The organism is Halomonas sp. DP5N14-9 (assembly GCF_019802175.1).
Lineage (GTDB): Bacteria > Pseudomonadota > Gammaproteobacteria > Pseudomonadales > Halomonadaceae > Halomonas > Halomonas litopenaei.
This window is the reverse complement of sequence record NZ_JAHVHR010000013.1, coordinates 57,672-113,786: the sequence shown is the minus strand read 5'-3', so window position 1 is coordinate 113,786 and position 56,115 is coordinate 57,672. Positions and strand designations below refer to the sequence as shown.

Here is a 56,115-nt window from a genome sequence, read left to right as displayed (position 1 = left end):
CCTCGTCACCTCTATTCGGGAATACCGCCACGAGTCAGGGAGGCGGGATCCAGCAGGCGTTCGAGCTCATCGCGTCCGAGGTCGGTCTCCTCCTCGGCCACGTCGATGATCGGCCGACCGGCCTGGTAGGCCTTCTTGGCGATGGCCGCCGCGGCGTTATAGCCGATCACCGAATTCAATGCCGTCACCAGGATGGGATTGCGCGCCAGTGGCTCACTCAGGTTGTCCTCGCGCACCTTGAAGGTGGCGATCGCCTTGTCCGCCAGCAGCCGCGATGTCTGGCTCATCAGGGTGATCGACGTCAGCAGGTTGCTTGCCACCAGTGGCAGCATCACGTTGAGCTGGAAGTTGCCGCTCTGTCCGGCGACGGTCACGGCGGTGTCCAGACCGATCACCTGAGCGGCGGCCTGGGCGGCGGATTCGGGTATCACAGGATTGACCTTGCCCGGCATGATCGAACTGCCCGGCTGCAAGGCTTCAAGCTCGATTTCGCCAAGCCCCGCCAGCGGGCCGGAGTTCATCCAGCGCAGATCATTGGCGATCTTCATCACCACACACGCCAGACCCTTGAGCTGACCCGACAGCTCCACCGCTGCGTCCTGGGAGCCAAGGCTGGCAAAGAAGCTGTCATTGGGCGTCAGAGCGAGCCCGGTGCGGGCGGAGAGCTCGGCGGCCATGCGCTCGGCGAACTCCGGATGGGCATTGATACCGGTGCCGACCGCAGTCCCCCCCTGGGCCAGCCGACACAGCCGCACCATGGCGCTGTCGAGACGCTCGATGGCCTGCCCCACCTGGCTCGACCAGCCACCGAGTTCCTGACCAAGACGCAGTGGCATGGCATCCATCAGGTGAGTGCGTCCGGTCTTGACCACCTCGTCCAGCTCTTCTGCCCTGGCGTCGATGACACCTCTGAGGTGCTCGAGCGCCGGGCGTAGCGTACCGGTAACTTCCAGCGCCGCCGACAGGTGCAGGGCGGTGGGAATGACGTCGTTGCTCGACTGTCCCATGTTGACGTGGTCGTTGGGCCCGACGCTCAAGTCATCGGAGCTCGCCAGGTGGGCGATCACCTCGTTGACGTTCATGTTGCTCGAGGTGCCGGACCCGGTCTGAAACACATCGATGGGAAACTGATCATCGTGCTGACCCGCGATGATCGCGTCTGCCGCCTCGACGATGGCACGACGACGATCGTCGTCCAGCAATCCCAGGTCGCCGTTGACCACCGCCGCCGCTCGCTTGATGCGAGCAATGGCGTGGATAAAGGCTGACGGCATCGGCTGGCCCGACACCGGGAAGTTGTTGACCGCACGCTGCGTCTGGGCGCCATAGAGCGCATTGGCGGGAACCTCGAGCTCCCCCATGCTGTCGCGTTCGATACGGGTCTGCGTCATGGATCACTCCTGATCGTCAAAGGCAAAGGGTTAAGGGTACGGTCCTTCGTTTTCTCTTGAATACCATGGTGGCGAGACTTCCTGCTTGCAAGGCTTGCAGGGATCACATCGCTGTCATGTCTCCACACTAGGCTGAAGGCGATCCAGGGGCACGGTGAACTTGCACGCCGGTATCCCATCAAAGGGCGAAGAAGGCTAGATAACGGACTTTTCGTCGTTTTTTCGCTGTTTCAAGCATTCTTTGGATCCAAACCCCTTTTCCCCCGATTCTCGACCCAATCCATGTTGCGATGCACAAAACCCTCTGCTATTGTGCACTGCAACAGACGACGCAACGGCATCGACCACTGGGAATGGTCCCACGGTCATCGCCGACAAGTAGTTCGAAACCCCAGGAGGTTCACATGATGCGCACTATCGATACCAAAGCACTGTTCAACAACGAGCAAGTCGAAAACCTGTTCTTCGGCCCGGCCCGCGCTTACGCCAGCCTGACCGTCGACTTCGCCGAGAAGCTGACCAGCGCCCAGCTGGAAGCCGCCAAGGCCTACACCGAGACCGGTCTGGCCCAGGCTCGCGCCTTCACTTCCGTCAAGGACGTCGAAGGTCTGCGCTCCTACATGGAAGGCCAGCAGAAGGTCGCCAAGGACCTGACCGAGCGCCTGAAGGGCGACGCCGAGAAGGTCGTGGCCCTGCAGCAGGACTTCGTCTCCAAGAGCCAGAAGCTGGCCGAAGAGAACGTCAAGCAGGCCACCGACACCGCCACCAAGGCTACCGCCAACGCCAAGTAATCTGGCTACGGCAGACGCCTGAACGACTCAGGTCGTTCACCAAGCGGCCCCCGATTTCGATCGGGGGCCGTTTTGCGTCTGCAGGCAGCGTCGAGGCCAGGCCATCAGGCAACAACGCTCGCAAGGCGGCAGACGCCTATCCGGCCACGCACACGCCACGCGTGGCAATTCCGACGCCGATTCCATAAGCTGACAGCACACAGGGCCCAACGACATTCGTTGCAAGGAGACCGCGCCATGAAGGCACCCTACCCGCTGTTGTCACGCCGATTCCGCCTGGCGGTAATCGCCATCCTCGCCTTGCTGATCACCGGCTGTCAGAGCGTCAGCACCACCGGCACGTCCCGCGCCCCGGAGGTCATCGATATCGGCGAACCCGACACCCCGATCGAACAGCCGGGCCCGAGAGACGACCAGCCCACCGCCGATCAAGCCAGGGTCCCCAGGGAGATCCCCTTCCCCGCCGACGTCTACGCCCAGCTGCCGAAGAGCGGCAGCGCCGTGCTGTCCGGCAGACTCACCCTGAACACCCCCGCAGGCCCGGTCATCGGCGGTGGCGAGACGGTATCGGTCGCACCGATCACCAAGTACTCCGCCGAGGCGGCGGCCCAGGCGCTGGCCGGCCGGGCGGTGGAACGCGCCGACCCACGGGCCCGCGAATACACCCACACCACCCGCACCGACACCAACGGCTACTTTCAGCTACGCGACCTGCCCCCCGGCGACTTCTACGTTTCGGGCACGGTGGTCGATCCGGCCAGTGGCAGCCGCCAGATCGTGATCAAGGAAGTCACGCTAAGAAATGGTGGCCACAGCGAGATTCAGCTCAGCCGCTGATACCGCGTACCGATTCGACCTGGCCCTGACAACAGGACGGCGACCCATTGCGGGTCGCCGTCTTGCTTTCCTGGAGAGCTTTCCTGGAGAGCTTTGCTGGAGATGCCCAGACCGCTACCAGTCTAGTGCCTTCTTGACGAAGGGGATGGTCAACTTGCGCTGCGCCGACAGCGAGGCGTTGTCCAGCACCTCGAGCGAGCGAAACAGCTCACTGAGCTCGCGTGCACCACGATGCAGGATGTAGCGTGCCACCTCGTCGGGCAACTCCATGCCACGCAGGTGGGCACGCAGCTTCAACGCTTGCATGCGGTCCTCGTCGGACAGCTGCCTGAGGTGGAAGGTCATGCCCCAGGTCAGCCGTGACGCCAGGTCCGCCAGCTTGATATCGAGCAGCCGGGGCGGGCGATCCGCGGCGATCAACAATCGCTTGCCGCTGTCTCGCAGCCGGTTGAAGGCATGGAACAGCGCCTCCTCCCAGCGCTTGCGCCCCACCACTCGATCCAGATCATCGATGGCCACCAGGTCGAGACGCTCCACATCCTCGAGCATCAACGGCGGGAAGTGGCCCAGCTCCTCCAGTGGTAGATAGAGGGTTCGCAGGTCCCGCGCGGAGGCCTGGTGGCAGGCCGCCTGCAACAGGTGGCTACGACCGACGCCGTCGCCCCCCCACAGGTACAGAAAGGGCTCGCCGTTGTCATCGAACTGATGGCTCAGGCACTCCACCAGGGTGGCGTTGGCTCCCGGATGGTAGTTGTCGAAGGTCGCGTCGTCGCGCAGTCCGACGCCCAGAGGCAACTGCGCGGGGGCTCGACTCATGAGGACTCCTCGTTGGCGGCGGAGGGCTCCTTGTCGGATTCATGCTCCGCGTCATAGAGCGACGAATTCTTATACGTATCATGCAGGTAGCGCAAGATGACCATCACCATGGCCGCCACCGGCAGCGCCAGCAGCACACCGGTGAAGCCGAACAGCTGGCCGCCGGCCAGCACCGCAAAGATGACCGCGACAGGATGCAGGCCTATCTTGTCCCCCAGCAGCTTCGGCTGCAGCAGGGTGCTTTCCACCAGTTGCCCGAAGCCGAACACCAGCCCCACGCCCAGCAGTACCAGCCAGTCGCCGAACTGGAAGAAGGCCACCACACCGGCCACCGAGATCCCCACGATCACGCCCAGATAGGGCACGATGCTGGCAAGTCCTGAGAGCAGCCCGATCAGCAGGCCAAAGCGAACACCCAGCAGCGTCAGTCCGATGGCATAGATGACGCCGAGGCACAGCATCACGATCAACTGGCCACGCAGGAAGGCCGCCAGCACCTCGTCGCACTCCTTGGCCAGCCGAACGGCCGTCGGCTCCCACTGACGCGGCAGCAGCCGCCTGACCTTGCCCACCAGCACGTCCCAGTCCAGCAGCAGGTAGAAGGTCACCACCGGAATCAACGCCAGATTGGCCAGCCAGCCGACCAGCGCCATACCCGACCGCGACACTTGGGCCAGTACGCTGGCGGCGACGGTACCGGTTTCTTTCCAGTTTTCCAGTACTGCCTTGCGCAGTGCATCGAAGTCGGTGCTGAGATCGAGCCCGGTCAACGACTGCAGCTCCGGCAACACCGTGCTCTGAATCCAGCTCAGTACCGCCGGCAGCGCTTCCACCAGCTGCCCGATCTGCTGTCCCAGCAGCGGCACCAGCAGCAGCAGCGTCAGCCCTACCAGCAGCGTCAACAGCACAAACACGACGCAGACCGCCCATTGACGCGACAGCCCGCGCTCCTCCAGGCGATCGGCGATAGGGTCACCCAGGTACGCCAGCACCATGCTGACGAAGAAGGGCGCCAACACCGGTTCGATGCTGACGAAGAACCACAGCACAACAGCCGCCACCGCGGCGACGATCCACCACTGCTTGCTCATTCGCTTTTCCCCGAAAGAAACCACCATTCCCTGTGATGCCCGACCGATAGTGTGCCATGGCTGCGATGGCCGAAGCACAGTGCTACAATCTCCGCCCCCAACGTGCCCATTGTCTCACGTTCGTCCGCTGGTGCGCACCACGCCCGCGGGTCGACCGACTCCACAGGATCTGTCATGACCGACTCCTCCTCCCCCGAAAGGGCTTCGCTCAGCTACAAGGACGCCGGTGTCGATATCGACGCCGGCAACGCCCTGGTCGATCGCATCAAGGGCGTCGCCAAACGCACCACCCGCCCCGAGGTAATGGGCGGGCTGGGAGGCTTCGGCGCGCTGTGCCAGCTGCCCAGCGGCTACCGTGAGCCGGTGCTGGTCTCCGGCACCGACGGGGTCGGCACCAAGCTGCGCCTGGCCATGGACCTGGGTCGCCATGACACCATCGGCATCGATCTGGTTGCGATGTGTGTCAACGACCTGGTGGTCGCCGGCGCCGAGCCGCTGCTGTTCCTCGACTACTATGCCACCGGCAAGCTGGACGTCGATATCGCCGCCGACGTGGTCAGCGGCATCGGCGAAGGCTGCGAACGTGCCGGCTGTGCTCTGGTCGGTGGCGAAACCGCCGAGATGCCCGGCATGTACGAAGGTAGCGACTACGATCTGGCCGGCTTCTGTGTCGGCGTGGTGGAGAAGGACGAGATCCTCGACGGCACCAAGGTCGCCGCCGGTGACGTACTGCTGGGCCTGAGCTCATCCGGCCCTCACTCCAATGGCTACTCCCTGATCCGCAAGATCCTCGAGGTGGCTGACGCCGACCTGTCCACCGACATCGACGGCCAATCACTGGGCGACGCCCTGATGGCGCCGACACGCATCTACGTCAAGCCGCTGCTGGAACTGCTGCGCCACGACGACTATCAGGTCCACGCCCTGTCCCACATCACCGGTGGTGGCCTGCTCGAGAACCTGCCCCGGGTACTTCCCGAGGACCTCACCGCCCACGTCGATACCAGCCTGTGGCAGCGCCCTGCGGTGTTCGACTGGCTCAAGCAGCAGGGCAACGTGGACGAACATGAGATGCACCGCGTGCTCAACTGCGGCATCGGCATGGTGCTGGTGGTACCTGAAGATCAGGCCGACCAGATCCGCGCTCACCTGCAGGCCCAGGGCGAAGGCGTCCATCGCATTGGCCACATCGCCGCGCGCCAGGGCGACGAGGAGCAGGTGCAACTGGAGATGCCGGCGTCATGAGCGAGGGCGTGAACGAGGGCGAGCTCAACGGCTTCACCCCGGAAGAGGCCACCCAGCCACGGGTGGTAGTGCTGATCTCGGGGGGTGGCACCAACCTGCAGGCCCTGATCGACGCCCAGAGCCACGACGAACTGGGTGGCGAGATCGTGGCCGTGGTGTCCAATGTCGCTGACGCCTATGGTCTGAAGCGGGCGCGTGATGCCGGCATCAACGCGGTGGCCCTGCCCCACCGCGAGTACGACAGCCGCGATGCCTTCGACGGCGCCCTGATCAAGGTGATCGAGCGCCACGAGCCTGACCTGGTGGTGCTGGCCGGCTTCATGCGTATCCTGACGCCACGTTTCGTCCAGCGCTTCATGGGGCGGATGATCAACATCCATCCGTCGCTGTTGCCGGCCTATCAGGGCCTGCACACCCACGCCAGGGCACTGGCCGACGGCATCGACGAGCACGGCTGCAGCGTACACTTCGTCACCGAGGAACTCGATGGCGGGCCGGTGGCGATCCAGGCCGTGGTCAAGGTCAACAAGGATGACACCGAAGAGACCCTCAAGGAGCGAGTGCTGAGTCGTGAGCACCTGATCTTCCCGATCGCGGTACGCTGGTTCCTCGAGGGTCGTCTGCGCCTGCAGGGCGACATCGCGACCATCGACGGCCAGCCGCTGCCGCCGGGCGGCATGCGACTGTCCCACGAGGACGCCGCCGAGGAACTCGACGAGGACGACGAGTCCCGTTGAAACCTGGCCGCGCTGTCGACTGAAACAACAAGGCCCGCCGAGCGATCGGCGGGCCTTGTTGTCTGTGGGCCTTGCATGCAGGAGTCGCGTGAGCGGTAAGCCCTCGCCTCTTCGCACTCAGGTGCGCGGCAGAGTCACTCCACGCTGGCCCATGTACTTGCCGCCACGATCGGCGTAGGAAGTGTCACAGATCTCGTCAGATTCCAGAAACAGCATCTGTGCCACGCCCTCGTTGGCGTAGATCTTGGCCGGCAGATTGGTGGTGTTGGAAAACTCGAGGGTCACGTGACCTTCCCACTCCGGCTCCAGCGGCGTCACGTTGACGATGATGCCGCAACGCGCATAGGTGGACTTGCCCAGGCAAATGGTCAGCACGCTGCGCGGGATGCGAAAGTACTCGACGGTCCGCGCCAGCGCGAAGGAGTTGGGCGGAATCACGCAGACATCGCCCTTGATGTCGACAAAACTCTTCTCGTCGAAGGCCTTGGGATCGACCACCGCCGAGTGAATGTTGGTGAACACCTTGAACTCGTCGGCGCAGCGTACGTCATAGCCGTAGCTCGAGGTCCCATAGGAGATGACCCGCCGGTCGTTGACGTAGCGAACCTGATCGGCCTCGAAGGGCTCGATCATGCCTTCGTTCTCGGCCATGCGGCGGATCCATTTGTCGGACTTGATGCTCATGGGACTTCCTGCTGGGTGCTCGAAGAGTGGACGCGTTCGGTGGGGCCACATGATAGCGGCCCCTCGCTGCCACGTCACGATGCAAAGGTGATAGGCGCCTGACAGGCGCTTGATGAGGATCAGCCGGCGACGCCGCCGGGCGTCATCCTCCGCTGGCCCTTACTCGCTGAAGCTGATGCTCGGCCCCTGGTCGCCACCGTCACCGTCGATCTGCTCGGCCACCTGACGCGCCATGGTGCGGAAGGTCGTCGCCACTTCGCCGTCGGGCTCGGCGACCACGCTGGGACGTCCACCGTCCACCTGCTCACGAATGCCCATCGACAGCGGCAGGCGCCCCAGCACCCGGGTATCGTACTCCGCAGCGATGCGCTCTCCGCCCCCCTCGCCGAAGACCGGCTCACTGTGGCCGCACTTCGAACAGGTATGCAGGCTCATGTTCTCGACCACGCCCAGTACCGGGACCTTGACCTTGCGGAACATCTCGATGCCCTTGCGCGCGTCCAGCAAGGCGATGTCCTGGGGCGTGGTGACGATCACCGCGCCGTCAACCGGTACCTTCTGGGCCAGGGTGAGCTGGATGTCACCGGTGCCCGGCGGCATGTCCACGAACAGATAGTCCAGGTCGCTCCAGCGTGTCTGGTTGAGCATCTGCTGGAAGGCTCCCGCCACCATCGGGCCACGCCACACCATGGGCTCGCGAACGTCGACCATGAACGCCATGGACATGGCCTGGATGCCGTGGGCCTCCAGCGGCAGGAACTGGTTCTCGCCGCTCGCCTGGGGGCGCACGCCTTCGCCGACTCCCAGCATCTGCGCCTGGCTGGGCCCGTAGATATCGGCGTCGAGAACGCCGACGCGATAGCCTTCGGCGGCCATGGCCAGCGCCAGATTCACGGTCACCGTCGACTTGCCGACACCACCCTTGCCCGATGCCACGGCAACGATATGCTTGACCCCTTCGATCACGTCTCGCTCCTGTTTCCAGATGGGCGCGGTTAATCCGCCGGGCCAGTATAGGGCCCAGGCGGCGCGAGGTTAAGCGAAGCGGGACCGCCAAACGCAGCGGCGGGCCCGAAGGCCCGCCGCTGTTGCTTCCCGCAACCTTGCCGACGTCACCGCCGGCAACCGTCTCGCTGACGCTCAGTTGGTGCTTTCGGTGCTGGCGTCGTCGGTGACCGAGGCTGCCGCATCGCGCACCTTCTCGGCAGCCTGACGGGCCACGTCCTTGACCGTCTCGACGGCCTCGGCGGCACCGGAGGCTACCTCATCGGTCCACTGGGTAGACGACTCCTCGCCCTCGGCGGCCGCATCGGCGGAGCCCTCTTCGCTGGCCGCATCCGCCTGGGAAGCGTCGGCGGAGGAACCTTCCCCGCTCTGAGAGGCGTCGGCAGAAGCCTGATCACCCTCGCTGCCACCCGGGGTCTTCTCCATGGACTCGGACGAGGCCACGTCCTCGTCCTCGGCGGCGCTCTCGTTGGAGCCCTGCTCGCTGGCCGAGGCCGCGCTGTTGCCCGAGGACTGAGAAGAGTCCTGCTCCTGCGACGACTGTTCCTCTGCCGCCGACCGCTTCGCCGACTGAACGGCGATATCGGCCTGGCTCATGCCATCACTGCTCTGGTCGCCGCTGTTTTCGCCGCCACCACTCTGGTCGCCATTGCTCTGGTCGCCACCCCCGGAGCTGATGACCTCGACGGAGCCGCTGCTGCTTTCGCCCTGGGACGAGGCCTGCTTATCGGCACTACCCTCGCTGTCGCTGCCTTGACCGGAGGATGCGCCATCGGAGAGCTCGGCAGTGGCACGATCGAGGTTCTCGAGCTCGATGCGCCAGGTGTCGAGTTGATTGTTGAGACGAGCCAGACGCTGGCGACGCTCGTCGGCACGGGCCTCGAGTTCATCGATCCTGGCCTGCAGCTCATCGCGGCGGGCGACCGCTTCCTCGGCACGGGACTCGGCCTGGCGAACACGCGCCTCGGCCTGCTCGCGTTGCTCGGCGGTGCTGGCCAGCGTCTGCTCGAGGCGGGCCTGGGCCTGCTCGGCCTGCTTCTGCGCCTCCTGCTGCTGGCTCTCGAGGCTCGCCACTTCTTCCTCGAGTGAACCGACGGCGCTCTGCTTCTCTTCGATGGAGCTTTCCAGATCACTCAGGCGCTTCTCGGCGTCATCGACCTCTCCGGTCAAGGACTCAGCCTCGGACTTGAGCGAATCACGACGCTCCACCAGCTGCTGCTGTTCGTTCTGCGCCTCTTCCAGACGATTGCGCGCCGCCACCAGGTCGGACTGCAAGGATGCCTGGGTGGATTCGAGTTCCTTGAGATCGGCCTGTACCTGGGCGGCCTGCTCTTCGGCTGCCGCCTGGGCGGTACGCGCTTCGGCCTCCTCGGCCTTCAGGGTTTCGAGCTGGGCACGCATTTCCTCAAGCGAGGTCTCGGCCTCTTCCCACTGGGATACCTGGCTCTCGAGCTCGGCACGCTGGGCTTCCAGGGTAGCCTGGCTCTCTTCCAGCCCGGACACCTGCTCGCGCAGGGTCTCGACGCGTGACTCGCTGGCATCGAGTTCCTTGGTCAGGGCAGTGCGTGCCTCGCCGTTGGAACTGGCGCTGAGCTGGGCACCGATGGCCCAGATCAGGCTGACGCCGGCCACCGCCGCCAGGCCCTTGACGCGGTTGTCCTTGAACAGCTCCTTGGCATCCTTGCCGGAGGCTGAAGACTGGGTCGCCTCGGAGGTGTTGCCATCCTTCTCGGTGTTGTTGTCCTTGTCGGGATTGATCTCTTCCATTCGGGGGTCTCCCTTGGGGTGGGACGGGTCCTGAGGTTCGAGGACCAAAGTGATCACAGCATACTGCCTGACTGCGGGCGCGTCAGGGGTGTGCTCCATCAAAAATACGCGCTAGCGAGCATTAGAAAATTGCCGTGTACCCTATCCGAGCATGTTTTCCGCAGAGCGTCGAGCCCCATTACCGAAGCGCAGGAGTCTGCGGAAAGCCGCCCTCACAAGCGTTCAGGATGCAGCGCCTGTTCGATGCGCTACGTCTCCGGCTTGCCGCGTAGCGACTTGAGCTTGCCCCGCTGCTTCTTGCCTTCGAGGCGACGCCGCTTGGCCGCCTTGCTGGGCCGGGTGGCGCGACGCGCCTTGGGAATCACCAGTCCCTGCTGCAACAGCGATTTCAGCCTCGCCAGTGCCGCTGCGCGGTTGGCCTCCTGGGTGCGTTCCGACTGGGCCTTGATGATCACCACTCCGTCCTGGGTGATGCGATGATCATTGAGCGCCAAAAGGCGCTCCTTGACGTCGTCAGGCAACGACGATGCCTGAATATCGAAGCGCAGATGAATCGCCGAGGCGACCTTGTTGACGTTCTGGCCGCCGGCTCCCTGGGCACGAATCGCACTCATGGCGATCTCGCTATGAGGGACCGACAGACGTCGACTTAGTTGCATCTTGCCTCCCTCCTGGTGGCTTGTGATAAATGACGGTAGATGAACGGCGTTGGTGGCCAGTATCGCTGGTCGGTGCCGATGCCCGGTGCTGATACCCAGTGCTGATGCCCGTTGCCGATGCTCAATGTTGATGATCAACGCCAGGCCGTCGGCGGCCCCATCCGGTGGGAGCGACACACTTCAAGGCCTGATCGGACCGACGCCGAGCCCCTTGAGCATGACACGACGAACGGCCTTGAGCAGCGGATAGCTGAGGCGTGCTCGCCGTCTCGACGACAGCCACCACAGCATCCCACGCGACAACGGACCTCGACCTCGCCCGGCCACTGCCGCCATACGTACCGCCTGATCACCATGGTAGCGCTCGTCGCCGAGCTCCAGCACCATACCCTCGTCCAGGCGACAGCCCAGACGCTCCAGACGCCGGACCTCTTCGGGGTGATGGCGCGCATCAACGAGATCCAGCCGTCCCTTGGACAGTCCGTAGCGCGACACGAAGCTCCGACACAACGGACACTGTCCATCGTAGATCAGCCTGGCGTCGGATTCGGTGCGGGATTCCTGGTCTGCAGATGCCACTCGTTCCTCCCGGCGTACCCCCGCCCTTAGACCATCTGGTTGGGCAAGGGTTTGACGCTGACACTGGCTCCCAGCGTATCATGCCCTATCCCTCAAGGACGATTCGGGCCCATGACAGCACCGCGCTGGTACCAACACGCCGTCTTTACTCTGCTGCCACGGCTCGCCTTCTTCATGTGGCGGGTGCTGACCCACTTTCTGCATAATCGAGGAATGCTGCTGGCGGGCGGGGTCGGCTTCAATATTCTGCTGTCCACCATTCCGCTGTTCGCACTGATGGTGGTGGCGATGGCTCAGGTCGTTGACGAGCAGCAGCTGCTCAATGTGATCGCCATGCAGGCACGCCACATCGCCCCGACCCACGCCGAGGTGATGCTGGAGTCGGTGCGCGCACTGCTGGACTCCCGCGACGCGATCGGCATCTACGGCATCCCGGTGCTGCTGATCTTCAGCTCCTTCGCCTTTCGCATGCTGGAAGACGCCCTGGCGCTGATCTTCAGAAAGCCCGACGTCAAGGACACCCGCAGCCTCTGGGTCTCCTTCCTGTTGCCCTACGCCTTCATGCTGGTACTGAGTGCGGCGCTGCTGGCGCTGGCCATGGCGGTCAGCCTGGCCAGCACCCTCAATGGACTGTGGATGGCGCTATACGGCCGTGAGCTGCCCATGGCCTCGCTGTCGGAGCCGGCCCTCAACCTGACCAGCTTCGTCGGCGTCTTCCTGCTGTTCAGCGCCATCTACAAGGTCCTGCCGGTGGTACGCATTTCCCTGAGGCGCGCCTTGGCCGGGGGCTTTGCCGCCGCCCTGATGTGGGAAGGGGTCAGGATCGCCCTGGTCTACTACTTCGCCAACCTGTCACTGGTAAGCGCGGTCTACGGCCCCCTGGCGACCCTGATCGTGGTGCTGCTGAGCCTCGAGATCGGCGCCGTGATCCTGCTGCTGGGCGCCCAGGTCATCGCAGAGCTCGAGCACAACTGCCGCCTCGGCCTGCCCTGGCACCAGGACCCTCGCAAGCGCTCGCGGGTCGATGCCCTCAGCGGCGCTGCGGCTCCTTGCCCTGCAGGCGACGAATCAGCCCCATCAGGCCGCGACCGCTGATCATGCCCAGCAGGTAGATCACCACCACCAGCAGGGCCATCGGCATGGCAATGGTCCAGCCGAGCAGTTTCACCTGCACCATCTCGATGTTCTGCACCACCAGGATGGCGATCAGCGCCAGAATCACGACCTTTACCACCAACCAGAACTTTTCCATCGAAGACTCTCCTTGTGCCCGACACGGGCGTTGCGATGTCGCCACGCCGAGCTCGAAATTGTGTCAAATCGAGCGTCGGCCAGCGTGTGAAACATGGTCGCGGGGTGGCGGACTGTCAAGCTGGCCGGTCGAGGCACATCCTGCTCCCGCGTCGGTATCTCCACCGTCCGGCACAGCCCACCATCGAAGTCAGAAGGTGGACAGGCCGCTGGCCTCCATCAATCGATAGCGCCAGCCATCGAACCAGCCAGCCTCGTCCCGCGGCGCCCAGGCTCGGCTGGTTCGACGTCCGCCGCTCGAGTCCCAGCGCTGGTCGAACCAGGCGCCGATATCGTCGATGGCGGCGACCCCTCGCCCTTTTAGCAAGACGCTGCTTTCAAGATTCAAGTCGTCGAGATTGCGTCGGGTCAGGTTGGCCGAGCCGAGAATCACGGCGTCCGCCAGCTCGTCCTGCGCCGGGCCCCTTCTCACCAGCACCACCTTGCTGTGGCACTGCTCACCGTCGGTGACACACCAGCGCACCTGAACGCCCGCGTCCAACAGCTCTTCGGCCACCGGCTGATTGGGCAGGCCTCCCTTTTCGAAACCGAAGGCCTCACGATTGGGGTCAAGCAGCACCCGAACCGCCACTCCTCGCCCGCTGGCCTCCTTCAGCGCCTCGACCACCCCGCGGTGGGCGACATAGAAAGCAGCGACATCCAGCCGATCGCCGGCGACGGTGTCATCGACCTGAGCGAGCACGGCGTCACGGATGGCGGCTTCGGTCAGCAGTTGCGCCATCGCGCCATCCGATGGCTCGGCCTCAGGTGCTGGCGGCTGCGATAACTCGACGCCGGACCAGGACGCCACCTCGGCCTCCGAGGCGATGACGTCATGGGCGACGGGGCCATCGATCCTCAGCGCCACGTTGGAGTGCAGGCTACTGCCGTCGTGAGGATTGGCCGAGGTGATCAGTGTCGACCACCCTTCGGCGTGATCCACCGTCAGCGTCTTGCGATGATTGGCGCGAAAATTGAGCAGCGCCAGGTAGCTTCTCAGGGTCACCGGCTCGCCACCGAAGGCATTGGGCAGCCAGCCCCCGTCCGGGTCGTTGCCAAGCCGATCCAGTCCCAGATGCCAAAGGCCTGACCACAGCGGGTTGGAGGCGCGCAGGCGATCGAGACGGGTGATGGCAAGCTCGACCCCCGCCGCCTCCAGGCTCTGATAGAGCGGCACCCGCTGGCCTCCATAGAGAGTATTTAGGGGGTCGGTGATCACTACCACTCGCGGCGCCGGTTGGCGCTGGCGGGCGGCGATCAGCGCATCGGCAAGGCGTTCGGCCAGGGGCAGAAAGTCGCCCCCGCCACTGCCCTCGAGGCGATTGAACAGGAACATGTCGACGACGATCAGCCGGCGGGCACCCTCGATCATCGCCACCGCTTCGTCAAAGATGTGCTGATCAAGATGACGGCGGCCACCCTCGTCATACCAGGTTCGATCGGCGAGAAATTCGACCTCGCCCACTGGCCGCTCGGGCCAGGCCTTGCCGACGTTTTCCGGTAGTGGCTTGATACTCTGCCACAGCCCCATCCCCGCCCAGGCGACCAGCAGTACTGCCCCGCTCCATTTGATCGTGCGTCCCAGCCTGGCCATAGCGTCCTCTTGGCGAATTCATCCGTGGCGCACGAGCATAGCCCAAAACGTTTCACCCACACACGTACCCGTCTCCGCCGTCGCAGGCGGGACGATGCAGCAGCCTCAAACGCTCGCGCCCGGCACAGGGCCGGGCGCGAGAGACCATCGACGGTCAGTGGGAGATCGCTCAGCTCAGCGCCAGCACCCCACCGCAGACCGCGATGGCGGCGCCGAGGGCACGCACCAGGCGCTGTTCACGGCTGGCCAGCCAGCCACCCAGCACCCGCGCCAGCATGGTGATGGCAAGCGTCGAGGCCGAAAAGCCCACCACGTAGGCGACGAGTGAGGCGGCTGCCGGCATCTCGGCGCCGTGGGCGATGCCATGCATCGTCATCAGGGCGATCACCAGGCCTCCGCCAAGCGCTGCCGGCAGACGCATCAGCGCCGCCACCATGACCCCGGCGATCAGCACCGACAGGGCAATTCCCCCTTCCACACCGGGCAAGGCGCCGGCGGGAAGCGCGCCGGACAGCGCCAGACCAGCCCCGGCCAGCATGCCAGCCAGTGCCATCAGCGGGGTAAAGCGTCGCATGGCTGCCCCCTGCCCCAGACTCCACAGGCCAATAGCCGCCATCGCCAGCAGGTGATCGAGCCCTAACCAGGGGTGCATCAGGCCGGCGGCAAGGCCGCCATGCTCGACGCCGTGGCCGGGGTGCGCCAGCGCCAGCGGTGCGACAAGGCCAGCAGCCATGGCGCCGGCGATCGCCAGGGAACGGGAAGAAACACGAGAACGCTGTGTCATGACAGACTCCTTGTTGACTGAGAACGCAACGCTTCGGCTGCGTGGTAACGGGCGATTCAGGCTTCCACTGCCTCGGCTCGCCGGTCGGGCAACATGCCCCGCTCGAGAATGAAACCGATGATGGTGTCGAGACCGACGCCGTCATACAGATTGGTGAAGACAAAAGGACGTTCGCCACGCATCTTGCGCGAGTCACGGTCCATCACCTCCAGCGAAGCATGCACCTGCTCGGCAATGTCGATCTTGTTGATGATCAACAGATCCGACTTGGTGATGCCCGGCCCGCCCTTGCGCGGGATCTTGTCACCCGCGGAGACGTCGATGACGTAGAGCGTCAGGTCCGACAGCTCAGGACTGAAGGTGGCCGACAGGTTGTCGCCGCCGGACTCCACCAGCACCAGTTCGAGCCCCGGATGGCGGCGGTGCAGCTCGTCGATGGCCGCAAGGTTCATCGAGGCGTCCTCGCGGATCGCGGTGTGCGGACAGCCGCCGGTTTCGACGCCGAGGATGCGATCCGGCGACAGCGCCTCGTTGCGGGTCAGGAAGTCGGCGTCTTCCTTGGTGTAGATGTCGTTGGTCACCACGGCGATATCGTAGTGATCACGCAGGGCCCGACACAGCTGCTTGAGCAGCGCCGTCTTGCCCGAGCCCACCGGGCCGCCCACGCCGACGCGCAGGCACTGGGAGGGAGTGGTTGAAGTGGTCATGGTGTTCTCCTGCCTGTCATGTAAGGCCATTCCCCGACGTGTCGAAGACCGGAGAATGGCGCCGTCGATACCCCGGTATCGATGGCATCGTTGTCACTCGCTCAGCTGCGAAACAGCCGCGAGTACTGGGTTTCGTGCAGGCCGCTGGCCAGGGCGAGCTCCGGCAGCGCCGGCCCCATGTCGTCATCGTCGATGATCAGGGCACGCCCCACCGCCTCGACCAGCGCCGGACGCAGCCGCTCGACCAGTCGCTGGGCCGCGGTATGCCCGAGCGGCAGCGCCTTGCAGGCTGCCGCCAGCTGGTTCTCGAGCCAGGCCCAGGCAAAGCCCAGCATGGCCTGTCGCGGCGGCAACCCGCGGGCTACCGCCAGGGCGCTGAAGGCGGTCACATAGCCAGGCTCGTCAGGCAACCCGGCTTCGGGCGCCAGCGCCAGGCTGCGCATCAGGCGCACCAGCGACGCGCCAAGCTGGCGATCTTCTTCGCGCAGCTCTCGGGTCTCGCGTACCGCCCCCAGCCAGCAGTCCCAATGCGCCACCCTATCCTCGTCGCCCTGCTGCCAGGCCTCGACGAGTCGCGCCAGGGCAGGCAGTTCCGCCACCGCCAGGCCATCCTCCAGCACGCCCTCGAGCCAGTCGCCAAGACTCTTTTCATCGTGAACCCAGCCCAGTTCGAAGGCGCTCTCGAGCCCCTGGGACCAGGCGAAGGCGCCGATCGGCAACGCCGGGCTGACCAGCTGCAGCAGCCCCAGCAGGGCCAGATCATCGTGCGCCTGTGACGGAGACTCGATCCCGGCCATCAGGTGATCCCCTGAGCGTGGCTGTGTGAAGAGCCATGTGAAGAGCCGTGTGAAGAGCCATGTGACGAGCCGTGTGAATGGCCATGCCCGTGCGAATGCTCGTGCGAATGCCCGTGCCCATGGTCATGAGAATCACTGCGCGAATGCCCATGCGAATGCCCACCCATGGTGTAGGCGCCCGGCTCGGGATCAAACGGCGCCTGGTGGTGCTCGAGCCGCGCACCAAGGCGCTCGGCCAGCTCTTCCAGCACATGGTCCGGCGCAAAGCGCACGTAACAGCAGGCGTCACCCTGGTACTCGCCCTCGCCGATACCGAGGGTCACGTGGCGGTTGCCCAGGTGGTAGCACAACCGAGCCAACGCAAGGCCGGCGTCCGGCCCCGGCGCGACCCAGGCGGTCACCACCGGTTCCGGCGCAGCGATGACCCGGACGCGGCTGCCGTCCTCGGCCTGAAGACCGTCGCCGTGGCGCAGCACCGGCCCGCGTTCGAGAAACAGACCCGCCGCACGCCCACTGTCCAGGGTCACCCGCAGGCGCCCCTTGATGCGATCGTCGTAGCTCAGGGTCAGGGTGTCCTGGACGCCGTCTTGCCCTTCGCCGACGGGCAACGGCCCCAGCCGGCGGGTCAGCGACAATAGCGAACTCATGGATGACTCCTTGGTACTGTCAGCGGCACTGTCGAAAACCGTCATCATCGCTGACTCAAAAAAGGTGATAGCGCTGGGCCAACGGCAGCACGTCCAGCGGTTCACAGGTCAGAAGCTCGCCATCGCAGGTGACCTCGTAGGTCTGGGCGTCGACCTTGAGATCCGGGCAACGGTCATTGAGCTTCATGTCGCCCTTGCGCACCGCACGCACATCCCGGCAAGCCACCAGGCGGCTTTGAAGCCCCAGCCGGTCCTTGAGCCCCGCATCCAGCGCGGCCTGAGACACAAAGCTCACCCGGGTCGCCGCGGCGGCCTGGCCCAGCGCTCCGAACATCGGACGGTAGTGCACCGGCTGGGGTGTCGGGATAGAGGCATTGGGGTCGCCCATGGGGGCCATGGCGATCATTCCCCCCTTGAGCACCAGCGCCGGCTTGACGCCGAAGAAGGCCGGATCCCACAGCACCAGGTCAGCAAGCTTGCCCACCTCGACTGAACCGATCTCATCGGCCAGGCCGTGGGTGATGGCGGGGTTGATGGTGTACTTGGCCACATAGCGGCGGGCACGCAGGTTGTCGGCGCCACGTTCTTGATCTTCCGGCAGTAAACCACGCTGCACCTTCATCTTGTGAGCGGTCTGCCAGGTCCTGCACACCACCTCACCGACGCGTCCCATGGCCTGGGAATCCGAGGCGATCATCGAGATGACGCCGAGGTCATGCAGGATGTCCTCGGCGGCGATGGTCTCGCGGCGAATGCGCGAATCGGCGAAAGCCACGTCCTCGGGAATATTGGGGTCGAGGTGATGACACACCATCAGCATGTCCAGGTGCTCGTCGACGGTGTTCACCGTGTAGGGCCGGGTCGGGTTGGTCGACGACGGCAGCACATAGTCCTTCGAGCAGGCGGTGATGATGTCCGGTGCGTGGCCGCCCCCGGCGCCTTCGGTATGGTAGGTATGGATGCCGCGCTGCTTGAACGCCGCCAGGGTGTCCTCGACGAAACCGGACTCGTTGAGGGTGTCGGTGTGGATCGCGATCTGAACGTCGTAGCGCTCGGCCACGCTCAGGCAGGTATCGATGGATGCCGGGGTCGTACCCCAGTCCTCGTGCAGCTTGAGCCCCATGGCGCCCGCTTCGATCTGGGCCTCCAGCGCTTCAGGCAGGCTGGCGTTGCCCTTGCCGAGCAGACCGATGTTCATCGGCAGGCTGTCGCAAGCCTTGAGCATCTGGTGGATGTGCCAGCCCCCCGGCGTGCAGGTGGTGGCGTTCGATCCGGTGGCAGGCCCGGTACCGCCCCCCAGCATGGTGGTGATGCCGCTGGCCAGGGCCTCGTCCACCAGCTGCGGACAGATGAAGTGCACGTGGGCGTCGATGGCTCCGGCGGTGAGGATCTTGCCCTCGCCGGCGATGACCTCGGTGCCGGGTCCGATCACGATGGTGACGTCCGGCTGGGTGTCTGGATTGCCGGCCTTGCCGATGGCGGCGATGCGACCCGCCTGGAGGCCCACGTCGGCCTTGACGATGCCCCACCAGTCAAGGATCAGGGCATTGGTGATGACGGTGTCCATCACCGTCTGGTCGAGACGCTGGCTCTGCCCCATACCGTCACGAATGACCTTGCCACCACCGAACTTGACCTCGTCGCCGTAGTGGGTGGCGTCCTTTTCTACCTCGATCCACAGCTCGGTGTCTCCCAGGCGCACCCGGTCGCCGACGGTGGGGCCATAGATGTCGGCATAAGCCTGACGACTGATCTTCATCGGGCGTCCTCCTGACCGCTGTCGCCGCTGTGCGCGCCCGCATCGTCCAGCGCGCCCATGACTTCACCGCGAAAGCCGTAGATATGACGACGTCCGGCGAAGCTCACCAGGGTGACCTCACGGCTCTGCCCCGGCTCGAAGCGCACCGCGCTGCCGGCGGCCACGTCCAGACGAAAGCCCCGCGCCCTGTCGCGATCGAACGCCAGTGCCGGGTTGGTCTCGGCGAAGTGATAGTGGGATCCGACCTGAATCGGTCGATCTCCGCGATTGGCTACCTCCAGCGTGACCCTGTCGCGACCCTCGCACAGGGCGATGTCACCGTCCTTCAGTTGGTATTCTCCGGGGATCATCCCGCGCCCTCCCTATTGGTATCAGCGTATGAGCCTGTCGCGTCGCCCCCGGATCAAGCCGGGGCCTGGCAACCTCACGAGATCGGGTTGTGCACCGTTACCAGCTTGGTGCCGTCAGGAAAGGTGGCCTCGACCTGTACCTCGTCGACCATTTCCGCCACCCCTTCCATCACCTCGTCACGCCCCAGTATCTGGCGCCCTCGGCTCATCATCTCGGCCACACTCAGGCCTTCCCGGGCTCCCTCCATGATCTCGCAGCTGATCAAGGCCACCGCCTCGGGATAGTTCAGCTTGAGCCCCTTGGCGCGTCGCCGCTCGGCCACCAGGCCAGCGGTAAACAGCAAGAGCTTGTCCTTGTCACGCGGTGTCAGCTCCATCCTTTCATCCTCGATGTTGGTCAGGGTGGCCAGGGGTCGCCTGTCCCGCCCGGCATGACATTCAGGTAAACCAGATGCGCGGCACACAGGCCTCGCGATCCATCAGCATCGGACGCAGCAACGTCCAGGCCGCCTCGCACAGCGACCAGGCCTCGCGCCGCGAGTGACCGAGGTAGCGCAGCAGCAGGACGCCATCACGCACGGTGACCGCCCAGCGCTCGGCTTCACCAGCGCCGGGACTGCCGGCAAGGTCATTCCCTCCCTGCCCCAACCCTTGGCGCAGACGTTCGATCGCCGCGGACTCGTTTTCGAGCCCGACCGCCCACAGGGTTGCCTGGACGCTGCACCCTCGCTGCCCCCAGGCGCCGTGAAAACGACGATGGTCAGGGTCGAGGGGCTGGCGCTCGATCCACAGTGGTCGTCCGTCCCGGGATAACCGAAAGCGCTGTTCGAGGTGGCCGCTGGCAAACGGCAGGTCACTGGCCGGCCGGCCCAGCGCCAGCACCTCCCAGCCCAGGCAGCGGGCGCTGCCGGAAAGCTCGATCTCGGTGGCCTGCACCCCTCGCGAGCCGTCGAAGGCGATGGTTTCCTGGGGCAACCACTCGAGCAGCCCGCCCTCCTCGACCACCAGACGAGTGCGCTGGGACCAGGCCACGGCGTTGCGGTCGGCCCGATACAGCTTGTTGGCCGCCGGTGTGGTCAGCAGTGCCCGCGCGCCCGCGCCCACCCGCGCCTGGATATCCAGGATATCGCCGCTGACCAGGCCCCCCGGGGGATGCAGCAGATAGACGTGGCAGGTGCCGTCGCGGCCTTCGGGATAGAAGGGACGCTGCACCCGCAGGGGGCCGCGATGATCCACCCGATAGAGGCGAGTGGCCTGGCCATCATGGCGAAAGCCGAGATCGAGGCTGGCCTCCCAGCGCCGTCCTGCGTCGAAACGATGGCCGTGCCGATCGGTCGAATCCTGTGTTGTCTGCGCGCTCATGGCTCTCCCGGGCGGTCCGTCGAGTCGGCGTGGCAAGCGAAAGTAAAAAAGGCCACCACCATTGCCCAATCAAGGTGCAAGCCCCGTACCAGCTTCTCGAATCTCTATTTTTCTACTTATTTTTCAAATTCTTATAGAGCACCCAAGGATTGCACCAGAGAAAAGCACGCCTTTGGTCGCGCACAAAAAAAGTGCGCAACCTTACGATTGCGCACCATTGATGTGCAGCGATTCACCCTGATTGACGCGCTACCGCTCAGACGGTCAGGTAGCGCTTCACCACGGCGTCGTCGAGCTCACCGATATCACCGACGGCGACTCTCCGCCCACGATCGAGGATGGCGAAGTGGTCGGCGAAGCGTCGGGCAAAGGGCAGTTTCTGCTCCACCAGCAGCACGGTCAGCCCATCATCGGCGATCAACCGACGGATGACTTCGCCGATCTGGGCGACGATATTGGGCTGGATGCCCTCCCCCGGCTCGTCGAGGATCAACAGCTTCGGCTCGATCACCAGGGCGCGCCCGATCGCCAGCTGCTGCTGCTGACCGCCGGACAGATCGCCGCCACGCCGGTGACGCATCTCCTTGAGTACCGGGAACAGCTCATAGATCCGTTCGGGCACCTGGCGCAGGCCATCACCACGGGCGGCAAGGCCAGTGCGCAGATTCTCCTCCACCGTCATCAGCGGAAAGATCTGGCGTCCCTGGGGCACATAGCCCACGCCCAGGCGTGAGCGATCCTCGAGGCGACGCTTCTCCAGCGCGACACCGTCGGCGTAGTGAAGCTCACCGCCGGTGATCGGCACCTCGCCCATGATCGCTTTCATCAGGGTGGTCTTGCCGACGCCATTACGACCCAGCACACAGGTACAGGCCGCCCTGGGCACGTCGAGATCGAGATCCCACAGGGTGTGGCTCTCGCCATAGAACTGATTGAGCCCGCGAATGCTCAGCATCGATCCACCTCCTTGCCTGTCTCTCGCGCCCACCGGCCGCAGACCTTCGCCCACAGCGTGGCCAGCCTGCCGCGGGATGCGCCGTCCGCCCAGTACAGCGCTCTTACCGAAGACTGCTGAGGTACTCGCTCCAGTCCGATCATGCCGCCTCCTCGTCGCCACCCAGGTAGACCTCGATCACCCTGGGGTCGCTTGCCACCTTGTCCATACTGCCCTCGGCCAGCACCGAACCCTGATGCAGCACCGTCACCGTGCGGGCGATCGAACGCACAAAGCCCATGTCGTGCTCCACCACCACCACCGAGTGCTTGCCGGCGAGGCTCAACAACAGCTCTGCGGTACGCTCCATCTCCTGCTCGGTCATCCCCGCCACCGGCTCGTCGACCAGCAACAGTCGAGGGCGCTGCATCAACAGCATGCCGATCTCGAGCCACTGCTTCTGTCCGTGGGACAGGATGCCCGCCTGGCGGCGACTGAGCGACGCCAGGCCCACCGTCTCGAGCACCTCCTCGATTCGCGCCAGCACCTCCCCGGTCATGCGCGCCTTGAGGGTCGGCCACAGACTCTTGTCCATGGCCATCGCCAGCTCGAGGTTCTCGAACACCGTCAGCGCCTCGAACACCGTGGGCTTCTGGAACTTGCGCCCGATGCCGAGCCGGGCGATCTCCGGCTCGTTCTTGGTCAACAGGTTGTGGCGGCTGCCGAACCACACGCTGCCCTGATCCGGGCGCGTATTGCCGGTGATGATGTCCATCATGGTGGTCTTGCCAGCACCGTTGGGGCCGATGATGCAGCGCAGTTCGCCGTCGTCGATGGTCAGGTTGAGATCATTGATGGCCTTGAAGCCGTCGAAGCTCACCGACACGTCCTCGAGATAGAGGATCGGGCCGTGGCGCACGTCGACCGGCGATTGTTCCGGGACCAGGAAGTCGAAGACCCGATCGCGATCGGCCAGGCTCTGAAGAAAGCTCATGGGGTGGCCTCCCTGGGGGTTGCATCCAGCGTGTCGGTTGGCGTGTCGGGTTGCGTGTCGCTGTCATCGTCGCTGCCTTGCTGGCGAGAGCGTGACAAAAGCCCGGCGATGCCCTGGGGCAGCAGCACCGTCACCAGCACGAACAGCGCACCGAGCGCGAACAGCCAGGCCTCCGGCATCACCCCGGTGAACACGCTCTTGGCGTAGTTCACCGCCAGCGCACCGATCACCGCGCCATAGAGGGTGGCACGGCCACCCAGGGCCACCCACACCACCACCTCGATGGAGAACAGCGGCGAGAACTCGCTGGGGTTGATGATGCCCACCTGGGGCACATAGAGGGCGCCGGCGACCCCGGCCAGCATGGCCGAGACGACGAACACGAACAGCTGATAGCGCTCCACCCGGTAGCCGAGAAAGCGGGTGCGGGACTCGGCGTCGCGCACCGCCACGCAGACCCGCCCGAGCTTGCTGACCACGATGGCGCGGCACAGCAGGAAGCCCAGCGCCAGCGCCACGCCGGATGCAATGAACAGCCCCAGTCGTGTGGCGTCGGCGGACAGGTCGAAGCCCAGCAGTTCCTTGAAGTCGGTCAGGCCGTTGTTGCCGCCAAAGCCCATCTCGTTGCGGAAGAACGCCAGCATCAGCGCAAAGGTCAGCGCCTGGGTGATGATCGACAGATAGACCCCGGTGACCCGCGAACGGAACGCCAGGAAGCCGAACACCAGCGCCAGCAGGCCCGGCGCCAGCAGCACCATCACAAAGGCAAAACCGGCCATGTCGAAGCCAAGCCAGTACCAGGGCAGACTGTCCCAGTCGAGGAACACCATGAAGTCCGGCAGCAGTGGATCGCCGTAGACACCGCGGTCGCCGATCTGGCGCATCAGGTACATGCCCATGGCGTAGCCGCCGAGGGCGAAGAAGGCGCCGTGGCCCAGGCTGAGAATCCCCAGGTAACCCCAGACCAGATCCACCGCCACCGCCAGCAGCGCGTAGCACAGGTACTTGCCCAGCAAGGTAACGGTATAAGTAGAGACATGCAGCGGATGCTCCGGCGCCAGCAGCAGATTTGCCGCCACCACCAGCGCCATGGTGGCACCGAGCACCGCCAGGAAGATCAGAGTCGACCGCTCGCCGAACGGGCGAGCCAGCCATAGTCGGGATGATGGCATCGCTCAGCCCTCCGCCGCGCGGCCCTTCTGGGGAAAGAGTCCCCTCGGGCGCTTTTGAATGAACAGAATGATGAACACCAGCACCAGGATCTTGGCCAGTACCGCCCCGGCCCAGGGCTCCAGCACCTGATTGATCACCCCCAGCGAGAGCCCCGCCACCAGGGTGCCCCACAGATTGCCGACCCCGCCGAACACCACCACCATGAAGGAGTCGATGATGTAGTTCTGGCCGAGGTTGGGACCGACGTTGGTGAGCTGTGACAGCGCCACCCCGGCAAGGCCAGCCACCCCCGACCCCAGCGCGAAGGTCAGGATGTCGACGCGGGTCGCGCGAATGCCCATGGAGCGTGCCATGGCACGGTTCTGGGTTACCGCGCGTACCTCCAGTCCCAGCCGGGTGCGGCGCATCACCAGCATCAGGGCGGCAAACACCAGGATGGCGAAGCCCAGCACATAGAGGCGATTGAGGGTCAGCGACAGCGCCTCGTTGATCACCAGCGAGCCGCTCATCCACTCGGGCGTCACCACGGTACGGTTGAGCGGTGAGATCAGGGTGCGCACCAGCTGCTGCAGGATCAGGCTGACGCCGAAGGTCGCCAGCAGGGTTTCCAGCGGACGTCCCTTGAGGAACTGGATGACGCCTCGCTCGATGGCCACACCCACCAGCGCCGCCACCAGAAAGCCCGCCGGAATCGCCAGCAGCAGCGCAAGCCCCGGCTGCCCCGGCAACAGCTGCTGCATCGCCCAGGTGGTGTAGGCCCCCAGCATGATCAGCTCGCCGTGGGCCATGTTGATCACCCCCATGACGCCAAAGGTGATAGCCAGGCCGATCGCCGCCAGTACCAGCACCGAACCCAGCGACAGGCCGAAGTAGAGCGTCTCGGCGGCGCGGTTGAGCTTGAGCGCCTGCTCGCTCTCGGCCAGCGCCGCCTGTGCGGCTTCTGCCAGCGCCACGTCGTCGCTGCGGCTGGCCTGCATCAGCGCGGCCCTGGCCTGGCCATTGAGGCTACCGGACAGCGCCTCGACCGCCGCGACGTCCCCCTGCTCGACCCGCGCGATGGCGATGGCCTGCTCAAGGGTCGCCGCCACCTCGGGGTCGCTCTCGGCGGCGGCCAGCTCGCTCAGCGAATCGACGGCCTCGGCCTCGACCTCGCCCAGCAGATCCCGCGCCGCCGCCAGCCGCTGGGCAGGGTCGTCGACACGCAGGTCGATCAGCGCCAGGGTGCTGTCCAGATAGCCCCTGAGACTGTTGTTGATGGAGACGCGGTCGAGCTCGCGGCGCGATATTTCGCCCGCCGGATCCAGCGTCAGGGCGTCGGCCACGGGCCAGTTGCGACCGCGATTTTCCAGTACCACGACGATAGCGCCGCTGTCCTTGACGCGGGCGAGCTTGCCCTCGGCAAAGCTCTCGAGCCAGCGCCGGGCGCGCTCGTCACCGCTCTCGGCAATGGCGTCGATGGCCGCTTCCTTGTCGCGGAAGCTGGACTCGGCCAGCGCCGACAACAGCGCCGGCCCCTGGTCGGAAGACGCGGCCTTAGAAGCGCCGGCGTCCTGAGCCCAAGCCTGGCCCAGCCCCAGGGCGACGAGGCAAAGCAGCACCAGCGCGCTCAGCCAGTGACGACCTGCAATTAAATTCATGGTGAGGTCCCTTGAGACACCCGGGTGCCGACGGCACCACGGGCAGGGTTGGCGTGATCCGGGCCGGTGCGCCGTGCACACCGGCCCCTTGTCGTTATGTTCTATTCGCTGGAGGCGACGTCTGAGCCACCACCGCAGCTACCCTGCACCACGTTGTAGTTGCCGCACTCAAGCGGAGCACGCCAGTCGCTGATCAGATCGCGGGAGCCTTCCAGATAGTCGGACCAGGCGTCGCCGGCCACGGTGGACGGGGTCTGCCACACCACCGAGAACTGGCCGTTGTCCTGGATCTCGCCGATCAGCACCGGCTTGGTGATGTGGTGGTTGGGCATCATGGTGGCGTAGCCACCGGTGAGATTGGGCACCGACACACCGATGATCGCTTCCTTGACCGCATCTACATCGGTGGTCTCGGCCTTGCGCACCGCCTCGGCCCACATGTTGAAGCCGATATAGTGGGCTTCCATGGGGTCGTTGGTGACGGCGTTGTCGTCGCCGGTGTAGTCGTACCAAGCGTCGATGAAGTCGTAGTTGACGTCTTCATCCACGCTCATGAAGTAGTTCCAGGCCGCCAGGTGGCCGACCAGCGGCGCGGTGTCGAGACCGGACAGCTCCTGCTCGCCCACCGAGAAGGCCACCACCGGGATGTCCGAGGCCTCGACGCCCTGGTTGGCCAGCTCCCGGTAGAAGGGCACGTTGGCGTCGCCATTGATGGTGGAGACCACCGCCGTCTTCTTGCCGGCACCACCGAACTGCTTGATCTCGGAGACGATGTTCTGCCAGTCGGAGTGACCGAAGGGGGTGTAGTTGACCATGATGTCCTCGTCGGCCACGCCCTGTGATTTCAGGTAGGCTTCGAGGATCTTGTTGGTCGTGCGCGGATAGACATAGTCGGTACCGGCCAGCACCCAGCGCTCAACACCGACCTCGTTCATCAGGTAGTCCACCGCAGGAATCGCCTGCTGGTTGGGCGCAGCGCCGGTGTAGAAGACGTTTTCGGAGGATTCCTCGCCTTCGTACTGCACCGGATAGAACAGCAGACCGTTGAGCTCCTCGACCACCGGCAGCACCGACTTGCGCGACACCGAGGTCCAGTTGCCGAAGATCACGTCGACCTCTTCCTGCGCCAGCAGCTCGCGGGCCTTCTCGGCAAACAGCGGCCAGTTGGAGGCCGGGTCCACCACCACCGGCTCAAGCTCGCGGCCGAGCAGGCCACCCGCTTCGTTCTGCTGCTCGATCAGCATCAGCATGGTGTCTTTCAGGGTCGACTCGCTGATCGCCATGGTACCGGACAGGGAATGCAGGATACCGACCTTGATCGGGTCCTCCTGGGCGAGCGCCGGTGCGGCGATGGCCAGCGACAGCGTGGACACGGCCAGGCTGGCCAGCACCTTTCTAGAAAGCGCTTTGGAACGGTGGGCACAAACCTGCGTAGAAGAGATCGAAGCGGTGGGCATGGGAAACCTCCAGGGGTTGCCTTGTCGTTGTGATGGACCATCGTCGAGAGGGAGCCAAACGGTTCAGGTAAAACCGCTGTATCGCTCAGGCCTGACGTCTTGCGACGTCGACCTCCATCACCACTTCAAGCAAGTCCCATGCCAGCCATATAAAACATTTATAAATTCCGACATTACGTCGGCCAAGAAGGGGGCTTACCCACCCCGCCTTGCGCCACAAGAGAGCATCTCGCGCCACCGGGGCGCACCAATGCACCACATGTGGTGCACTTCGCTACCCCGCCCCCTACTTCTGCACCACCACAGCGCCAACCAGCGGTGCACCCCGCCACGGCCGGCACCAGAAAGGAGCGCCCTATATCGAGACGCTTCACTTGCAGGGCTCAGCATGACGGCAGCGGCGAGTACAAGTGTTCCGAGCGCAGCCACCTTTCAGCGACACAGCTGGGGTGTCTGTTCGGAAGGCAAATGGGAGTCGATACGAAAACATCACCGAGACAAGGCACGTAGCCATGCGTCCACATTCATCCGTTCGTGGAAGACTTCGACAAGTTCGAGTGTCTCGTCCGTCTCGCGCAAGATCAGATAGTGTCGACCTTCACGGAAGTAGCGAAGGTGAGATTCATGGCCAACAGTGCACGATAGTGTCGAGCATGGCCTGGGATGGGGCGGATGTCCCGCCGCCAGGGATTCAAGGCGGTGAACAAGTTGTGCCGTATACCGCTCGGCTCTCGCCTCGCCGAATTCCGATAGGGTCCAACGAAGAATATCTTTCAGGCTTGCAAGTGCCGCCGGCGCATAAATCAATCACGTCAAGAAGCATCGCCAGTTCGAGCAGCCTCGAGAACACTACCCAGAACTTTTCGTGGATCACCGGTTACACCTTCTCCACGATCAAGCTGCTCAAGCGCGACACCTATTCGAGAGCCGATGAGCGCAATCTCACGACGTTCCTTGAGTGCACGCAACCCCGCTCGTAGCACTTCGCTGGCATTGGCGTAATCCCCAGAGGCCACCAGTTCGTCGATAAAACCATCTAGTTCAGGCGTGAGCGCCACGTTTCGAGCATGATTGGCCGGCATACGCCCTCCTATTGACCAGAATACATCTGGTGCAAGATTGGCCAGGGGTGGCCAGATTAGCCACCCCTGGAACCCGACCAGGACCGTCTGCGCGACCGACGTCTCTCGCAACACTTGGCGCGCACTACCTTGAAGACATCGAACCTGAACCGGACTGGGTGTCCCGCCATGTGCCCCCTTGGGACCCGACACAGGGCCAAGCACCAGACCGTTTCATCGACAAGGCTTAGCCCTCGAGCTGTCGCAGCACCTGTTCGGTAAAGGCGCTGCAGCCGGTATCGCCGCCGAATTCCCGGGGCCGATACCGGCCATCGGACAGTACGCCGTCCACCGCTTGACGCAACCGACCGGCGGCGTCAGACAAACGATCGTCGGCGTGCTCCACCGCCAGCCATTCGAGCATCATGGCCCCGGACAACAGGGTGGCGATGGGGTTGGCGGCGTCCTGCCCGGCGATATCCGGGGCGCTGCCGTGGGCCCCCTGGAACAGACCGTGGCGATCGCCCAGTTCGGCAGACGGCGACACCCCCATCCCGCCGACGGTGGCCGCCCCCAGGTCCGAGATGATGTCACCGAACAGATTCTCGGCAACGATCACGTCATAGAAGTCCGGGCGCTTGACCAGGTGCACCGTCATGGCGTCAACGTAGGCATAGTCGAGTTCGACGTCGTTGAACTCGGCGCCTACCTCGTCGCATACCCGACGGAAGAAGGCGTAGCTTCTGAGGATGTTGGCCTTGTCGCAGACGGTGAGCCGCCGCTTGCCGTCCTTCGGTGCGCCCTGACGTCGCCGTGACAGCTCCAGGGCGAAGCGCGCGACTCGCTCGGTGCCCTTGCGGGTGATCACCAGGCTGTCGCTGGCCATCTCGTCTCGCAGCACCACCCCGGCGCCGCGGCTGGCGTAGAGGCCTTCGGTGTTCTCGCGCACGATGACATAGTCGATGGTACCGGGCTGATGGTGTCTCAGCGGCGACTCGACCCCGGGCAGCAGGCGGATCGGACGCACGTTAGCGTAAAGGTCCAGTCCGAAGCGCAGCTTGAGGTGCAGGTCGTTGCCCACCTCGGTACCGTCGTCGTAGGTCACCCCCGGCAGCCCGGCGGCTCCATGCAGGATGGCGTGACTGGCCCGACAGGCGTCCAGCGTCGACTGGGGCAGCACCTCGCCGGTCTTGTCATAGTGCCCCGCTCCACCGTCGAGCCAGTCGAAACGCAGCACGTCGCTACCCAGCAGCGCTTGCAGTACCTGCACCGTGGCGCCCGCCACCTCCGGGCCAATACCGTCACCAGCGATAGTGGCAATTCGATAACTCACAGAGATTCCCTCGTCTTGTTGTTGTCCATTGATGGTGGCCTCGCAGTATCGTGGTGCAGCGATGTTCTATCCATGGGACCTTATGGTCGATGGCGATGGCGATGGCTACGTCAGAGATCACGCCGCATGATCAGATCCCTGTCCACCACATCGCCCATCTGAAAACTGTGGGTGCCTACCTCGACAAAGCCCCGGGAGCGATAGAAGGCGATGGCGGGATGATTGTTTTCCCACACGCCCAGCCAGACGAAGGCCCTGGCCTGTTCTCGCGCCTCGGTGATGGCCTTGTCGTACAGCATCTTGCCAAGCCCTCGGCCCTGGGCCTCGGCCAGCAGATAGATGCGCTCGATCTCGAGACCATTGTGCTCGCTCAGATCGGTCTGGGCCTCCCCCCAGTTGAGCTTGAGATAGCCGACCGCTACGGGCCCCTTGGCAACGCCCTCGCGCTCCTTTCCCGCTTCACCCGTCTCGCTGCGGCCGGCCTCTTCCAGCAGCCAGAATCGCGACTGTGGGCAGGCCAGCTCGCGCTGAACCCGCCCAAGGTCAAAGGCATCATTCAGATAGCGCTCCATGGTCGCCTTGGAGTAAAAGTCGACAAAGGTCTGGTAAAAGGTGCGGCGCCCCAGGGCGGCCAGCGTTTCGGCGTCCTCCAGCGTTGCCTGTCTCAGGCAGTCATTCATCTCGCGTCCTTGCTCCATCGTTGTTGCCCCATCGTTGCTGCCCCAGCGGGTGGAATCATCGCTGCTGATCGCCACACAGCACGGCAGCGTCACAAGCCGAACGTCCATTCCCTCGAAGGCCTTCGCGGATACCCTCGCGTTCTTCCTGAGGCTTGTGCTGCCGGGCTTGTACTAGTCAGCCAAGTGCTTGCCCACCAGTCGCCCGATCTCGAGTGCCAGTCCAAGGGGTCAATCACCTTCGTACCTTGGCGCTGGATCATCTCCACACAGCACGGCAGCGTTACGAGCCGAACGCCCATCCCCTCGAAGGCCTTCGCGGATACCCTCGCGTTCTTCCTGAGGCTTGTGCTGACTGGCCTTATGTTTGCCCACCAGGCGCGTCACCTCGAGCTCCACCCCCACAATGCCACGCCGCATCCCCTCCAGGTAGTCCTCGGGGGCGTCGTCCACCGCCCAGGGCGCTTCCCTGCCCGCCTCGAAGCGATCGACCAGCGACGTCAGGTGCGAGGTGAGCCAATCGCTTTCACGCTGGAAGACGAGCCGACCATGGGCATGCACCACCTGGTAGTTCCAGGTCGGCACCACGCGACCATGCCGGCGCTTGTCGGGATACCAGCCAGGCGAAATATAGGCGTCGGGGCCATGAAAGATCGCCACCGCCTCGATCGCTCCCGCGTCTGCTCGCTCACCCTCACCCAGCCGCCACAGGGCGTTGGCGCGGGCGATATGGCCACGCAGCACCAGCGCGCCCTGTGACGTCTGCTCGACCATCAACGGCAGGTGGTCGATACACACCCCCTGGTCACCGTCGGTGACCAGAGTCGCAAAGGGATAGGCTCGGACCACCGCCATCATGGCGTCTTCGTCGGTCATGGCGAAGTGTCTTGGCTGATACAAGGGTCACGCGCTCCTTCAGAGTGGTTGGCATCCATCAATGTTGACTGCGAGAAGTAGAAGTTTATGTGCCCGCAGGGTCATCCAGGTTCAGGGTATAGGCGTAGAAGGCGTCGTTGCGTTGCCAGTTAAGTGACTCATACAGCGCCTGGGCGGTGTGGTTGTGGGTCTGGGTATTAAGCGTCAACTGGCCCACGCCCTGCTCCCTCGCCAGGTTCGCGGCGGCCTCCATCAGCTCACGGCCGATCCCCTTGCCACGCGCCTCGGGCGCCACGAACAGGTCGGCCAGGGTCCAGCGCGGTCCCACCCGTACCGTGGATAGCGTCGGATAGAGCTGAACGAAGCCTTCGAGCACACCCTCGTTGTCGCTGACCAGCAGGCGCGAGTCGGCGAGCGCGAGGCGCGTCTGGAGAAAGTCGCGGGCAGCCTGGATGTCGCTTTCCTGTGAATAGAACACCCGGTAGCCATCGAGCAGCTCACTCAGGGGTTGTAGATCGGCGATACAGGCAGGACGAACATGGTTCATGAGTCACCTTTCACATTGGCGGTCGTGTGCGCCGGCTGGCCAGAGGCGCACCGGCTCGTCGGGATGACAGGCACCCAGTCTTGCGCAATAGTGGTCCCACCATAAGAACCAATACTGTCCAGAAAAGGGGAACCAGTGCCCAGCCTTCACCGTCACGCCGAATGGATCACCGAAGCGCTGGCCATGCGCCTGGCGCCACCCGCCGCCGAACCCCCGTCGGGTTCGCTGTCCCAGCGCCTGTACGCGGCCCTGCGCGAGTGGATACAGCAAGGTAGCTTGCCCGCCGCCAGCGCCCTGCCCTCGTCTCGACGGCTGGCCGCGGACCTCGGCATCGGCCGCAACACGGTGCTTGCCGCCATGGACCGCCTGGTGGCGGAAGGCTTCGTCGAGGCGCGCCCGGGGGCCGGGCTATTCGTGGCGTCTTTGGCACTGCCCGAACCCAGCCCGTTGCCCGGCGCCCCCATCCAGGCGAGCCGCTGGCATTCTCGGCGAGGTCAGCGCCTGCTGGAGAGCTGCGGCGAGATGGAGGGCTCCCGGGATGCCTTCGCCCCGGGCGTCCCCGCCCTCGATCTGTTCCCGCGCGAGGCGTGGCAGCGCCTGCTACGGCGCCATCGCCACCAGGCCAGTCTGGATGCCTTCGGCTACGCCACCAGCGGCGGGCATCACGCCCTCAAGACGGCGCTGTGTGACTACCTGCGTCTATCGCGCTCGGTCAATTGCCAACCACATCAGATCCTGATTACCCAGGGCGCCCAGCAGGGCTTCGAGCTGATCGCCCGCCTGCTGGCCGACCCCGGTGACAGCGTCTGGGTCGAGGATCCCGGCTATGCCGGTGCCAAGGCCTGCTTCAACATGGCCGGGCTAACGCCCGTCCCGGTACCGGTGGACGCACAGGGCATGCAGCCTGAGGCTCTCGCCCCGGATAGCCCGCCACCTCGACTGATCTATGTCACCCCCTCGCATCAGTACCCCTGCGGCGTGACGATGCCGGTGGCACGGCGTCTCGCCCTGCTCGACTTCGCCCGCCACCACGGCGCGCTGATCATCGAGGACGACTACGACAGCGAATTTCGCTATACCACTGCGCCGGTGGCCTCCCTCCAGGGGCTGGCCGGGGGCGGTCCGGTGCTCTACGTCGGCACCTTCAGCAAGGTGCTCTACCCGGGCCTCAGGCTCGGCTACCTGGTACTTCCCGAGGCCCTGGTGGACGACTTTCGCCGCGCCAACGCGCGACTGCATCGGGAAGGCCAGTACGTCTCCCAGTCAGCGCTGGCAGACTTTATCGTCGAGGGACACTTCTCTCGCCACATCGCGCGCATGCGCCACTGCTATCGACAGCGCCAGGCATGCCTGCGCGAGGCCCTGGCGCCTGCCGTGGAGCAAGGACTTGAACTGTCGGCCGGCCAGGCCGGCATGCACCTGGTGGCACGGCTCGCCTCACTGAAACAGGAGCAACGCCTGATCGAGCGTGGACGGCGCGAGGGCGTCACCCTGTCACCGCTATCGGGTCACTACCTGGCACCTGATGCCATGCCTGGGCTGGTGCTGGGCTACGCCGGCTCGACACCGGGGCGGATCGCCGAGGCCGGCGGCTGGCTGGCCAGGAGCTGGATCGATGACCGACAACACCAGCCAGCGGGCTGATATGCCTCCGCATACGCCCGCTCGGTCATGATGCACACAAAAAAAGGGCGCCCCATCGGGGCGCCCAAGGTCGTTAGTCGAGTCGAGCCCGAAGGCCTTCGTCAACCACCGGGAGCGGGGTCGCTCAATCGCCCGGTGTGGTGTGGCCGGTCTGAACCTCCATGCGCTTTCTCAGGATCGGGCCAACGATGTACGGCAGGATCAGGCCGAGACCGGCGAACAGCCACAGGCCGATGGCCAGGCCGCTGTCCCACAGAATCGTCCAGTCGCCGTCGGAGATGTCCATGGCGTGGCGCAGGTTCTTCTCCATCTCCGGGCCAAGCAACAGACCCAGGATCACCGGCACCAGCGGGATCTCGAGCTTCCGGAGGATGTAGCCACCGACCCCGAAGGCCACCATGAAGTACAGATCAAAGGTGGTGTTGGAGATCGAGTAGATGCCGACGAAGGCCACCATGGTGACGATCGGCAACAGGTACATCGGCGGCACCGACAGCAGCTTGACGAAGATGCCGACCATCGGGATGTTGAGCACCAGCAGCAGGAAGTTGCCGATCAACAGCGCCGCGATCACCCCCCACACAATGTCCGCGTTCTGGGTGAACATCAGCGGGCCAGGGGTAATATTCAGCGAGATCAGCAGCGCCAGCAGCACCGCGGTGGTACCGCTGCCCGGGACGCCCAGGGTCAGCATGGGCACCAGGGCACCGCTGGAGGCGCCGTTGTTACCGGCCTCGGGGCCTGCCACGCCGCGCGGGTCACCTTCACCGAAGTAGCCCTTCTTGCCGATCACCTTCTTCTCGAGGGTATAGCCGATAAAGCTGCCCAGCGAAGCACCGGCACCCGGCAGGACGCCGGCGATAAAGCCGAGGATGCCGCCACGGATGCTCGAGGGCATGATGCCCTTGATGTCGGCCCAGGAAAGCTTGAGCTTGTTGACCTTGATGGTCTTCTTGCCCTTGCCGGCGCGGTCCTCGATAAAGAACAGAAGCTCCGAGATGGCGAACAGACCAACGATGGCGATGATGAAATCGACGCCCTCGTAAAGCTCGAGCACCTGGAAGGTGTAGCGCTGCACCCCGGTATTGTCGATACCGATGGTCGCAATCATCAGACCGATGCAGGCCGCCACCACGGTCTTCATCGGGTTCTTGCCGGTGATACCGCCAAGGGTCGCGAAGGCCAGCAGGAACAGCGCGAAGTATTCCGCAGGACCGAAGGTCAGGGCGAAGTCGGCCAGGATCGGCGCCAGCAGGATCAGGCCCACGGTGGCAATCAGACTACCCATGAAAGACGCCACTGCGGAAATCGCCAGGGCCTCTGCGGCCTTGCCCTTCTGGGCCATGGGATAGCCGTCGAGGCAGGTCATCATGGCCGGCTCGTCACCGGGAATATTCAACAGAATCGATGAGATACGCCCGCCGTACATGGCGCCGGCGTAGACCGCAGTGAGCATGATCAGGGCGGTCTCGGGCTTGAGCCCCAGGGTAAAGGCCAGCGGAATCAGGATCGCCACACCGTTGGCCGGGCCGAGTCCGGGCAGCGCGCCGATCAGGGTGCCGAGAAAGGCGCCCAGCAGCGCAAACATCAGGTTATGCGGGGCGAGAGCCACCCCGAAGCCGTCGATCAGGTAGCCAAGGGTTTCCATCAGCCCACCTCCAGGAAGGACAGCACACCCAGGGGCAGGGGCAGGTCCAGCGCAAAGTTGAAGATCAGAAATACCACCACGCCGGAAATACCGCCGACAATGAAGGCCTTGACCGGCGGCGCGCCCATGCGCCAGCACAGGGTGCCCACCGCCAGCAGGGTCGCCAGAATAAAGCCGAGCGGCTGCAGCAGGGCCGCGTAGAGCACCAGCACCACCAGGGCGATGATCAACTCGACGCCGGTGCGGCTCCAGGGCCAGGCATTGTCAGGGTCCGGGCGCACCACCATGTACAGGCTGGACAACCCCAGCACCACGGCCAGCAGGTAGGGGAAGGTTTCGGGGCCTACCGCCTCGGCCCCGCCAAAGGGTTCGGGAAACTGGGAAGCGCCCCAGCCGTACGCGACGGCCAGGACGATCATCAAGACCCCGAATACGCGGTCGTTGAACATGCTCATTGCTGGATCAGTCCGATATCTTTGGACAGCTGGTTGATGTCGGCGATCTGCTCCTTGACGAAGGTCTCGAATTCACCGGCGCTCATGTGGAACGGCATCAGGCCGTTGCTCTCCATGACGTCCTTCCACTCCTCGCTCTCGTAGATGGTGTCCATGGCGTCGACCCAGTACTGCTTGGCGTCTTCGGGAATATCCGCCGGCATGTAGAAGCCGCGCCAGTTCGGACCCACGGCGTCGATGCCCTGCTCCTTGGCGGTGGGGATCTCGCTGAACTCGCCCGGCAGGCGCTCGTCGGACAGCACCGCCACCACGCGCAGGTCACCGGACTCCATGAAGCCCTGGGCCTCGGTGATATCACCGGTGAAGGCGTCGACATGACCGCCGACCACCTGGGTCATGGCCTCGCCGCCGTTGTTGTAGGACAGGTAGGGGATCCTCGGCAGGTTCTCGATGCCGGCGGCTTGAGCCGCGATCAGCACCTTGAGGTGATCCCAGCCGCCCTTGGCGCTGCCACCGGCGAACTTCACCGCACGCGGGTCTTCCTTGATCGCGTCCATGATGTCGTTCAGGTCCTGGTACTCGCTGTCGGCGCTGACGGCGATGACCCCATAGTCGGCCCCCAGGGCGCCGACCCAGTTGACCATGTCGGCGGTCATGCCCGGGAACTGACCCTGGGCCAGGCGTGTGGTGGTGGCGGTGGAGGCCGCGACCAGCAGCTGGTCATCACCGGCGCGCTTGCTCACGGTATGGGCGTAGGCCACGCCACCACCGGCACCGGCCATGTTGACGGTCTGCACACCGCGCGGCACCAGGTCCAGCTCTTCGAGCACGGTACCTACGCTGCGGCAGGTGAAGTCCCAGCCGCCGCCCGGGTCGGCAGGTGCCAGACACTCGACCTTGCCTTCGGGCTCAAAGGCAACGGCGGTGCTGGCTGCGCCGGTGATGGCAGCGATCGCGATCAGTTTGACTGGCGTGTTCATGGACATGAAGAAGTCCTCTGTTGTTGTCTGCCGACAGGAGGCCCGAGACGACATCCCGTCGCGATTGACGCCGAGACGGCGCCGAGATTTCCACTTGTTGGAAACTGACACCTGGCTTACAATTCTGTAAGGCAGAACGTCGTTCCCTTGGATGGAAAGCTAAGCCCGGACTGCACCCGGGTCAACGCGCGATCGCGTAATTCCGACCAAAGTTGAATGCCATAGACATCGTTCGATATCACCGACAGGAAGGTTCACATGGCACAGGATCGCGTCGAGGCGGTCGAACGGGCCCTCTCGGTCCTGGAGGTCTTCGATACTCCTCAGGATAGTTTCAGTCTGGCAGAACTGGCCGATGCCACAGGCTTCTACAAGAGCACCCTGCTCAGGCTTCTGGCCTCGCTGGAGCGCTTCGACTACACCCAGCGTGGAGAGGATGGCCGCTGGCGCATCGGCGGTGCTCCGGTGCGCCTGGCCCGTCGCCACGCCCCCAGTCGCGATCTGGCGGCGCTGATCCAGCCGCTGCTCGACGGCCTGGCGCGACAACTCGGCGACACCGCCAGCCTGCTCGAGGTCACCGCCGACGTGGTCCACTGTCGCCTGGCCGCCCTGCCTGACCAGAGCCTGCGCCATGACCTGGTTCCCGGCAGCCAGTGGTCCCTGCGGGACACCGAAGATCCTGCGCCGGCCCTTGCGGGAGGCACGATGGTGTGTCGGCGCCTGCCGCTGGAAGGCCGTCACCCACTCTGGTTGGCCCTGTCCGGGCCTGAGGGACGGTTGGACACATACGCCGCCGCGACACGGCTCGACGAGGCGGTGACACTGTTGATCGGTCAGCGGGACACCCAAGGGAGGCACGCATGACACTGCTGCTGGTGGAAGACGATCGGCTTCTGGCCGAGACCCTGGTCGATGCCCTCGGCATCGCTGGCCACGAGGTTCAACACATCGACAATGGCATCGACGCCCGCGACCGCCTCCAGGGAAATCACCGACTGGACATGGTGCTATTGGATCTGAACCTTCCCGGGCTCGGTGGGCTGGAGGTCCTGGAGGCGTTGAGACGCCACGACAGCTCGACCCCGGTGCTGATTCTCACCGCTCGCGGCGCGGTGGAAGATCGCGTGCGCGGGCTCGACCTGGGTGCCGATGACTACCTGGCCAAGCCCTTCTCGCTGGAGGAGCTGGAGGCCCGGGTACGCGCCCTGATGCGTCGCCGCGCGCCCTCCGGCCTGATCACCGTGGGCGAACTCAGCTTCGATAGCCTGGCCCAGCGCTTCAGCCTGGGCGACGAGGCGTTGGCACTGCCTCCGCGAGAGCAGCGCCTGCTGGGGTGCCTGATGCGACACGCCGGCCAGCCGGTGGACAAGGCTACCCTGGTGCGTGAAGCCTTCGGCGAGGAGGAACTCGGCGACAATGCCATCGAGGTCTACGTGCATCGTCTACGCAAGCGCCTTCAAGGGCATCGAGTGAACCTGCGCACGGTGCGCGGTCTCGGCTACCTGCTGGAAGCACCATGAGCGGGGATTCACTGCACCGCCGACTGTTGACCTGGCTGCTGCTGCCGATGCTGATCGTCGGCTCGGTGGTGCTGTGGCGGGCCTGGCTGGACGCTCGCCAGACCGCCGACCGGGCCTTCGACCGACTGCTCGACGCCGCCAGTCTGTCGATCGCCGAACAGGCCCAGTGGCAGGACGATCGCCTTTGGCTCGATCTGCCCCCGGCGGCCCTGGAAATGCTCGCCTCGCGCCACGACGAACGGGTGTTCTATACCCTGGTGGACGCTCGCGGTGAGTGGGTCACCGGTAACGCCAACCTGCCCGGCATCGAAGGCGCCGCCCAGGACGCAAGCGACGTCGTCTATGGCGACGTTGACTACCACGATATGCCTCTGCGCCTCGGCGTGCGCCGCTCTCGGCTTGAGGACTGGCGCCTGCGCGAGCCCTTCGAGATCCGGGTCGCCCACACGCGCGAGGGGCGCGACGCGCTCAGCGGCGAGCTGTTTCGCCAGAGCCTCGCCTACCTGCTGGCGGTGGCGGTGCTGTCGGTGGCCGCCCTGCTGATCGCCATTCGCCTGGCGCTGGCACCGCTGACACGACTGCGACGCCAGATACGCACCCGTGATCCGCGCACCCTGGCACCGCTGGAATTGCCGCTGCCGCGAGAGCTGGCCGAGCTGCGCGACACCGTCAACGAGCTGCTGGCACGGATGCGTCGGGTCAAGGCCAACCAGGAACGCTTTATCGGCGACGCCTCGCATCAGCTCCGCACCCCCCTGGCGGGGCTTTCCGCCCGGGCCGAACTGGCCCTGCGCCAGGACGACCCCGCCATCTGGCACTCGGCCCTGGGCGCCATGCAGACCACCAGCCAGAGCGCCTCGCGCCTGGCCATGCAACTGCTGTCACTGACCCGCCTGGACAATCCCGAGTACCAGCCCGAACTGGCCCCCACCGATCTGGTTCAGGTCGCCCGTGAGGCGGTGATGGCCCATTGGCAACGCTGTCAGCGCGTCGGCGTCGACCTTGGACTGGAAGCGCCAGAGGCACCGGTGCACGTGCGGGGGCTCGACTGGCAGCTGGGCGAGGCGCTGGCCAACCTGATCGACAACGCCTGCCACTACGGTGCCAGGCACATCACCGTCGAGGTCAGCGCCGACCCGATCGCGCTGGCGGTCGTCGATGACGGCCCGGGCATCCCCCACGAGCGTCGACTGCTGGTACTGCGCCCCTTCCACCGCGGTGAGCACACCAGCGAAGGCTCGGGTCTGGGCCTGGCCATCGTCGACGGCATCGCCCGCACCCACGGCGCTCGACTGAGCCTCGGTGACGCCCGGGAAGCACCACCGCCGGGCCTGCGAGTCAGCCTGCAATTCGGCGAAGGCGTCGACAAGGGATCGACGTCCGCCCCTTCACGGAGCCAGCCATGATATCCCGCACCCTTGCGCTGCCCCCCTGGATGACCGCCGTTGTCACGCTGGTGGCGTCGCTGGCGCTGTGGTCGCTTCTGCCTGATGAGTCCCTGGCGCAATCCATACCCGAGGCAGGGGCCGACTCCCCCCTCGAGGCATACCCGGGGAACGCCTCGCAGCAGCCAGCCTACGATGAGGTCACCTTCGAAGGTACAGGAGAGTCGTCAGATGCGCTGGTGATCCACGCGGCCCTGGATATCCCCTACGCCCTGCCGCTACTCGAGGACTTCCATCGTCGTCATCCGCGCTACACCATCACCTACCGCAACTTCTCGACGCTGGACGTGCATCAGCGCTTTCTCGACGCCCCGGCAGAGGCCGATGTGGTCATCTCGTCGGCCATGCCCTGGCAGTACCTGCTGGTCAACGAGGGTCACGCCCAGAGCATCGACACCGCCATCACCCAGCGCTGGCCGGACTCGGCCAAGTGGCGTCAGGAGCTGTTTGCCTTTACCTTCGAACCCATCGTAATGGTGGTCAGCCGCCGCCTCGAGCAGCGCCTCGGCCCCGTCGACAGCCGCGCCGATCTGCTCGGCCTGCTGGCCGAGGCGCGCTCGCCGCTGCAAGGACGCCTGGTCACCTACGACCCCACCTCCAGCGGCGCCGGCTACACCTACGCCATCGAAGAGTCACGCCTGTCCCCGCGCTACTGGGACCTGGTGGCGGCGCTGGGCAAGGCAGATACCGCCCTGGTAAATACCACCGGCGCCATGCTGGAAGGCCTCAGGCAGGGTCGCTACGACATCGCCTACAACGTGCTGGGCAGCTATGCCCGGGAAAGGATCGCCGATGACCCCGAGCTCAGGCTGGTGATTCCCGACGACTATGCCCTGGTCATTCGACGTCTGGCCTTCGTGCCTCGCCAGGCGCCGCACGCGGGGGCAGCGCGCCGCTTTATCGACTACCTGCTGAGCGCCGACGGCCAAAGGGTCATCGCCGAGGCCGGCGAACTCGGCGCCCTGCACCCCCAGCTGGATGGCCCGGGCACCGCCACCGCCATGCGCCGCGACTACCCTGACGGCCTGAGGCCGATTCCTCTGAGCCCCGGCTTGCTGGCGACCCTCGATGAGTTGAAGCGCACCGCCCTGCTCGCCCGCTGGCAGCGCGAATTTCACGATCAGCCGGTCGATACCCGGGCGATCGAGCAGTTCTCGCGGTGACGATGCGCCCTGCTATCGTTGCGCAGACACGACAAGGCCCGCCAGGCAAGCCTGGCGGGCCTTGGTCGATCACCTGCGATCGCACATCTTCGTTTCGACGTACCGATGCTTGTGGCCCCTGTTGGTGCCCCGGGTCAAGCTCCGGGCAGGTAGGTCAGAAGGACCGGCGCGGTGCCGCGCTTGAGCATGCCTAGCTCGCGGGCGGCACGCTTGGACAGGTCGATGACCCGTCCCTGGACGAAGGGGCCGCGGTCATTGATCTCGACCTCGACGCTCTGGCCGGTATCACGACGGGTGACCAGCACCTTGGTACCGAAGGGCAGACTGCGATGGGCGGCGGTCAGCGCCTGCTGGTCGAAGGACTCGCCGCTGGCGGTTCGACGCCCCTGGAAGCGATCACTGTAGTAGGAAGCCTGGCCGCGCTGGGAAGCAACCTCTCCGTCGTCACGGGCCATTGCCGGCGCGCTCGCAAGCGACGCCATGGCCAGAACAACGGCAGCCGCCCAGGCGGCCATGGTCGATCGACCGGACAACATACGACGCAGAGAAATGGACAACATCATCTTCACCTCAGGTAACCCGCGAGACGCGGGGATTCAGAGCCTGGTGCGAAGTCTCCAGCGATGGCGCACGTTCAATCCGAAGAACGTTCTCGGGGTGACGGATGCTTGCCGTGCATCCACCCACGACTCCCCGCTTGCGCATGATCGAACCAGGCCAGTTGCTCGTGCAGCGATACCACGCTGCCGACGATGATCAAGGTGGGCGGTCGAATGATATCCCGATCATTCAACTTCGGCAAATTAGCCAAGTTGGATAGATGGACGCGCTGGCGCTGGGTAGTTCCCTGCTCGACCAGCGCCACCGGGGTGTCCGGACTCAGTCCCTCGCCGATCAGGCCCTGGCTGATGTAGTCGAGACTGCCAAGCCCCATGTAGAACACCAGCGTCTGACCAGGGCTTGCCAGCGCCCGCCAGTCGAGTTCGCACCCCCCCTCCTTCAAGTGCCCGGTGATAAAGCGCACCGACTGGGCATGATCACGATGGGTCAAAGGAATGCCGGCGTAGGCGCTGCAGCCGGAAGCCGCGGTGATGCCCGGCACCACTTCCACCTGAACGCCTTCGGCCACCAGGGTCTCAAGCTCCTCACCGCCACGACCGAAGATGAAAGGGTCGCCCCCCTTGAGCCTGACCACACGCTTGCCCTGACGGGCCCAGTCGACCAGCGAGCGGTTGATGTCCTCCTGGGGCAGGCTGTGATCGGAGCGAGCCTTGCCGACGTAGTAGCGATCCGCCGATGCCGGCACCAGCGCCAGGATTTCCTCACTGACCAGTCGATCGTGCAGCACCACCTCGGCCTCGCACAGTCGCCGCCAGGCACGCAGGGTCAGAAGCTCAGGATCGCCGGGACCGGCACCGACGAGACTCACGCTACCGGCCGGAAAGCCACTGTGGGCAGGCAACTGGGAAGGGCTCATGACGGTGGACTCCAGAGTGAACAACGGGCGATGACCGCGGGTGATGACAACGGGCATCATTATGCCATGCCGGAATTAAACGTCCACTTCGTTATTACCAAAAACACACTTCATTGCTGCTGCAAGGCGTCGTCACCCCACACCAGAGCGCCGCCTTCCCCGACGGGGAAAGCGGCGCTCTGGCGGCTTTGGCAGGGTCAGTGGGGTGACTGTCTTACCCCTTGGCGCTCAGCGTCCGCCGCAGCCTCGGGCTGAGGGTTTCACCGAGACCGGTCATCACGACCAGGATCAGTGCCAGCCACAGCCAGTGGGCGGCGAAATCCACAGCGACGATGCCCAGCGCATCGACGAAGATCACCAGGATGCCCAGGGGACTGACGTAGCGCACCATGAACAGCCACAGGGCGTGCATGCCCGCCGGCAGGTCCAGCTCATCGCGTACCGCTTCGCTCTTGAGGAAGAAACCGGCCAGCAGCGCCATGCCGAGTCCGCCCAGCGGCATCATCAGACGCGAGGTGAGGAAGTCGAGCCAATCGAAGAAGTGCTTGCCGGCCAGTGTCCAGTCGGCACCGATATTGAACGACAGCATCGCCAGGGTGCTCATCAGCCACAGCACGATGCCGGTGCCCCAGGCGGCCGCCTTGCGGCTGATGCCCTTGTTGTCGTTGAGCCAGGACACCGTGGCCTCGACCATCGAGATCGAGGAGGTCAGCGCCGCCATCGACAGCATGATGAAGAACAGGATGCCAAACAGCGTGCCCATCGGCATCGCCTGGAACGCCAGCGGCAGGCTCATGAAGATCAGGCCGGGGCCGCTGTTGGGCTCCATGCCGTTGGCGAAGATCACCGGGAAGATCGCCAGCCCCGCCATCAGCGCCACCAGGGTATCGGCCACCGCGACTGTCAGGGTGGTACGACCGATGGAAGCACGTCTCGGCAGGTAGCTGCCGTAAGTGAGGATGGCCCCGGAGGCCAGTGACAAGGTAAAGAAGGCATGGCCCATGGCGGCCAGCATGCCTTCGCTTGACAGGCTGGAAGCCTTGAAGTCGAACAGGAAGTGGACGGCCTGGCCGAAGCCACCGGAGAACATGCCGTAGACGATCATGATCAGCAGCATGATCACCATGCCCGGCATCATCCAGCCGACGCTCTTCTCGATGCCCTGCTGCACCCCCTTGCCGACGATCACCATGGTGGCCACGGTCACCAGGGTGCTCCAGCCGCCGAGGCTGAAGGGGTTGGCATTGTTGGCGCCGAAGATGGCCGCCATGTCATCGACGCTGGAACCGACCAGTCCGCCGGAGATCATCTTCCACAGGTAGGCGAAGGACCAGCCGGCGACCACCACGTAGAAACTCAGGATCAAAAAGCCGCAGAGCATCGCCATCCAGCCGAACAGCGACCACAGCGAACTGCCTCCGGATTCCTTGACCACCCGGCGAATGGCGTCGATAGGGCTGCCCCGACCACGCCGCCCCAGGGCGATCTCGGTCATCATGATGGGTACACCGACCGACAGGATACAGACCAGGTAGACCAGCACGAAGGCGCCGCCGCCGTACTCTCCGGTCATGTACGGAAATTTCCAGATATTGCCCAGGCCCACAGCGGAGCCGGTCGCGGCCAGAACGAAGCCCCAGCGGCCTAGCCACTGGGTGCGAGAGGGTTCATTGGTTGTCATGACTCACCAGAGATCGCTTGCGCACTTTTGTTTGTCCACCATGGCGGTGGCGCCCTGAAAACAGCCTGAAACAGCACAGACCCAGGGCATCCAGCGCGCCATTGTGACGGATTTTGTTGTGATTGGGCAGGCCGACGACGCAAAGTCGCGGCCAAGGGCCTACCTGGCGAAGGATCCGCTGCCGCTCACCTGGCCGACAAGACGCCAGTGACGACAGCGGCTGTAGCCGACCGACGTCAGTCGGCGTCGAGGACACCGCGGCGAATCTGATCTTCCTCGATGGATTCGAACAGCGCCTTGAAGTTGCCCTCGCCGAAGCCGTCGTTACCCTTGCGCTGGATGATCTCGAAGAAGATCGGACCGATCACGGTCTCGGTGAAGATCTGCAGCAGCACCCCCTGATCCGGACCGCCATCGATCAGCAGGCTCAACTCACGCAGATCCTCGACCCGCTCTTCGTGGTTGGGCACCCGCACATCGACCTTCTCGTAGTAGGTGTCGGGGGTGGACAGGAAGCGAATGCCGTTGGCCTTCAGCGCGCGCACCGTAGCGTAGATGTCGTCGGTGGCCATGGCCAGGTGCTGGATACCCTCGCCGTTGTACTCGCGGATAAACTCGGCGATCTGGGAGTTGTCGTCGGCGGACTCGTTGATCGGGATATGCATCTTGCCGCAGGGTGCGGTCATGGCGCGGGAATGCAGCCCGGTCTTCTTGCCCTCGATGTCGAAATAGCGATTCTCACGGAAGTTGGCGATACGGGTATAGAAGTCGGCCCAGGGATCCATCTGACCCCGCGCCACGTTGTGGGTCAGGTGATCCAGCACCTTGAGACCAACGCTGTTGTCCTGAGCCGAGGTGCCGGCGATGGGCTCGAAGTCGATGTCGTAGATGGTACGTCCCTGTTCGTCGACCCGATCATCGACGAAATACAGCAACGAACCACCAATACCCTCCACCGCCGGAATGCCGACCTCGCCAGCACCGACAGGGTTATCGACCTGACGGGCGCCCTGATCGATGGCGTAGGACAGTGCCTGACGAGCATCCGCTACCTTCCACGCCATGGCGCAGGCGCCCGGACCGTGAATCTCGGCGAACCTGGCGGCGTGACTGCCGGGTTCCGCGTTGAGCACAAAGTTCACCCCCTCCTGCTGAAACAGGGTGACCCGCTTCGAGCGGTGGCGGCGCGTCTCGGTAAACCCCATGGCGAGAAACAGCTCGCGCAGGGCGTCGATGCCAGCCTGATCCGGGGCGCTGTATTCGACGAACTCGAAGCCATTGGTGCCGATGGGGTTGTGGGTATCGATGGGAGCGACTGCGGTCATGTGGGCCTCCGTCATTGTGATTGTCACTCCCCATCCTAGGCTCCTCGACACGCGCCCCCCATCCCCCCGGAGCGGCATGAGGTGGTAGCGCACACGCCCTGGCATCGGCCAGCTGTAGCGCTGGCGTGACACCCCGTGTGCGCTCTGCACCCCAGGCGTCACGAAATCCTTACACGACGTCACGCTGGCATGACAGGCTGCCTCTCGCTGCGACCTTTACAGCGTCAGCGTCACCAACTGCCACGCCACCAGCAGCATGATCACGGCGATGATCCCATCCACCCACTGCCATGCCCTCGGGCTCTTCAGCCGCGGTGCCAGGGCGCCGGCGGCGCTTACCAGGCCGAAGAACCAGACAAAGGAAGCAATGGTCGCCCCCACGTAGAATCCCACCGGGCTCTCTTGCAGCGAACCGATGGCGCCCAGCATCACCAGGGTGTCCAGATAGACCTGGGGGTTGAGCAGCGTCACCGCCAGGGTCGCCAGCACCACCTGGGCAAGGCTGGCACTGGAGGCAGACGATGCAACGTCCATGCCCCTGGGCCGTCGAACCCGACCAATGGCCAGCCAGGCCTGCCAGGCAAGAAAGGCGGCGCCGCCGTAGCGCGCCAACAGCATGGCCCCTTCGCTCTGGGCGATCAGGGCGCCGAGACCCATCACCCCCAGGCCGATCAGCACGGCATCGCACAGGGCGCAGATCCCCGCCACCCACCAGACGTGTTGTCGCCTCAGTCCCTTGGACAACACAAAGGCGTTCTGCGCGCCGATGGCGATGATCAGTCCCGCTCCGGTGCCCACGCCCTGGATCAGTGAAAGCCACATGGTCTGTCCTTCCTCACGATGATTGTCGACGCTGCGCCGATGTTGCGCGCTGCTGGATGTGGCAGAGACTAGGGCAAGCTGGTAAATAAGAGAAATCACTTCTCCCACTGCCTCATTACCATTTCTTATACTCAAGGACATAGATAGACGCCCATGCTGGACTACAAACTGCTCGATGCACTGGCCGCCGTGCTGACCCACCAGGGCTTCGAGCGCGCGGCCCGCGCGCTGGGGCTGACCCAATCGGCGGTATCCCAGCGCATCAAGCTGCTGGAGGCTCGCCTGGGACAGCCGGTGCTGGTGAGGGGCTCCCCGCCGACACCGACCGAACTGGGTCAACGGCTGTTGAACCACGTCCAGCAGGTACAACTGCTGGAGGGCGAGTTGATCCAGGATGCACCGCAGCTGGCACTGGGCCACCGTCAGCTACGTATCGCCATCAATGCCGATAGCCTCGCCACCTGGTGGCCGGGCGCCATCGCCGGCTACCTCAAGCATCAGGCGATTACCCTGGCTCTGGTCATCGAGGATCAGGAGGTCGGACTTGAACGCATGCGCCTGGGCGAAGTGGCTGCGTGCCTGTGCGCCAGCGACATGCCGGTCCAGGGCGCCAGGGTCATCGCCCTGGGCGTGATGCGCTACCGCGCACTGGCGAGTCCCGACTTCATGGCCCGACACTGCCCCCAGGGCGCGGACGCCGGTTCTCTAGCCCAGGCGCCGGCCATCATCTTCGGGCCCAACGATCAACTGCAACACCGCTTCATGGCGGCCCATGGCGTCAACGGCCCCTTCCCGCACCACCGCTGCGCCAGCGTCGAGGGATTTCTGCGCCTGGCCCACGCGGGCCTCGGCTTCGGGCTCATTCCCGAAATCCAGGCGTATCGGGAGCTCTCGACGGGGGAGCTTGAGGACGTTGTGCCGGGCTGGCATCTGGACGTACCGCTGTACTGGCACTACTGGCGCCACGGCGGCGAGCCGCTGGAGCGACTCGGCCGCCACCTGGCCGACCAGGCCGGTCACCATCTGTTGCCACCTGCGGACTGACTGGGCCCGGCAAGGTACGCGCCCCGTCTCATGCAGCGATCAGCGTCGCGAGGACGGGGCAGGCGGTGAAATGCGCTCTCGAAGTGAGCCGTCAGTCACCCAGGCGTCGTGCCACGCTCTCGACCTTGTCTGCCATGGTCTGATCGCGGTCGGTCCGGGTACCGAGTTTCAAGGTGGTGGTGATGCGTGGCGCCCCCATCTCGTGCACCACCTCATGGCAGCGCTTGACCACCGCCATGACCTCATCCCAGGGGCCTTCGATATTGGTGCCATAGGCGTGCATCTGGTGGCTGAGACCGGACGCCTGGATCTCCCGCTGGCAAGCGGCCACGTGGTCGGAGACCGAAACGCCCACACCCAGGGGGACCACGCAAAGATCGACGATAACGTGCATAACTTAAGCCTCCTTGATTCTGTGCCAACCCGCCCGCGTTCTTCGCTGGAAAGGCATGCCAGCTGAACTATGCTGTTTTGCAACAATAAAGATAGCCGAAGGTGATTCAGGCCCCTGCCGAGGTGGCGGTCCTGGCCTCACTTCGGAGCGGGCGACTCTCCTGCCCGCTTCTCGTTTCCCCGGACATGCCGCCTGCACGGACACCAGGAGGCCACATGACCAGCGACGCCCGCCCCCATCCCATCGCACTGCCGAACAATCGCCCTCGGCGGATCATCGAGCAGTTGCTCGAGGGCTCGGGCATTCGCCTCAACGGACCTGAACCCCACGATATCCAAATCTATCATCCCGATCTGTTCGCCCGCATCCTGCACCAGGGCACGCTGGGGCTCGGGGAAGCCTACATGGATGGCTGGTGGGAGGCGCGGCGTATCGACCAGCTTGCCCATCGGCTACTGCGCCACGGTCTGGGCCAACGCTCGCGTAGCGCCACAAGCCACCTCTTCTATCGCCTGCAGGCGGGCTTCTTCAACCTCCAGAGTCGCGCCCGAGCCTATCAGGTCGGCGAGGTTCACTACGACCTCGGCAACGACCTGTTTCGGTATATGCTGGACGACACCATGTGCTACTCCTGTGGCTACTGGCGCCGGGCAACGACGCTGCATCAGGCCCAGCTCGCCAAGCTCGACCTGGTCTGTCGAAAGCTGGCGCTGCGCCCAGGCATGCACCTTCTCGACATCGGCTGCGGCTGGGGCAGCCTGGCCCAGCACGCCGCACGTCACTACGGCGTCAGCGTGACCGGTATCACCATTTCCCGGGAGCAGGTGGCACTGGCCAGAGAGCGCTGCCAGGGCTTGCCCGTCAATATCCAGTTGGCCGACTACCGCGACCTGCAAGGCCAGTACGACCGGATCGCCTCGATCGGCATGTTCGAACACGTAGGACAGCGCAACTACACGACCTTCTTTCGGACGGTGGCCGACCTGCTGCCGGATGACGGGCTCTTCCTGCTGCATACCATTGGCTCCAATACTTCTCGCATCACCGCAGACCCCTGGATCCATCGCTACATCTTTCCCAACGGCGTGTTGCCGTCCGCCCGCCAGATCTGCCAGCACAGCGAGGAGATGTTGATGGTGGAAGACTGGCAGAACTTCGGCTCCGACTACGATCCCACCCTGCTGGCGTGGCTGGCCAACCTTGACGCCTGCTGGCATGACATTGCACGTCACTACAACACACGGCACTGCAATGAACGCACCTATCGGATGCTGCGCTACTACCTGGCGATCTGTGCCGGAGCCTTCCGTGCCCGCTACTTGCAACTGTGGCAGGTAGTCTTTTCCAGGGGGCGAGAGCTTCGCTATGACGCACCCCGGTGACCGCGAAGTTGCCGGAAATGCGCGCGCTTTCGGTGAATCATGACGGGAACCTGCCTAGTCACTCTCGCTGCGGCATATCCTTGATCAAGCCCTCACGCCGATGTCTGCCGATCGATCAACTCCCGGCTGCACGGCCACAACGCCCGCTATCAGCGGCCTGGCGAGAACGTTCAAGCCTTTCCTTCCTATGGCGCAATCCACAAATGCAGAGTTTTGTCTGATATTTCTTAGTCCCTTGGACTGATATACCCGCAATGCCCTGCCTTTAAGATGGTGGTAAAGGCCCGATACCTCGGGTTGACCCGCCATCCCGTGGCCAAGGACTGCCTGCTATGGAAGATCGTGACCCGCCGTCACCCTCCCCGACCTGCAATGAAAGCGCGAGTCTTGCCTGCCTCAAGCGTGTCCCGGGGGTGCTGTTCACCCTGAAGCGAGACGCTCGCGGCCGCCTGCAGCTTCCCGCCCTGACCGGTGAAGACCCGATGACGGCTCGCCTTGAGCCACTGCTGTCGATCAACGACGTGCGTCAGCGGCTCGGCGATCTGCTGGGTGACGCCTACGGTGAATTCATCCGGGCCATCGAACACTCTGCGCACTGGCTGTCGCCGGTATCCACGCGACTGCGCCTGCCGATCGGCGAACTCACCCCGCACTGGTATTCGCTGGAGGCACTGCCGGAGCGCTCGGACGAAGGCATCCTGTGGCACGGCCTGCTGGTGGACATCGAGGATCAGGTCGCCGAAGAGCAACGTCTTCGCTACCTGTCCGGCACCGACGAACTCACCGGGCTGACCAACCGACGTTCGATGATGGGACACATCGACAAGATCGCCTCCATGTCCAACCGCCATGGCACGCCGCTATCGCTGTTGCTGATCGACCTGGACCACTTTGCCCTGATCAACGACACCTGGGGGCGCGGACTCGGTGATCGGGTGCTCTGTCAGATCGCCGCCCTGGCATCCAGCCAGTTGCGCCAGGAGGACATGCTGGCACGCATGGGCAGCGACGAATTCGCCCTGCTGCTGCCGATGACACCCGCTGGCAGAGCGCGCGAGCTGGCGGAGCGCCTGCGCGAGAGCATCTCTCGTCAGGACTTCGGCATCGGTCGCCACAAGGTCACCGTCAGTATCGGTGTCTCTGACTTTGTTCGCGGCTTGAGCAGCGCGCAACTGATGCAGCAGGTCCACACCAACCTGATGGAAGCCAAGCAGCAGGGCCGCGATCGCGTGATCCAGCGCTGGTTGCCCCAGGGATCATCCTGACACCGCCACCGGAGCTGGCACGTCGTCGCTTCATGCCGGTGACTGTTTTGGGTACCCTTGCCCCCGATCCTGCCGCTGTCACAGGGCCCGCCATCAGGGAGCCAGCATGTCCACCACCATCGACCAGACCCTCGAGAACGTCTTCGGCCACCGCCACTTCAGGCCAGGACAGCGGGAGACCATCAACGCCATCGCAGAAGGCCGCAGCGCAGCGGCGATCTTCCCGACCGGCTCGGGCAAGTCGCTGTGCTATCAGCTGCCGGCATTGCACCTGCCGCACCTCACCCTGGTGGTGTCTCCTCTACTGGCGCTGATGCAGGACCAGCTGGCGACGCTGACCTCGCGCGGTATCGCCGCCGCCAGCATCGATTCGAGTCAGGATCGCGATCAGGCTCGGGAGGTCATGGCAGCGGCCCGCAACGGCCAGCTCAAGGTCCTGATGGTATCGGTCGAGCGCCTGCGCAATGAACGCTTTCGCGCCTTTCTGCGCGACGTGCGGGTCTCGTTGATGGTGATCGACGAGGCCCACTGCCTGTCGGAATGGGGACATAACTTTCGCCCGGACTACCAGAAACTGCCCGACTATCGCCGGGAGTTCGGCATCGACCAGGTGCTGCTGCTGACCGCCACCGCCACGCCCAAGGTCATCGATGACATGCGTCGAGGCTTCGATATCGCGCCTGACGATGTCATCACCACCGGCTTCTACCGCGCCAATCTGGACCTTGCCGTCTCCCCGCTGCCCGCCGACAACAGGGCTCGCCATCTGGCCAGTTGGCTGGCGCCAAGACTCGGCAACGGCGGCACCATCGTCTACGTCACCCTGCAGCAAAGCGCCGAGCGCCTGGCGGCCTACCTCAAGGCCGCCGGGCTCGAGGTCGCCGCCTACCACGCCGGGCTCGACAGTGAGACCCGCCAGCGACTGCAGGCGGACTTCATGAGCGGACGCCTGCCCGGCATCGTCGCCACCATTGCCTTCGGCATGGGCATCGACAAGGCCGATATTCGCCAGGTGGTGCACTTCGACCTGCCCAAGTCCATCGAGAACTACAGCCAGGAGATCGGACGCGCCGGGCGCGACGGCAAGCCGTCGGAGTGCCTGATGCTGGCCGGACGTGAACACCTGCCAGTGCTCGAGAACTTTATCCATGGTGACGTACCACCGCTGTCGGGCATCGAGGCGGTATTGACCGACCTGGCGGATGCCTCCGATAGCTGGGAGCTGTCGCTCAACGCCCTGTCACGCCTCTCGGACATCCGCGAGCTGCCGCTGAAGACGCTGCTGGTCAAGCTGGAACTGGCCGGCGTGGTGCGCGCCAGCCACAGCTACTTCGCCGAGTATCGCTTCAGCCTGGCGATCGAACCCGACGCCCTGCTCGCCCGCTTCCCCGGCGAGCGCGGCGCCTTTCTCGGCGCACTGCTCGATGCCTCGCACAAGGCCCGTACCTGGTATCGGCTGGACTTCGAACGCCTCGACCAGCTGGGCCAGGAACGCGGCCTCGACACCTCCCGCCCGCGGGTGCTCAAGGCGCTCGACTACCTGGCGGAACAGGGGCTGATGCGCCTGGAAAGCAAGCAGATGACCGAGGTCTACCACAAACTCACGGCAGTGGACCCCGGACGGCTGGCCCCCGAGCTGCATCAGCAGTTCGTCGAGCGCGCGGGGGTCGAACTCGAGCGACTCGACGCCATGCTGGCGCTGTTCGAAGCCGACGACTGCATCAGCGCGCGACTCGCCAACTGGTTCGGTGACCCCAATGCCCCTGAGCGCTGCGGTCACTGTTCGGCCTGTCGCGGCGAGACCGCCAGCCTGCCGCCCGCCCCGACTCCGGCGCTCCCGGACGAGGGCGAACTGCGAGCCTGGCTAACGGGCCTGGCACAGGCACTGGAAAGTGTCGAGCCAGGCAAGCCGCTGGACCTTGAGCTTGCTACCCGCTTCCTGTGCGGCGTCATCAGCCCGCGCCTGAGCCAGGCCAAGGCGCGACGCCTGCCGGGATTCGCCAGCCAGGAAAGCGCCCGCTATACCGACGTCAGGCAAGCCCTCGCACCACTATTCGAAGGCTAGCCTTGCGACCGCGAGCTATTCGAACGCCAGCTATTCGACCGCGAGCAGTGGGCCTCGATGCCTCGTCGGTGCCTCGAGCCCCCTCAGTCTCACTTTCACTCTCACACTCACCGTCAGCCTTCGCTGCCGGTGATGCCATACCGGTTCAGCTTGTTGGCGATGGTGGTGTGGGATACGCCAAGGCGGCGTGCCAACTGGCGACTGGACGGATGCTGGGGGTACAGCGAGGCCAATACGCGCCGCTCAACCTCGCCCAGGATGTCGTTGAGCGAGCCGTCCAGGTCGATACCGGCAAGACCCGCCGGCGCCCCCGAGGCCGGCAGCCGCAGATGGGCCGGCTCGATGAGCCCGGTCTCGCACAGCGACACCGCCTGGAACAGCACGTTCTCGAGTTGCCGCACATTGCCGGGCCAGTGATAGCTGGCCATGCGCGCCAGTGCCGCGGGGGAAAGCGCAGGCAGCGCGCAGCCGATCTGGCGCGCGGCTCGGTCGACAAAGTGCCCGGCCAGGGCCTCGATGCCATCCAGACAATCCCTCAGCGGCGGAACGCTCAACGACAGCACGTTGAGGCGATGATAGAGGTCCTGACGAAACAGCCCCTGGCCGCACAGGGCCAGCAGATCCTGCTGTGTGGCACAGATCACCCGCACGTCCAGGTAGGTCTCGTCATCGGCGCCGACCCGGCGAAAGCCACCGTCCTGCAGAAAGCGCAACAGCTTGGCCTGCAGCCGCGGACTCATTTCGCCGACCTCATCGAGGAAGATGGTGCCACCGGCGGTCAGCTCCAGCAGACCCAGCTTGCCCTCGGGGCGAGCGCCATCGAAGGCGCCCGGGGCATAGCCAAACAGTTCGGTCTCGGCCATGGACTCCGGCAGGCCGGCGCAGTTCAGCGCCATGAACGGCGCCTGACCGCGCTGGCTGGCCAGGTGACAGGCCCGCGCCAGCACCTCCTTGCCGGTGCCGGTCTCGCCAAAGATCAACAGCGGCGCGTCCAGCGGCGCCATGCGCCGCGCCTCGTGGATCAGGGAGGCGAGTCGGGGGCTGGCCGCGAACATCGCCTCGAAGCCGCGCATCTCCTGGCGCTGCACCTGATAGATACGCTCGCCGATACGATCGGCGCTATGCAGCGTGACCACAGCCCCGGCCAGCGAGGCCACGTCGTCGTGGTGTTCGCGATGCAGCGGCGCGATATCGGCCAGGTAGGTGGCGTCCTTGAGCCGGATCCTGAGGCCATTGACCCGAGCATTGTTGCGACGAATCACTTCCGGCAGGTCGAGCTCCGGCAGGTAGCGATTCAGCGACAGCCCGGGCACCTCGTCGACGCGCACGCCGAGCAACTGGCTCGCCGCCCGGTTGGCCGCCACCAGGTGCCCCTCCATGTCGATGGACATCACCGGGTCGGAGAGTGACGACAGCAGCGCCTCCAGCTCGAGCTGGTGGCGCTCGCTGGGCATCAGGCTGACCCGGCGCACCCCGAATACGCCGGACACCTGCTCGAGACTGGGCTTCAGCGTCGCCAGCTGGGCGTGCAACAGTTGCGGCACGTGCAGATAGATGGCGTTGCCGTGCTCTCCGCCCACCTCGCCCCGGGCCACGTTGACCCCATAGTCGGCCAGCAGGGCCACTATGTCGCGAAGGATGCCGACACGATTCTGGCAGTGAACTCTCAGGCGCATGAAGGGAACGGCTCCGCAAAAGGGTCACACCATCTGAAGTTTCCGTCAGGCTGGTCTGACTCGTATGTCAAGATTTCGTTACAGCCTATCGAAGACAGAGGAGCGCGTCCTGCATCTTTGGTCGATAGACACCATCTCGAGCACCTGCTGTAAAGACTTCCTGACAGAAAAGGGCCGCCTTCTGGTGCCTATCCCCCCGATGCACGGCTGCGAGACGAAAGCCCCCATGCCTAGACTCGACTCAGTCTCGATACCACAACAGTCGACAATCGCCGGGAGACACCATGCACGCACCTTCTTCGTCCACCCCGTCCACCAAGGGCACCGCCTATCAGGCCCGTGAGCCGGATGCCGACGGCATCATCCATTGGAGCGAGGTCGAGAACCGAACCTGGCAGACGCTGATGGAACGCCAGCTGACGTTGATCGAAGGGCGCGTATGCCAGCAGTATCTGGACGGCCTCGAGCGCCTCGGCCTGCCCAGCGATCGTATTCCGCAACTGGGCGACGTCGATCGGGTGCTACAGCAAGCCACCGGCTGGCAGACCGCCCAGGTACCGGCGCTGATTCCCTTCGACACCTTCTTTCAACTGCTGGCCAACCGTCGTTTTCCCGTGGCGACCTTCATCCGTACCCCCGAGGAGCTGGACTACCTCAAGGAACCGGACATCTTCCACGAGATCTTCGGCCACTGCCCGATGCTGACCAACGAGGCCTTCGCCGAGTTCACCGCTACCTACGGCCGCATCGGCCTTGCCGCCGAACCCAAGGACCGGGTCTACCTGGCCAGGCTCTACTGGATGACCGTGGAATTCGGCCTGGTGGACACCCCGCAAGGCCGGCGCATCTATGGTGGCGGTATCATCTCCTCGCCCAAGGAGACCCTGCACGCCCTGTCCGATACCCCTGCACATGCGCCCTTCGACGCCCTCGACGCCCTGCGCACCCCCTACCGCATCGACATCCTGCAGCCCCTTTACTACGTTCTGGACAGCCTCGACAGGCTTCAGGAACTGTCCCGGCGCGACCTGATGGCACTGGTCGAGGAAGCCAAGGCGCTGGGGTTATTCGAACCGCGCTTTCCGCCCAAGCCCAATTCAACGGCCAAGCCCAAGCCAACGCCCGGCGAGAACGGCGAGACCGGCCCATCCGCCCACGACGGTGCCGACAACGACCGACGCAGCGAACACGCCTGAACATCCACACTCCCTCACCGACACCACCAGGAGACAGCATGAACGACACCACCCAGACCCTCACCGAGCAGTCCTGCGAAGCCTGCAGCTGGGACGCCCCCCACGCCACCGAGGACGAGATCGAACAGTGGCACGCGCAGATCCCCGAGTGGCGGATCGTCGAGCGCGATGGCATCATGCAACTGGAGCGGAGCTACAAGTTCCGCAACTTTCGGCAGGCCCTTGCCTTTACCAACAGCGTCGGCGAGATCGCCGAGGAAGCCGGCCATCACCCGGCCCTGTTGACCGAGTGGGGCAAGGTCACCGTGACCTGGTGGTCCCACGAGATGAAGGGCCTGCACAAGAACGATTTCATCCTAGCGGCCAGAACCGACGAGGTAGCAAGCTAAAATGTTCGAGAAGATTGAGCGGGTTCCCGGGGATGCCATCCTCGGGCTCATCGAGGCCTTCAAGAAGGACACCAATCCCCAGAAGGTCGATCTTGGCGTCGGCGTCTACCGCGATGCAAAGGGCAACACTCCGGTGATGCGTGCGGTCAAGGAGGCCGAAGCCCTGCTGCTCAACAACGAGACCACCAAGACCTACATCGGCTCACACGGCGCCGCCCAGTACGGTGCCGTGGTGCTGCCGATGGTGCTGGGCCAGGACTCCCCCGTGCTCGAGGCCGGCCGCGCCAGCGTTACCCAGTCCCCCGGTGGTACCGGCGCCCTGCGCCTGGCGGCGGACTTCGTCGCGACCCAACTGCCTGGCAAGGGCATCTGGGTCAGCGACCCGACCTGGCCGAACCACCACGGCATCTTCACCGCCGCCGGCATCGAACTGCACAAGTATCCCTACGTCGACGCCGACAACCGTCTCGACTTCGACGGCATGCTGGAAGCCCTCAAGCAGATCCCCCTGGGCGACGTGGTGGTGCTGCACGCCTGCTGCCACAACCCCACCGGCTTCGACCTGAACCACCAGCAGTGGCAACAGGTGCTTGAAGTGATCCAGCAGCGCGACCTGCTGCCGCTGGTCGACTTCGCCTACCAGGGCTTCGCCGAGGGCCTGGACGAGGACGCCTACGCCGTTCGCCTGCTGGCCGAGAATCTCGACAACGTGCTGATCACCAGCTCCTGCTCGAAGAACTTCGGCATCTACAACGAGCGTACCGGCGCCCTGATCGTGGTGGCGAAGAACAGCGAGGAGATGGAGAACGTCCGCTCGCAGATCGCCATCGTCGCCCGTGAGAACTACTCCAACCCGCCGGCCCACGGCGGCAGCATCGTGGCGGAGATCCTCAACTCGGCGGAACTCGCCGCGGTGTGGCGCGAGGAACTCACCGAAATGCGCGATCGCATCAACACCCTGCG

The 56,115-nt window shown here is 64.8% G+C and carries 56 protein-coding genes (1 of these 56 cut by a window edge); 17 read left to right on the top strand and 39 right to left on the bottom strand.

What is annotated here, in order from left to right; translation table 11 throughout:
* Positions 1 to 11: 11 nt before the first annotated feature.
* Positions 12 to 1,391 carry a class II fumarate hydratase gene (locus tag KUW00_RS09245; RefSeq protein ID WP_045992480.1) on the bottom strand — a complete coding sequence of 460 codons (1,380 nt, stop codon included), beginning with the start codon at positions 1,389 to 1,391 and terminating at the stop codon, positions 12 to 14.
* Positions 1,392 to 1,798: 407 nt separating this feature from the next.
* On the opposite strand from KUW00_RS09245, the gene KUW00_RS09240 reads away from it, so the two are divergent.
* On the top strand, positions 1,799 to 2,182 hold the full coding sequence (locus KUW00_RS09240; RefSeq protein WP_045992506.1) for a phasin family protein: 384 nt from the start codon (positions 1,799 to 1,801) through the stop codon (positions 2,180 to 2,182).
* Positions 2,183 to 2,419: 237 nt separating this feature from the next.
* Entirely contained in the window at positions 2,420 to 3,019 is a 600-nt protein-coding gene (locus tag KUW00_RS09235) for a carboxypeptidase-like regulatory domain-containing protein (protein ID WP_108133089.1), read from the top strand.
* 114 nt (positions 3,020 to 3,133) lie between these two features.
* Here the strand turns inward: KUW00_RS09235 and hda are convergent, their stop codons facing one another.
* Positions 3,134 to 3,835 carry a DnaA regulatory inactivator Hda gene (gene hda / locus KUW00_RS09230; protein WP_222568890.1) on the bottom strand — a complete coding sequence of 234 codons (702 nt, stop codon included), beginning with the start codon at positions 3,833 to 3,835 and terminating at the stop codon, positions 3,134 to 3,136.
* Positions 3,832 to 4,926 carry an AI-2E family transporter gene (locus KUW00_RS09225; RefSeq protein WP_045992483.1) on the bottom strand — a complete coding sequence of 365 codons (1,095 nt, stop codon included), beginning with the start codon at positions 4,924 to 4,926 and terminating at the stop codon, positions 3,832 to 3,834. The genes hda and KUW00_RS09225 overlap by 4 nt, the downstream gene beginning before the upstream one ends.
* Before the next feature lie 174 nt (positions 4,927 to 5,100).
* Between KUW00_RS09225 and purM the strand changes: the two genes are divergently transcribed.
* Positions 5,101 to 6,171 (top strand): phosphoribosylformylglycinamidine cyclo-ligase, encoded by a 1,071-nt coding sequence (purM, locus tag KUW00_RS09220; protein WP_222568889.1) that lies wholly within the window; start codon positions 5,101 to 5,103, stop codon positions 6,169 to 6,171.
* A complete protein-coding gene (gene purN, locus KUW00_RS09215; RefSeq protein WP_045992485.1) occupies positions 6,168 to 6,908 on the top strand; it encodes a phosphoribosylglycinamide formyltransferase in 741 nt (246 codons plus the stop codon). Before purM ends, purN begins: the two co-directional genes overlap by 4 nt.
* 117 nt (positions 6,909 to 7,025) lie before the next feature.
* Here purN and dcd read toward each other — a convergent pair whose 3' ends face one another.
* The 5 genes from dcd to KUW00_RS09190 all read right to left on the bottom strand — a co-directional run bounded on the left by dcd (position 7,026) and on the right by KUW00_RS09190 (position 11,602).
* Positions 7,026 to 7,592, bottom strand: coding sequence for a dCTP deaminase (gene dcd, locus KUW00_RS09210; RefSeq protein ID WP_045992486.1), 567 nt, complete (start codon positions 7,590 to 7,592; stop codon positions 7,026 to 7,028).
* A 159-nt stretch (positions 7,593 to 7,751) separates the two neighbouring features.
* A complete protein-coding gene (apbC, locus tag KUW00_RS09205; RefSeq protein ID WP_204248941.1) occupies positions 7,752 to 8,555 on the bottom strand; it encodes an iron-sulfur cluster carrier protein ApbC in 804 nt (267 codons plus the stop codon).
* Between the two features lie 177 nt (positions 8,556 to 8,732).
* Entirely contained in the window at positions 8,733 to 10,364 is a 1,632-nt protein-coding gene (locus KUW00_RS09200; protein WP_222568888.1) for a hypothetical protein, read from the bottom strand.
* 248 nt (positions 10,365 to 10,612) lie between these two features.
* Complete coding sequence (gene arfB / locus KUW00_RS09195; protein WP_045992488.1) at positions 10,613 to 11,023, bottom strand: alternative ribosome rescue aminoacyl-tRNA hydrolase ArfB; 411 nt, start codon at positions 11,021 to 11,023, stop codon at positions 10,613 to 10,615.
* 180 nt (positions 11,024 to 11,203) lie between these two features.
* Positions 11,204 to 11,602, bottom strand: a complete 399-nt coding sequence (locus KUW00_RS09190) for a DCC1-like thiol-disulfide oxidoreductase family protein (protein ID WP_045992489.1) — start codon at positions 11,600 to 11,602, stop codon at positions 11,204 to 11,206.
* 111 nt (positions 11,603 to 11,713) lie between these two features.
* Between KUW00_RS09190 and KUW00_RS09185 the strand changes: the two genes are divergently transcribed.
* Positions 11,714 to 12,697: a YihY/virulence factor BrkB family protein gene (locus KUW00_RS09185; protein ID WP_083970369.1), complete on the top strand. Its 984-nt coding sequence runs from the start codon at positions 11,714 to 11,716 to the stop codon at positions 12,695 to 12,697.
* Here the strand turns inward: KUW00_RS09185 and KUW00_RS09180 are convergent.
* From KUW00_RS09180 to KUW00_RS09080, 21 genes are all read right to left on the bottom strand, one after another.
* Positions 12,633 to 12,854 (bottom strand): DUF1049 domain-containing protein, encoded by a 222-nt coding sequence (locus KUW00_RS09180; RefSeq protein WP_045992490.1) that lies wholly within the window; start codon positions 12,852 to 12,854, stop codon positions 12,633 to 12,635. The genes KUW00_RS09185 and KUW00_RS09180 overlap by 65 nt on opposite strands.
* Before the next feature lie 189 nt (positions 12,855 to 13,043).
* The gene (locus tag KUW00_RS09175) at positions 13,044 to 14,486 is read right to left on the bottom strand and encodes a phospholipase D-like domain-containing protein (protein WP_222568887.1); all 1,443 of its coding nucleotides are present in this window, start codon (positions 14,484 to 14,486) and stop codon (positions 13,044 to 13,046) included.
* Between the two features lie 169 nt (positions 14,487 to 14,655).
* Positions 14,656 to 15,270, bottom strand: coding sequence for a HupE/UreJ family protein (locus KUW00_RS09170; protein ID WP_108133082.1), 615 nt, complete (start codon positions 15,268 to 15,270; stop codon positions 14,656 to 14,658).
* Between the two features lie 56 nt (positions 15,271 to 15,326).
* Entirely contained in the window at positions 15,327 to 15,977 is a 651-nt protein-coding gene (gene ureG, locus KUW00_RS09165) for an urease accessory protein UreG (RefSeq protein ID WP_045992492.1), read from the bottom strand.
* A gap of 101 nt (positions 15,978 to 16,078) precedes the next feature.
* Complete coding sequence (locus KUW00_RS09160) at positions 16,079 to 16,774, bottom strand: urease accessory protein UreF (protein WP_222568886.1); 696 nt, start codon at positions 16,772 to 16,774, stop codon at positions 16,079 to 16,081.
* Positions 16,774 to 17,421 carry an urease accessory protein UreE gene (gene ureE, locus KUW00_RS09155; RefSeq protein WP_222568885.1) on the bottom strand — a complete coding sequence of 216 codons (648 nt, stop codon included), beginning with the start codon at positions 17,419 to 17,421 and terminating at the stop codon, positions 16,774 to 16,776. Before ureE ends, KUW00_RS09160 begins: the two co-directional genes overlap by 1 nt.
* Positions 17,422 to 17,476: 55 nt before the next feature.
* A complete protein-coding gene (gene ureC, locus KUW00_RS09150) occupies positions 17,477 to 19,180 on the bottom strand; it encodes an urease subunit alpha (RefSeq protein WP_222568884.1) in 1,704 nt (567 codons plus the stop codon).
* Complete coding sequence (locus KUW00_RS09145; RefSeq protein ID WP_213227080.1) at positions 19,177 to 19,530, bottom strand: urease subunit beta; 354 nt, start codon at positions 19,528 to 19,530, stop codon at positions 19,177 to 19,179. The genes ureC and KUW00_RS09145 overlap by 4 nt, the downstream gene beginning before the upstream one ends.
* Before the next feature lie 74 nt (positions 19,531 to 19,604).
* Entirely contained in the window at positions 19,605 to 19,907 is a 303-nt protein-coding gene (gene ureA / locus KUW00_RS09140; protein ID WP_045992496.1) for an urease subunit gamma, read from the bottom strand.
* Positions 19,908 to 19,968: 61 nt separating this feature from the next.
* Positions 19,969 to 20,892 (bottom strand): urease accessory protein UreD, encoded by a 924-nt coding sequence (locus KUW00_RS09135; protein WP_222568883.1) that lies wholly within the window; start codon positions 20,890 to 20,892, stop codon positions 19,969 to 19,971.
* 256 nt (positions 20,893 to 21,148) lie between these two features.
* Complete coding sequence (gene urtE, locus KUW00_RS09130) at positions 21,149 to 21,847, bottom strand: urea ABC transporter ATP-binding subunit UrtE (protein ID WP_045992498.1); 699 nt, start codon at positions 21,845 to 21,847, stop codon at positions 21,149 to 21,151.
* Between the two features lie 139 nt (positions 21,848 to 21,986).
* Positions 21,987 to 22,820, bottom strand: coding sequence for an urea ABC transporter ATP-binding protein UrtD (gene urtD, locus KUW00_RS09125; protein ID WP_222568882.1), 834 nt, complete (start codon positions 22,818 to 22,820; stop codon positions 21,987 to 21,989).
* Positions 22,817 to 23,992 (bottom strand): urea ABC transporter permease subunit UrtC, encoded by a 1,176-nt coding sequence (gene urtC, locus KUW00_RS09120; protein ID WP_222516528.1) that lies wholly within the window; start codon positions 23,990 to 23,992, stop codon positions 22,817 to 22,819. Before urtC ends, urtD begins: the two co-directional genes overlap by 4 nt.
* Positions 23,993 to 23,995: 3 nt before the next feature.
* On the bottom strand, positions 23,996 to 25,630 hold the full coding sequence (gene urtB, locus KUW00_RS09115) for an urea ABC transporter permease subunit UrtB (protein ID WP_222568881.1): 1,635 nt from the start codon (positions 25,628 to 25,630) through the stop codon (positions 23,996 to 23,998).
* A 101-nt stretch (positions 25,631 to 25,731) separates the two neighbouring features.
* Complete coding sequence (gene urtA / locus KUW00_RS09110) at positions 25,732 to 27,087, bottom strand: urea ABC transporter substrate-binding protein (protein WP_108133074.1); 1,356 nt, start codon at positions 27,085 to 27,087, stop codon at positions 25,732 to 25,734.
* A 489-nt stretch (positions 27,088 to 27,576) separates the two neighbouring features.
* The gene (locus KUW00_RS22645; RefSeq protein WP_222568880.1) at positions 27,577 to 27,894 is read right to left on the bottom strand and encodes a type II toxin-antitoxin system RelE/ParE family toxin; all 318 of its coding nucleotides are present in this window, start codon (positions 27,892 to 27,894) and stop codon (positions 27,577 to 27,579) included.
* 5 nt (positions 27,895 to 27,899) lie between these two features.
* Positions 27,900 to 28,169, bottom strand: coding sequence for a type II toxin-antitoxin system ParD family antitoxin (locus tag KUW00_RS09100; protein WP_108133072.1), 270 nt, complete (start codon positions 28,167 to 28,169; stop codon positions 27,900 to 27,902).
* A gap of 226 nt (positions 28,170 to 28,395) precedes the next feature.
* On the bottom strand, positions 28,396 to 29,481 hold the full coding sequence (locus tag KUW00_RS09095) for an isocitrate/isopropylmalate dehydrogenase family protein (RefSeq protein WP_197037131.1): 1,086 nt from the start codon (positions 29,479 to 29,481) through the stop codon (positions 28,396 to 28,398).
* Between the two features lie 110 nt (positions 29,482 to 29,591).
* The gene (locus KUW00_RS09090) at positions 29,592 to 30,269 is read right to left on the bottom strand and encodes a GNAT family N-acetyltransferase (protein ID WP_222568879.1); all 678 of its coding nucleotides are present in this window, start codon (positions 30,267 to 30,269) and stop codon (positions 29,592 to 29,594) included.
* Between the two features lie 120 nt (positions 30,270 to 30,389).
* On the bottom strand, positions 30,390 to 31,058 hold the full coding sequence (locus tag KUW00_RS09085; RefSeq protein ID WP_222568878.1) for an FMN-binding negative transcriptional regulator: 669 nt from the start codon (positions 31,056 to 31,058) through the stop codon (positions 30,390 to 30,392).
* Between the two features lie 61 nt (positions 31,059 to 31,119).
* On the bottom strand, positions 31,120 to 31,581 hold the full coding sequence (locus KUW00_RS09080) for a GNAT family N-acetyltransferase (RefSeq protein WP_045992505.1): 462 nt from the start codon (positions 31,579 to 31,581) through the stop codon (positions 31,120 to 31,122).
* Between the two features lie 183 nt (positions 31,582 to 31,764).
* On the opposite strand from KUW00_RS09080, the gene KUW00_RS09075 reads away from it, so the two are divergent.
* On the top strand, positions 31,765 to 33,225 hold the full coding sequence (locus tag KUW00_RS09075) for a PLP-dependent aminotransferase family protein (protein WP_222568929.1): 1,461 nt from the start codon (positions 31,765 to 31,767) through the stop codon (positions 33,223 to 33,225).
* Positions 33,226 to 33,349: 124 nt separating this feature from the next.
* On the opposite strand, the gene KUW00_RS09070 is transcribed toward KUW00_RS09075, so the two are convergent.
* Genes KUW00_RS09070 through KUW00_RS09060 form a run of 3 tightly spaced genes read right to left on the bottom strand, consistent with a single transcriptional unit; the run spans position 33,350 to position 36,314 of the window.
* Entirely contained in the window at positions 33,350 to 34,873 is a 1,524-nt protein-coding gene (locus tag KUW00_RS09070; RefSeq protein WP_222568877.1) for a tripartite tricarboxylate transporter permease, read from the bottom strand.
* Positions 34,873 to 35,328, bottom strand: coding sequence for a tripartite tricarboxylate transporter TctB family protein (locus KUW00_RS09065; protein WP_222568876.1), 456 nt, complete (start codon positions 35,326 to 35,328; stop codon positions 34,873 to 34,875). The genes KUW00_RS09070 and KUW00_RS09065 overlap by 1 nt, the downstream gene beginning before the upstream one ends.
* Positions 35,325 to 36,314, bottom strand: coding sequence for a Bug family tripartite tricarboxylate transporter substrate binding protein (locus tag KUW00_RS09060; RefSeq protein WP_222568875.1), 990 nt, complete (start codon positions 36,312 to 36,314; stop codon positions 35,325 to 35,327). Before KUW00_RS09060 ends, KUW00_RS09065 begins: the two co-directional genes overlap by 4 nt.
* Before the next feature lie 252 nt (positions 36,315 to 36,566).
* Here KUW00_RS09060 and KUW00_RS09055 point away from each other — a divergent pair, with 252 nt between their 5' ends.
* The 4 genes from KUW00_RS09055 to KUW00_RS09040 are packed head-to-tail and all read left to right on the top strand — an operon-like array spanning position 36,567 to position 40,436.
* Positions 36,567 to 37,172, top strand: coding sequence for a helix-turn-helix domain-containing protein (locus tag KUW00_RS09055; protein ID WP_222568874.1), 606 nt, complete (start codon positions 36,567 to 36,569; stop codon positions 37,170 to 37,172).
* The gene (locus tag KUW00_RS09050; protein ID WP_222568873.1) at positions 37,169 to 37,828 is read left to right on the top strand and encodes a response regulator transcription factor; all 660 of its coding nucleotides are present in this window, start codon (positions 37,169 to 37,171) and stop codon (positions 37,826 to 37,828) included. Before KUW00_RS09055 ends, KUW00_RS09050 begins: the two co-directional genes overlap by 4 nt.
* The gene (locus tag KUW00_RS09045; RefSeq protein ID WP_222568872.1) at positions 37,825 to 39,234 is read left to right on the top strand and encodes a sensor histidine kinase; all 1,410 of its coding nucleotides are present in this window, start codon (positions 37,825 to 37,827) and stop codon (positions 39,232 to 39,234) included. Before KUW00_RS09050 ends, KUW00_RS09045 begins: the two co-directional genes overlap by 4 nt.
* Entirely contained in the window at positions 39,231 to 40,436 is a 1,206-nt protein-coding gene (locus KUW00_RS09040; RefSeq protein ID WP_261392074.1) for an ABC transporter substrate-binding protein, read from the top strand. The genes KUW00_RS09045 and KUW00_RS09040 overlap by 4 nt, the downstream gene beginning before the upstream one ends.
* Before the next feature lie 134 nt (positions 40,437 to 40,570).
* Here KUW00_RS09040 and KUW00_RS09035 read toward each other — a convergent pair whose 3' ends face one another.
* The 5 genes from KUW00_RS09035 to KUW00_RS09015 all read right to left on the bottom strand — a co-directional run bounded on the left by KUW00_RS09035 (position 40,571) and on the right by KUW00_RS09015 (position 45,741).
* The gene (locus tag KUW00_RS09035) at positions 40,571 to 40,891 is read right to left on the bottom strand and encodes a septal ring lytic transglycosylase RlpA family protein (RefSeq protein WP_409360217.1); all 321 of its coding nucleotides are present in this window, start codon (positions 40,889 to 40,891) and stop codon (positions 40,571 to 40,573) included.
* Positions 40,892 to 41,070: 179 nt separating this feature from the next.
* A complete protein-coding gene (gene cobA / locus KUW00_RS09030) occupies positions 41,071 to 41,913 on the bottom strand; it encodes a uroporphyrinogen-III C-methyltransferase (RefSeq protein ID WP_108448812.1) in 843 nt (280 codons plus the stop codon).
* A 214-nt stretch (positions 41,914 to 42,127) separates the two neighbouring features.
* Complete coding sequence (locus tag KUW00_RS09025; protein WP_045994012.1) at positions 42,128 to 43,594, bottom strand: sodium-dependent transporter; 1,467 nt, start codon at positions 43,592 to 43,594, stop codon at positions 42,128 to 42,130.
* Between the two features lie 236 nt (positions 43,595 to 43,830).
* The gene (gene hppD, locus KUW00_RS09020) at positions 43,831 to 44,919 is read right to left on the bottom strand and encodes a 4-hydroxyphenylpyruvate dioxygenase (protein ID WP_213227115.1); all 1,089 of its coding nucleotides are present in this window, start codon (positions 44,917 to 44,919) and stop codon (positions 43,831 to 43,833) included.
* 216 nt (positions 44,920 to 45,135) lie between these two features.
* Positions 45,136 to 45,741: a LysE/ArgO family amino acid transporter gene (locus KUW00_RS09015; RefSeq protein ID WP_108133064.1), complete on the bottom strand. Its 606-nt coding sequence runs from the start codon at positions 45,739 to 45,741 to the stop codon at positions 45,136 to 45,138.
* Positions 45,742 to 45,894: 153 nt separating this feature from the next.
* Between KUW00_RS09015 and KUW00_RS09010 the strand changes: the two genes are divergently transcribed.
* Positions 45,895 to 46,785: a LysR family transcriptional regulator ArgP gene (locus KUW00_RS09010; RefSeq protein WP_222568871.1), complete on the top strand. Its 891-nt coding sequence runs from the start codon at positions 45,895 to 45,897 to the stop codon at positions 46,783 to 46,785.
* Between the two features lie 91 nt (positions 46,786 to 46,876).
* Here the strand turns inward: KUW00_RS09010 and KUW00_RS09005 are convergent, their stop codons facing one another.
* A complete protein-coding gene (locus KUW00_RS09005) occupies positions 46,877 to 47,179 on the bottom strand; it encodes an MTH1187 family thiamine-binding protein (protein ID WP_222516539.1) in 303 nt (100 codons plus the stop codon).
* A 215-nt stretch (positions 47,180 to 47,394) separates the two neighbouring features.
* Here KUW00_RS09005 and cfa point away from each other — a divergent pair, with 215 nt between their 5' ends.
* The 3 genes from cfa (at position 47,395) to KUW00_RS08990 (ending at position 51,891) form a co-directional block, all read left to right on the top strand.
* Positions 47,395 to 48,561 (top strand): cyclopropane fatty acyl phospholipid synthase, encoded by a 1,167-nt coding sequence (gene cfa / locus KUW00_RS09000; protein ID WP_222568870.1) that lies wholly within the window; start codon positions 47,395 to 47,397, stop codon positions 48,559 to 48,561.
* A gap of 332 nt (positions 48,562 to 48,893) precedes the next feature.
* Complete coding sequence (locus KUW00_RS08995; RefSeq protein WP_213227121.1) at positions 48,894 to 49,826, top strand: GGDEF domain-containing protein; 933 nt, start codon at positions 48,894 to 48,896, stop codon at positions 49,824 to 49,826.
* A 106-nt stretch (positions 49,827 to 49,932) separates the two neighbouring features.
* A complete protein-coding gene (locus tag KUW00_RS08990) occupies positions 49,933 to 51,891 on the top strand; it encodes an ATP-dependent DNA helicase RecQ (RefSeq protein ID WP_222568869.1) in 1,959 nt (652 codons plus the stop codon).
* A gap of 113 nt (positions 51,892 to 52,004) precedes the next feature.
* Here KUW00_RS08990 and KUW00_RS08985 read toward each other — a convergent pair whose 3' ends face one another.
* The gene (locus tag KUW00_RS08985; RefSeq protein WP_045994019.1) at positions 52,005 to 53,567 is read right to left on the bottom strand and encodes a sigma-54-dependent transcriptional regulator; all 1,563 of its coding nucleotides are present in this window, start codon (positions 53,565 to 53,567) and stop codon (positions 52,005 to 52,007) included.
* 284 nt (positions 53,568 to 53,851) lie between these two features.
* Between KUW00_RS08985 and phhA the strand changes: the two genes are divergently transcribed.
* The 3 genes in view from phhA to KUW00_RS08970 are tightly spaced (at most 38 nt apart) and all read left to right on the top strand, a layout consistent with a single transcriptional unit that may run on beyond the window.
* Positions 53,852 to 54,763 (top strand): phenylalanine 4-monooxygenase, encoded by a 912-nt coding sequence (phhA, locus tag KUW00_RS08980; RefSeq protein ID WP_222568868.1) that lies wholly within the window; start codon positions 53,852 to 53,854, stop codon positions 54,761 to 54,763.
* Positions 54,764 to 54,801: 38 nt separating this feature from the next.
* Complete coding sequence (locus KUW00_RS08975) at positions 54,802 to 55,152, top strand: 4a-hydroxytetrahydrobiopterin dehydratase (protein ID WP_045994020.1); 351 nt, start codon at positions 54,802 to 54,804, stop codon at positions 55,150 to 55,152.
* Position 55,153: 1 nt separating this feature from the next.
* A protein-coding gene (locus KUW00_RS08970; RefSeq protein WP_222568867.1) for an aromatic amino acid transaminase crosses the window boundary here: on the top strand, positions 55,154 to 56,115 show its 5' portion. Its footprint extends 229 nt past the window's final position; the window shows 962 of its 1,191 coding nt (coding positions 1–962); it begins with the start codon at positions 55,154 to 55,156; its stop codon lies off the right edge, out of view.

Coding starts and splice junctions, on each gene's coding strand:
- KUW00_RS09245 (WP_045992480.1), bottom strand. CDS start 1,391: ATGACGCAGACCCGTATCGAACGCGACAGCATGGGGGAGCTCGAGGTT.
- KUW00_RS09240 (WP_045992506.1), top strand. CDS start 1,799: ATGCGCACTATCGATACCAAAGCACTGTTCAACAACGAGCAAGTCGAA.
- KUW00_RS09235 (WP_108133089.1), top strand. CDS start 2,420: ATGAAGGCACCCTACCCGCTGTTGTCACGCCGATTCCGCCTGGCGGTA.
- hda (WP_222568890.1), bottom strand. CDS start 3,835: ATGAGTCGAGCCCCCGCGCAGTTGCCTCTGGGCGTCGGACTGCGCGAC.
- KUW00_RS09225 (WP_045992483.1), bottom strand. CDS start 4,926: ATGAGCAAGCAGTGGTGGATCGTCGCCGCGGTGGCGGCTGTTGTGCTG.
- purM (WP_222568889.1), top strand. CDS start 5,101: ATGACCGACTCCTCCTCCCCCGAAAGGGCTTCGCTCAGCTACAAGGAC.
- purN (WP_045992485.1), top strand. CDS start 6,168: ATGAGCGAGGGCGTGAACGAGGGCGAGCTCAACGGCTTCACCCCGGAA.
- dcd (WP_045992486.1), bottom strand. CDS start 7,592: ATGAGCATCAAGTCCGACAAATGGATCCGCCGCATGGCCGAGAACGAA.
- KUW00_RS09200 (WP_222568888.1), bottom strand. CDS start 10,364: ATGGAAGAGATCAATCCCGACAAGGACAACAACACCGAGAAGGATGGC.
- arfB (WP_045992488.1), bottom strand. CDS start 11,023: ATGCAACTAAGTCGACGTCTGTCGGTCCCTCATAGCGAGATCGCCATG.
- KUW00_RS09185 (WP_083970369.1), top strand. CDS start 11,714: ATGACAGCACCGCGCTGGTACCAACACGCCGTCTTTACTCTGCTGCCA.
- KUW00_RS09180 (WP_045992490.1), bottom strand. CDS start 12,854: ATGGAAAAGTTCTGGTTGGTGGTAAAGGTCGTGATTCTGGCGCTGATC.
- KUW00_RS09175 (WP_222568887.1), bottom strand. CDS start 14,486: ATGGCCAGGCTGGGACGCACGATCAAATGGAGCGGGGCAGTACTGCTG.
- KUW00_RS09170 (WP_108133082.1), bottom strand. CDS start 15,270: ATGACACAGCGTTCTCGTGTTTCTTCCCGTTCCCTGGCGATCGCCGGC.
- ureG (WP_045992492.1), bottom strand. CDS start 15,977: ATGACCACTTCAACCACTCCCTCCCAGTGCCTGCGCGTCGGCGTGGGC.
- KUW00_RS09160 (WP_222568886.1), bottom strand. CDS start 16,774: ATGGCCGGGATCGAGTCTCCGTCACAGGCGCACGATGATCTGGCCCTG.
- ureE (WP_222568885.1), bottom strand. CDS start 17,421: ATGAGTTCGCTATTGTCGCTGACCCGCCGGCTGGGGCCGTTGCCCGTC.
- ureC (WP_222568884.1), bottom strand. CDS start 19,180: ATGAAGATCAGTCGTCAGGCTTATGCCGACATCTATGGCCCCACCGTC.
- KUW00_RS09145 (WP_213227080.1), bottom strand. CDS start 19,530: ATGATCCCCGGAGAATACCAACTGAAGGACGGTGACATCGCCCTGTGC.
- ureA (WP_045992496.1), bottom strand. CDS start 19,907: ATGGAGCTGACACCGCGTGACAAGGACAAGCTCTTGCTGTTTACCGCT.
- KUW00_RS09135 (WP_222568883.1), bottom strand. CDS start 20,892: ATGAGCGCGCAGACAACACAGGATTCGACCGATCGGCACGGCCATCGT.
- urtE (WP_045992498.1), bottom strand. CDS start 21,847: ATGCTGAGCATTCGCGGGCTCAATCAGTTCTATGGCGAGAGCCACACC.
- urtD (WP_222568882.1), bottom strand. CDS start 22,820: ATGAGCTTTCTTCAGAGCCTGGCCGATCGCGATCGGGTCTTCGACTTC.
- urtC (WP_222516528.1), bottom strand. CDS start 23,992: ATGCCATCATCCCGACTATGGCTGGCTCGCCCGTTCGGCGAGCGGTCG.
- urtB (WP_222568881.1), bottom strand. CDS start 25,630: ATGAATTTAATTGCAGGTCGTCACTGGCTGAGCGCGCTGGTGCTGCTT.
- urtA (WP_108133074.1), bottom strand. CDS start 27,087: ATGCCCACCGCTTCGATCTCTTCTACGCAGGTTTGTGCCCACCGTTCC.
- KUW00_RS09100 (WP_108133072.1), bottom strand. CDS start 28,169: ATGCCGGCCAATCATGCTCGAAACGTGGCGCTCACGCCTGAACTAGAT.
- KUW00_RS09090 (WP_222568879.1), bottom strand. CDS start 30,269: ATGGACGTTCGGCTTGTGACGCTGCCGTGCTGTGTGGCGATCAGCAGC.
- KUW00_RS09080 (WP_045992505.1), bottom strand. CDS start 31,581: ATGAACCATGTTCGTCCTGCCTGTATCGCCGATCTACAACCCCTGAGT.
- KUW00_RS09075 (WP_222568929.1), top strand. CDS start 31,765: ATGCGCCTGGCGCCACCCGCCGCCGAACCCCCGTCGGGTTCGCTGTCC.
- KUW00_RS09070 (WP_222568877.1), bottom strand. CDS start 34,873: ATGGAAACCCTTGGCTACCTGATCGACGGCTTCGGGGTGGCTCTCGCC.
- KUW00_RS09065 (WP_222568876.1), bottom strand. CDS start 35,328: ATGAGCATGTTCAACGACCGCGTATTCGGGGTCTTGATGATCGTCCTG.
- KUW00_RS09060 (WP_222568875.1), bottom strand. CDS start 36,314: ATGTCCATGAACACGCCAGTCAAACTGATCGCGATCGCTGCCATCACC.
- KUW00_RS09055 (WP_222568874.1), top strand. CDS start 36,567: ATGGCACAGGATCGCGTCGAGGCGGTCGAACGGGCCCTCTCGGTCCTG.
- KUW00_RS09050 (WP_222568873.1), top strand. CDS start 37,169: ATGACACTGCTGCTGGTGGAAGACGATCGGCTTCTGGCCGAGACCCTG.
- KUW00_RS09045 (WP_222568872.1), top strand. CDS start 37,825: ATGAGCGGGGATTCACTGCACCGCCGACTGTTGACCTGGCTGCTGCTG.
- KUW00_RS09040 (WP_261392074.1), top strand. CDS start 39,231: ATGATATCCCGCACCCTTGCGCTGCCCCCCTGGATGACCGCCGTTGTC.
- KUW00_RS09035 (WP_409360217.1), bottom strand. CDS start 40,891: ATGGCCCGTGACGACGGAGAGGTTGCTTCCCAGCGCGGCCAGGCTTCC.
- cobA (WP_108448812.1), bottom strand. CDS start 41,913: ATGAGCCCTTCCCAGTTGCCTGCCCACAGTGGCTTTCCGGCCGGTAGC.
- KUW00_RS09025 (WP_045994012.1), bottom strand. CDS start 43,594: ATGACAACCAATGAACCCTCTCGCACCCAGTGGCTAGGCCGCTGGGGC.
- hppD (WP_213227115.1), bottom strand. CDS start 44,919: ATGACCGCAGTCGCTCCCATCGATACCCACAACCCCATCGGCACCAAT.
- KUW00_RS09015 (WP_108133064.1), bottom strand. CDS start 45,741: ATGTGGCTTTCACTGATCCAGGGCGTGGGCACCGGAGCGGGACTGATC.
- KUW00_RS09010 (WP_222568871.1), top strand. CDS start 45,895: ATGCTGGACTACAAACTGCTCGATGCACTGGCCGCCGTGCTGACCCAC.
- KUW00_RS09005 (WP_222516539.1), bottom strand. CDS start 47,179: ATGCACGTTATCGTCGATCTTTGCGTGGTCCCCCTGGGTGTGGGCGTT.
- cfa (WP_222568870.1), top strand. CDS start 47,395: ATGACCAGCGACGCCCGCCCCCATCCCATCGCACTGCCGAACAATCGC.
- KUW00_RS08995 (WP_213227121.1), top strand. CDS start 48,894: ATGGAAGATCGTGACCCGCCGTCACCCTCCCCGACCTGCAATGAAAGC.
- KUW00_RS08990 (WP_222568869.1), top strand. CDS start 49,933: ATGTCCACCACCATCGACCAGACCCTCGAGAACGTCTTCGGCCACCGC.
- KUW00_RS08985 (WP_045994019.1), bottom strand. CDS start 53,567: ATGCGCCTGAGAGTTCACTGCCAGAATCGTGTCGGCATCCTTCGCGAC.
- phhA (WP_222568868.1), top strand. CDS start 53,852: ATGCACGCACCTTCTTCGTCCACCCCGTCCACCAAGGGCACCGCCTAT.
- KUW00_RS08975 (WP_045994020.1), top strand. CDS start 54,802: ATGAACGACACCACCCAGACCCTCACCGAGCAGTCCTGCGAAGCCTGC.